We start from the raw sequence: 55757 nt of genomic DNA on the forward strand, positions 1-55757 counted from the left end.
ACCGGCTCGATCGCGTTGAATACGTCGTCCTGCGTGACGAAGCTCATCTCGAAGTCGAGCTGATAGAACTCGCCCGGCGAGCGGTCGGCACGGCTGGCTTCGTCGCGGAAGCAGGGCGCGATCTGAAAGTACTTGTCGAAGCCGGCCACCATCAGCAGCTGCTTGAACATCTGCGGGGCCTGCGGCAGGGCGTAGAACTTGCCCGGATGCAGGCGGCTCGGCACCAGATAGTCGCGCGCACCCTCGGGGCTGGACGCGGTCAGGATCGGGGTCTGGTGCTCACGGAAGCCCTGCTCGACCATCCGCTGGCGCAGCGAGAAGATCACGTCCGAGCGCAGTTGAAGGTTGGCGTGCATGCGCTCGCGCCGCAGATCGAGGTAGCGGTGGCGCAGGCGCACCTCCTCGCCCGCGTCCTCGTCGCTGTTGACCTGCAGGGGCACCTGGTTGGCGGCGGAGAGCACGTCGAACTGCTCGACCCGAACCTCGATCTCGCCGGTCGGCAGCTTCTTGTTCACCGTCTCCGGATCGCGGCGCACGCATTGACCGGTGACGCAGACCACGCTTTCCACGCGGATCCGCTCGACCTCACTGAAGATCGGGCTGGAAACGTCGATCACCGCCTGCGTCAGGCCTTCGTCGTCGCGCAGGTCCAGGAACAACAGCTGTCCATGGTCGCGCTTGCGATGGACCCAGCCGGACAAACGGACCTGCTCGCCGACGTGATCGGCGCGCAACGCGCCGCAGGTGTGCGTGCGGTAGGGATGCATGACGGTCGCTCTATCTTCGGATGATTGGGGTTTCACGCGCGTCTGCCGCGCGCAAAGCGCGGGCAAAAGACCGTGCACCCGTCCTCCTGTCAAGAGACCCGGGCCAGCCATCGCGAAACATCTGCGATCGGCGGTTTCCCAGCGCCGCGCCAGCGCGTATATACGAGAGCAATGAGCCTGATCACCGACAGCCAAACCCTCGCCGACTTCTGCGCACGCCTGCACAGCGCCCCCTACATCACGGTCGACACCGAGTTCCTGCGCGACACCACCTACTGGCCCAAGCTGTGCCTAGTTCAGCTTGGCGGGCCGGTGGACCCGGACGCGGCAGCGGATCCGGTGGCCGCGATCGACGCGCTGGCAGACGGGCTGAATCTGCAGCCGCTGTTCGACCTGCTGCGCGACCGCAATGTCCTGAAGGTGTTCCACTCCGGACGGCAGGACATGGAAATCTTCTACAATCTGATGGACGGCGACCTGCCCCAGCCGATCTTCGACACCCAGGTCGCGGCGATGGTCTGCGGCTTCGGTGAGCAGGTCGGCTACGACACGCTGGCGAAGAAGCTGGTCGGGGCACACATCGACAAGTCCTCGCGCTTCGCCGACTGGTCGAAGCGGCCGCTGACCGACAAGCAGCTACACTATGCGCTCTCCGACGTCACCCATTTGCGCCAGATCTACGAGGCGCTGAAAGCGCAGCTGGAACGCACCGGCCGGGCCGGGTGGTTGGACGAAGAGATGGCGATTCTGACCGACCCCAACACCTACTGCACCGACCCCGAAACGGCCTGGCAAAGGCTCAAGACCCGCAGCAGCGATCGCAAGTACCTCGCCGTTCTGCGCGCGGTCGCCGCTTGGCGGGAGCGCGAGGCGCAGCGGCGCAACGTCCCACGTAACCGTGTGATCCGGGACGAGCAGATCCAGGACATTGCCGCCCACGCTCCCCGCGACCAAGCCAGCTTGGCCCGCACCCGCGGCCTTGGCGCCGATTTCGCGCGCGGGCGTTTGGGCGAAGGCATTCTGGGGGCGGTCGAGAGCGCGCTCGGCCAGCCCAAGGAAGCCTGGCCCAAGCCGCCCCAGAAACCCGAGATTCCACCTGGCCTAGGCCCGCTGATCGAACTGCTGAAGGTCCTGCTCAAGACCAAGTGCGAGCAACACGGAGTGGCCCAGAAGCTGGTCGCCACCTCCCAGGACCTCGAACAGATCGCTGCCGACGATGCGGCGGACGTCACGGCGCTACGCGGCTGGCGCCGGGAGGTTTTCGGCGAAGACGCCCTGCGGCTGAAACATGGCCGACTCGCGCTCGCGGCTAAGGGCCGCGGGGTCATGTTGATCGAGATTTAGATGCTCGCAACGCACGAGCACACGCTGAGGGCGTATTTGAAATACTCACACCAACCGTGGCTGCAACCGCAAGCGGACCTCACGGGCTGATTCCGAACTCGTTCCAGTCGGATTTGCTAAATAAACACCTGTTTGACTGATCGCTTCCGTTAAGCGACTCCTAAGACTTGAATGCAATTGTCGCGGCCATGGCCCCGACTCCGCCTCGCCGCGGCACCCCACCTGCCTCGACTTCCCGCTCGATCCTTCTGGCATCGAGCGTGATCGCCTGCGCGCTCATCGCAGCGACGGCTTGGATCGGCTGGCGGGACTACACCAACTTGCGCGCGCAGGCCGGTACCGGGCTTGTCCAGCATACGCGCATGCTGGTCTCCCACACCGAGCGCGCCCTAGACGCCACGGACCTCACACTCAAAACCCTGATCAACCGGTTCAAAACCGTGCCGTGGGACGAGGTGGTCAACACCACCGCGACCCACCAAGCCCTGAGCCAGGCAGAGGCGCGCCTGCCGCATGTTGGCGCGGTCTGGCTGGTCGACCAGAACGGCTATCTGCGCGGCCTAGATGCAAGCCGGGTCACACCGGACCTGGACCTATTCGACCGGCAGTACTGGCGCGCCCACGCGATCGACCGTCATGACGGTCCCTACTTCAGCGAGCCGCTGCGCGACCGGCTTGGCCAGCGCTCGATGAGCGTGATGAGTCTGCCCATCTACGTCCGGCAACATAGCTTCCGAGGGGTCATCGCCGCCTCGTTGACGCCGACCTACTACCTGCCCGTGCTTTCCTCGAACCACGGATGCCAGGGCTGCGAGAATGCCCTGGTGCGCGCAGATGGGCGCCCGATCGTGGCCACTCAAAAGAGAACCGAAACGCTGGCACAGCTGCGCGAGGCGATACGTCAGGAAATCTCCGACGGAACTGGGGATCGCGAACTCTTCGAGTTCACCACAGAAACGGGCACAACCCTTGTCACCATCCAGCCTTCCCAGCGTTTTTCCATCGCCGTCGTCGGGATGCTGCGCGAGCAGTCGATCCTGCAGCAATGGTTTCATCGGGAGACGCCGATCTTCGGATTGGCCGGCGCAGCGTTGCTGCTGCTTACGTTTGGGGCGTGGAAACTCTCGCGAAGCGCCGCCACCCAAGAACAGCACGCGCGTGAGCTAGGTCGCACCGCCCGCGAACTGGCGGGCGCAAAGGCAGAAGCCGAACGCCAGCAGGAGGCCGAAAGCCACGCACGGCAGGAAGCAGCCGAAGCAAACCGGGCAAAATCCGATTTTCTCGCGGTGATGAGCCACGAGCTGCGCACCCCGCTCAACGCGATCCTTGGCTTTTCTGAAATCATCGCGGACCGCTCGTTCGGCCCGCACGCGACCGATCGCTACAGCGCCTACGCCAAGGATATACAGATCAGTGGTCAACACCTCCTATCGTTGATCAACGACATTCTGGATCTGTCGAAAATCGAAGCCGGACGCTACCAGATCACTCCTGAAGCAGTCGCCCTCGATAAATCGGTCGCGGACTGCCTCAAACTGGTCCAACAACGGCACACCGGCAACGATGTTCATTTCGATATCGAGGTCGGCAACATCGAAATCTGGGCCGATCCTCGCGCACTCAAGCAAATACTGTTGAACCTGATCGGCAACGCGGCAAAGTTCACGCAACAGGGCCAGATCGTCGTCAGAGCCTGGGATTTGGGAGATTCCGTGCAAATCCACGTGGCCGACACGGGCCCTGGGATGACGGCAGAGCAAATCACACTGGCCCTGCAACCTTTCAGACAAGTGGATCGATCGTTAGCGCGCCGGCACGACGGAACCGGGCTTGGCCTGACCATCGTGGACCGTCTTGTACGCTTGCATGGCGGATCAATAGAGATCGACAGCGCACCGCAGCAGGGAACGCGCATTACGCTTTCGTTCCCCCGGAGACCCCCATCACCACAGACGACTCGGGAGCATCAAACAGCCCAAACGACACATGTAGAACCTGCCCTGGAAAGCTAAGCCTATGGGCCAAAAAGATGCAGCCCGAGTTCGCCAGCTTGTCCAGCATCGCCGACGTGGCGGCTGTCCTTGAACATCTCGGCTCTGAAGCGACAGGCTCGACGCAGATAGTTTCGCGTTGCAATAATAGAACAGCCCAGCCTTGGCGAACATAGCCGTGGGGGGACGATCACCTCATCGCGCCGCTCGCCCGGTCAAAGCGCCGCCAATACATCCCTCCCAAAAATGCCTAGCGGATCGCCGGCTCCAGTTCGCCATGTTGTTCCCATCCCTCCCAGACCTATGTGATTGGCGCATCCGTTTCAGCCGCAGGCTGGCGGGCCCGATCAATGGCTCGGACCCGGACGCGATCAGCACGGAGCGCATGCGTGCCTGCAACCAGCAGGCCGGGGTGCGTATCTTGTTCCTGCTCTTGGTCTGCACGCTTGTCGGCTACCTGACCGAACGCACGGCGTACGACCATTCGCAACAGACGCTGCGGGAAGCGACACAGGATGCCGTCACCGAACTGCGCGTGGAGATTGAGCGCACCCTGAGCAACCAGAGCGGCCGCCTGCGTGCCCTCGCAGCCTATGTCCGAAGCAAACCCGACGTTAATCAAACCGAGTTCGCTGAGTTCGCCGCCGATCTCGCCACCGAAAGCCAGACCTTCACCCGCAACATCGCCTTGGCCAAGGGTCTGGTCGTGACACACGTCTACCCGATCGAACCGAACAAACGGGCGATTGGATTGGACCTGCGTCAGCACGCCCAACAGTGGCCGGGGGTGGCGCAGACAGTGCAGACGAACAAAGTCACGCTGGCAGGACCGCTGGATCTGGTCCAAGGCGGTCAGGGCATTATCGCGCGGATACCGATCCGGCTGCCGGATAGCCCATTCCAGGAAAATCGCCTTTGGGGACTCGCCTCGATCGTACTCGATGTCGAGGCGTTCCTGGCACACCTCGATCTCGCGAAATATCAGGACCAGTTGGCGCTAACCCTCAGCACCGCTGGATCCTCGGACCAAGGCCGCACGACGTTTTTCCGCACCGGCCCCGTGGTCGACGAGCCCGCCGTGGTGACCACCGCGCAACTGGCCAATGCCACCTGGATTCTGCGGGCCGCCCCACGGTCAGGCTGGCCGACCCTGTCCAAGTATTTCGCCGAAATCGTGATCGCGACGGCCTTGTTCTTCTTGGTGGGGCTGGCGTTGATCTGCGCCACGTTGAGATACGAGGTGGCGCTCATCCGCCTCGCCCGGGAAAACGAACAGGCACGCCAGGCCGCCGAGACGGCGAGTCAGTCGAAAAGCGTTTTCCTGGCCAACATGAGCCATGAGCTGCGCACACCGCTCAATGCCGTGCTCGGCTACACCGAGATCATGCAGAAAAACATGTTCGGCCCGTTGGGAGACGAACGCTACACACGCTACGTCGATGATATCCACAGGAGCGGGCTCTATCTGCTCGATCTCCTGACCGACGTCCTCGACCTCTCGCGGATCGAAGCGGGTGGCCGCCCCTTGGAAACCGCCTGCGTGCCGCTGTCCCAGGTGCTGGAGGATGTCCTGACCATCTCCAGACATGCGCATTCGGCGATCACCTTCGACCCTGCGGACGATCTCTTCGTGGCTGCCGATGTCCGCGCGCTGAAGCAGGTTCTGATCAACGTCACCGGGAACGCCATCAAACACGGCAACGGCGCCGCGATCCGCATCACGGCCACCCACATCGACACGCATAAAGCAGCGATTCGGGTTGAGGACGATGGCCCCGGCATCCCGGCCGAGGCCCTGCCCCACGTGATGGAACCTTTCTTCACAGGGGCTGAAAATCAATGGACAGCCAAGAACCGGCGCCACGGAACCGGCATCGGCCTGGCGCTGTCTCAGCGCCTGGTAGCTGCGATGGAAGGTCGACTCTCGATCACCAGCCAGCAAGGCAAGGGGACCACCGTCACGATCGAACTGCCGACCTGCGACGGTCCGGATTGCACCAATACCGAGGTTGATCCTTGGCCATCGAACAATGCGGCCGTTGCGATCTAGGACGCCTGCAGGCGCCGCACGTCCTCAAACCTTATGCTGCCAGGCGCGGGTCTTCACCGTTCTTCTGATGGACCTGCGCTGCGAATTTGTTGTGCAGCATCCGCAAGGCACTCGCGAGGGACGTGAACTCCCGGCCATCTGCCGATACCGCGATCGCGCTCGTTGCGATAAAATAAGCTGACTCCGCATCCGCGACGACGACCCCCAGAATATGGCCGGACACCTCCACAACGCACCGGTCTAGACCTGCTTGAACATACATCGCTGGACCTCCCTTGGATCGCTGCGGAGGACCGTAACGACGCGGTATGACGTTCAGGTGTCGACGCCACGACAGAACGTTTGCAACCGAAGAGCCAGCCACCCTCGCCTGGGGACGATCAAGCTGCACAAGGCGGACGAACGTCTTGAGAGGCACATATATCAGCGCCTCCCCAAAAGGCACATTTGTCCTCTAGAAAACGTCCCCGCGCTTCGCCCCGACCGCTTTCACGAGCGCTTTCAGGCGTTTCTCCACCACCTCGCCTGGCGCCGCACTCGTGTCGTCGGGCAGCCGGACGTTCAGGGTCTCGCCATGCCATTCCAGGCGGGCATTGGCGAGCAGGCCGCGGGTGCCGGCCGAGACGGTGATGCCCAGACGCAGGGCGTTGCCGACGATCTCCGCGCGTTCGATCTGGCGCGCATCCATCAGTTGGCGCGGCGTCTGGGCGGCGTTCTCGTGCGGCTTGCCGCCATAGCGGATGAAGGCGGTGTAGGCGAGAAACGCCCGCTCGGCGTGGTTCAGGGCAAGCAGCGGCAGACGCAGGATGCGATAGAGTGCCTGCACCGCACGGTAATCCGGGTGCTCCCGCCAGGCGATGTCGGCCAGATGCCCCGCCGCCCGGCGCAGTCGGCGCTCGTCGTCCGTCTCGTCCGTGAACAGTGGCTCCGTCCAGGCGAACATCTCGGCGCCCAGATCGCCGAAGCGCCCCTCCGCCTGTGCCAGATCGCTCGCCGCCGCGATCAGCGGGTCGCGCGTCTGCTGCTCGGCCTCCAGTAGATCGAATAGATGCCCCTCCCGCAGCCCGAAGGCGGAAAAGGTTACCCCCTCCGGACGCAAGCGGCGCAGTACCCGGCCCATCAGCAACGCGGCGTACGGCAAGGTCTCCAGCCGGCGCTTCGACACCCCGCGGATGCGCGAGAGCGAGCGCGGCCCCAGACGCGAGACGACGCGTGCCATGTCCTGGGCGGTTCGCCGCTGCAGGGTATAGCCATGGATCACGTGCAGCGGATACTGCGTCTGCTCCATATGGATGCGCGCGAGCGCGCGCCACGCCCCGCCGACCGGGAAGAAATCGGCGCCGCCCGCTTCGCTGAGCCAGGACACGTTGTCCAACTGACGGTCGATCTCCGCCACAGCGGCCTCGCGTGAGCCGCCGGAAACCTCTGCCAGGCGCAACGGCCCCAACGGCAGGCTCACCGCATCGCCCAGTTGCCCCCGGTCAAGGCGCACCAACTCCAGGCTGCCACCGCCCAGGTCACCCATCAGGCCGGTGGCCTCTGGCATCGAGGAGACGACGCCAAGCGCCGCCAACCGCGCTTCCGACAGCCCCGACAGCACGGTCACCTTGCAGCCCGTGCGCCGTTCGACATCGGCGACGAACTGCGGGCCGTTATCCGCATCACGCGTCGCGGCGGTCGCGATCAGATCCAGTCGAACGACCTCCATTGCCCGGGCGATTCGGGCAAAGCGGTCCAGGTTGGTCAGCGCAAGCTTGACGCCTTCGTCATTCAGCCGCCCGGTCTGATCCATGCCGCGGCCCAGCCCACACAACACCCGCTCGTTGAATACCGGGGTGGGCGCACGGTCCAGTTTGTCGAAGACGACCAGACGGATCGAGTTGGAGCCGACGTCGACGACTCCCACACGCCCATCGCCAAGCGCGTCCTGGGGTGTGGGCGACGCGGGCTGGGACGGGCTGGTGGCCGATGGCATCGAGGGGCAAGCCGCCTGTGAACGATCCCGCGGGGTCCGGGCCTAAGCCTAAGCGCGGCCCAGATGAAGGCGCGGCGCCTTCTTGGCCTTGCGCAGGGCGCTGCCGCGGCCGGACAGGCTGGGATTGGTCATGAAGTAGGTGTGCGCGCTGAACGCGTCCTCATCGGTGGTGACCCGTGTCCAACTGCCGTCCGGGTCCATCTCCCAGGACTGCGCGGCGTCCTTCAGATTGGCAATCATGATCTGATCGAGCACCTGCTGATGCACGGTTGCGTTTTCGATCGGTACCAGCGTTTCCACCCGGCGGTCCAGGTTGCGTGGCATCCAGTCGGCGGAGGAAATATACACCTTCGCCTCCGAGGAGGGCAGCCCCGCACCGTTACCGAAGCAGGCGATCCGGCTGTGCTCCAGGAACCGGCCGACGATCGACTTGACCTCGATGTTCTCGCTCATACCCGGCACGCCGGGGCGCAGGCAACAGATACCACGCACCACCAGCTCGATCTCCACGCCCGCCTGACTGGCTTCATACAGCTTGTCGATGATTCCGGTGTCGACCAGGGAATTCATCTTGGCCCAGATCTGCCCTGGCCGACCGGCCTGCACATGGGCGATCTCGTTGTCGATCTCCTTGACCATCTTTTCCCGCAGATCGAGCGGGGCAACCGCGATCTTTTCCATCGGCGTCGGCTTGGCATAGCCGGTCATGTAGTTGAACAGCCGCGCGGCATCGAGGCAAAGCGCCGGATCGGTCGTGAAGAACGACAGGTCGGTATAGATCTTCGCCGTAATCGGGTGATAGTTGCCGGTGCCATAGTGGCAGTAGGAGCGCAGGCCGCGCCCCTCGCGCCGCACAACCAGCGACACCTTGGCGTGGGTCTTCAGGGTGATGAAACCGTAGACCACCTGAACGCCCGCGCGCTCCAGATTGCGCGCCCAGCGGATGTTGCGCTCCTCGTCGAAACGGGCCTTCAGCTCCACCAGCGCCGTGACCGACTTGCCGTTCTCCGCCGCCTCAATCAGGGCGGCGATGATCGGACTGTCCTCGCTGGTGCGGTAGAGCGTCTGCTTGATCGCGACCACCGCCGGATCGTTGGCGGCCTGGTGCAGGAACTGCACCACGACATCGAACGATTCGTAGGGGTGGTGGACGACGATGTCCTTCTGCCGGATCGCCGCAAAGCAGTCGCCGCCGTAATCGCGGATACGTTCGGGAAAGCGTGGATTGAACGGCTTGAACACCAGATCGCGGCGGTCCCCGACGATCAGCTGCTTGACGTCGGACAGACCGATCAGGCCGTCCAGCTCGAACACGTCCTCCTGCAGTACGTTCAACTCGCGCACGATGAAGGTGCGCAGATCCTCCGGCATCTCGGAGTTGATCGACAGCCGAATCGCAGAGCCGCGCCGCCGACGCTTGAGCGCGCTCTCGAACACGCGCACCAAGTCCTCGGCTTCTTCCTCGATCTCGATATCGCTGTCGCGGAGCACCCGGAAGTAGCCCATCGAGATCACTTCCAGACCCGGGAACAGCTCGTCGAGATACAGCTCGATCGCCTGCTCGATCCGCAGGAAGCGAATCTCACTGCTCCCCTCCTCTACGGGCACGCGAATGAAGCGCTCCAGCTGCGGGGGCATCATCATCAACGCATCGATGTTTTCGTCGTCCTCCTTTCGGCGCAACTGGAGGACCATGGCGAAGCCCGCATTGGGGACGAACGGGAAGGGGTGTGCCGGATCGACCGCGATCGGCGTCAACACCGGGAAGATCTGCTCCTTGAAGTAGCGTTCGATCCAGACGCTCTCATCCGCCGTCAGCTCGCTGGAATCGACCACGCTGACGTTCGCCTCGCGGAGCAGGCGGCGCAACTCGACCCAACTGGCCTGCTGCCGGCGCACCAGATCGCCCGCACGCTTGTTGATCGCCTGCAACTGCTGGGCCGGGGTCAAGCCATCGGGACTGGGGGTCGTGATCCCCGCGCGCACCTGCCCCTTCAGGCCAGCCACGCGGACCATGTAGAATTCGTCCAAGTTGGACGCGGAGATCGACAGGAAACGCAGCCGCTCGAGCAACGGATGGTTCTGGTTGAACGCCTCCTCCAGGACGCGCTCGTTGAAGTCCAGCCAGGAGAGCTCGCGGTTGATGTAGCGGCCCTCGGCATCCGCCTCGCTGGCCGCCATATCGGCACGCCCATCGGCCGCGCCTTCCAGATCCAGGCGTTCCTCGTCGTCGAGCTTCGGGGCCGCAGGGTGCTGGCTTTCGGTCAAAGTCGCCTCGTGGTTCTTCGCGATTCCAGGGAGTCAAACTACGGCATTCACCTACCAAAGCAAAATGAACCGCCGATGACAGCGCATCTATGTCCCCTTGTGTGTCGGCGCGTACCCACGCAGGCCATGTGGGGGGCAAAACCGGTTGCTTCGACCCTCGTACCCGCCGTCACACCACCGAACCGGAGGCCCCACTTACCGCTATGAAAACGCTCTATCTGCTGCGCCATGCCAAATCCAGCTGGGACGATCCCAGCCTTGCCGACCACGACCGTCCGCTCGCCCCGCGCGGGCGCAAGGCGGCCCCGCGTATGGCCGTCTGGCTACGCACCCAGGCCATCCGGCCCGACCTTGTGATCTGTTCCAGCGCCGCGCGGGCGCGGGAAACCTGGGAGCTGGTCGCCGACGAACTACAGCCGGCCCCGGAAGTCGACGTCCGCCGGGCGGTCTATGACGCCGGACCGGAACAACTGATCGCCGTCGTCCGCGGCGCGCCGGCACAGATCGATACCTTGATGCTGGTCGGCCACAATCCCGCGATGGAAGAGGCTGCGGCTCTGCTGGCCGGCGACGGCGACCTGCAGGCGCTGGCGACGCTGCAGAGCAAATACCCGACCGCCGCGATCGCCGAGCTGACCTTCAATGTCGACACCTGGGACAAGGTCGGCCGCGACACGGGCTATCTCAGTCGCTTCGTCCGACCGAAGGATTTGGCGGGTTAATCTCCGCTTCAGGCCCCGGCCGTGCGGCAGCTGCAGCTTACCCCTTCTTCCAGAACGCCTTCTGCGCGGCGAACTGGTCCCAAGTCGCGTGGAAGGCCTGCAACTCACGGTCCATCAAGGCGGCCTGCCAGCCCAGCACGATGCCGGTTGCGTTGGCGGCCAGCGCCTCGCCGCCCTGCCCATGCGTCTGGGTATGATCGCTCAACCGGCGGTCCAAATCGTCCAACAAGCGCTGCCCGGTTGCCGCGTCGTTGACCGCGCCCAGGCGATCCTGGATTGCTTCCAGCCCCTTCAAGTAGCGCTTGGTCGGCTTTTTCGGGAACAGTCCGGCGAAGAACTCCGCAGCGTAGCGCAGCTTCTTGCACTGGATGCGCAAGCGGTGCAGCTCGCCCTCGCTCAACGTGTCGTGACGCCTGCCCAGCTTGGTCACCTTCTTGGCGCGCTTGGCGAGCGTGGCACGGGCGAACGGCTCGACGGGCGAGTCCCCTTGGTCGCTTTGCCCCGGCACGGCAGATGCCCGCCAGCCCCCCTCCGCCAGCCACAGCTCCAAGCGCAGCAGCAACTCTGCGGTACGGGGGTCGATTACGGCCGTGCGCGCCTGCTCATACGCGGTGCGCTGCAGGGAGTGAACTTCCCGCTGCAAAATCTCCAAACTGTCTTCGGAGGGAAGCCGGTTGCGCAGCGGTGCCAGCGTCTCCTTCAAAAACACGTCCCACTCGCGCGCCGGCCCCAACTGCTGCTGTAGCCAGCGCAGTTCGGTGCGCAGGAACGTATACGGCTCCTCCGCGAACACACTCTTGTAAACCGTCACCAGCGCGCGCAGCCGACGCAGGCCGACGCGCATCTGATGGACGCCCTCGGGATCGCTGCCGTCCAGCACGGCCGCCTCGTTGGCCCGCACCTGATCGATGCAGCTGCGCGCCTGCTGAGTGAACGCTTCGGCGACCGTCATCCCGGGGGCAAGCAGCGGCTTGCCGGCCTTGTAGGGCTTGGGCGGCTCGGCAGCGTAGAGTTGATAGCCGCGCGCGGCCTTGCTGCGGTTCTCCAGGCGAAAGCTGACGTCGCGGGACAGCATCAGCGCCAGTTCGTACAAGCGCGACGGCCGACCGGCCTGCAGTTCCAGCTCCGCTTCGCAGATTTCCTCGCGATCGTCAGCGACGCTGATGTCCCCTTGATCGAGAGCGAGCTCAACCGTGCTGTCCGCCATTTCCAGCGGCACCGTCCGGCGGTCGAAGGTGGTGGTGAACACCGGCTCCAACTCATCGACCAGCGCCTCTTCGCGGAACAGCTCCTGCAGCTCGCCATCGTCGATCAGCGTCAGGTCGGGCTGGTCGCTGCCCAACTCCGCCTCGAACTCGCGCAGGTGCTGCAGCCCGTTGCCGTTGACCTGGGAAGGCGATGGGCCGGTGGAACCAGCGGTCGCGAACGTCAGCGGCGCCTTCAATGTCTGGGTCAGGCGATTGCCATCCCGGCGCACGCGCAACGCAATGCCGTGGCGCCGCAGCGTGAGCGACGGGGTATCGTAATAGGTCGCACTCAGCCGCTTGGTCGTACCCGGCCCGGTCGCAAGGGCGCGCACCATCGCACTTGCGGGCAAGCGGGACAGATCGTGCGGGGCAAGGGCGAGCTTCAGCTCGACTTCCTCGGCCATGGACAGAGGGCGCCTTCGACCGTTGCAAAACAGTTACATGGAAATAAGATGTTCGGCGCCAGATATCCTGTCAATCGCGCGAAACTGCGGTGTTCCGCAGGAAACGTTCGCCATCCGCGTGCACCGCGCCGGGCTACAGCGTGCCCGGATAGGCCCCGCCGTCGAGCAACACGTTCTGGCCGGTCATGAAGCCGTTCGTCGCCGCGCACAGGAACGCGCAGGCGTCGCCGAACTCCTTCGGATCGCCGAACCGGCCCGCTGGATTGCCCGATTCGCGCTCTTGGCGAACCTCCGCGACCGACTTGCCCTGCTTGTCCGCCGCGGCTTTCAGCGTGCCTTCCAGACGCGCGGTCTCGAACGGGCCCGGCAGCAGGTTGTTGATGGTCACGTTGTGCTTGACCGTCTCGCGGCTCAGCCCGGCGATGAAGCCGGTCAGACCGGCGCGCGCACCGTTCGACAAGCCCAGGATCGGGATCGGCGCCTTCACCGCTCCGCTGGTGATGTTCACGATCCGCCCGAAACCACGGCCGATCATGCCGTCCACGGTGGCTTTGATCAGTTCGATCGGCGCCAGCATGTTGGCGTCCAGCGCGGCGATCCAGTCGTCGCGGTGCCAGTCGCGGAAGTCGCCCGGCGGCGGCCCGCCGGCGTTGTTGACCAGGATGTCCGGCTCGGGGCAGGCTGCCAGCGCGGCCGCACGCCCGTCCGGTGTGGTGATGTCGGCGGCGACCGGGGTCACGGTGCTGCCGGTCGCCTGAGCGATCTCCTGCGCCGCCTGCTCGATGTCCGCCTGCGTACGCGCCACGATCGTCACCGACACGCCTTCGCGCGCCAGCGCGTGCGCACAGGCATAGCCCAGCCCCCGACTGGCCGCGCAGACCAGCGCTGTCTTACCCGCGATCCCCAGATCCATCGTCGCTCTCCCCTGCGCCATTGTCGTTTTCGTCCGCGAACCTGCCACCGATGTCGGCGTTCAGCACCTGGCGGGCCAACGGCACCGTAATCTCCTTGCGTTCAGCCAGCGAGGCGGCGTCGAGCGCATCCACGATCCGCTCAGCCTCCGCGAACGACCGTTCCATGCGCAGCAGCAGGAAACGCACCACTTCCGGGGCGACGCGCAGCTGACGATCGGCGAACAGTTTAATCAGGACCGCCTGGATCAGCTGATCGTCAGGCGCCCCAAGCTCCGCACAGGTTGCCGCTTGCAGACGCGAGCGCAGATCGGGCAGCGCCAATTCCCAGCGCGCCGGGGCGCTGCGCGCGGTCAGCAGCAAATGGCCGCCGCGCTCGCGCACGACATTGTAGAGGTGCAGCAGCCGGCGCTCCACGACGGCCCGATCACGCGCCTCCGCGATCACGCGGTCGGCGTCGTCCAGCAGCAACTCGGTGCCATCGCCCAGAAGATCCGGCGGATCGGCCGCCAGCAGGCGCGTGGCATCCGCCTCGGCGGCGGCACTGGTATGACGCCAGACCTGAGCCAGGTGGGTCTTGCCGCTGCCCGCGGGTCCGTGCAGCACCAACGCGGGCTGCGGCCAACTGGGCCACAGGTCGATCCAGGCCACGGCGGTCTGGTTCGCCTCCGCGACCAGGAAATCCTCGCGCCCCAGGGCCGGGCGGTGCGGCAGGTCGAGCGGCAGTTGGGCCGGCATGCTCACGTGGTCTCCTTCCCGGCGACTGTCGCGCGCAGGCGGGCTGCGGTCGCGGGATCCCCCGGATCGTCGCCGACGCCCAGGACCGTCGCCCGGTAGCGATTGACGAAGAAGCGTACGGCGACCCCGATCACCGCCGCTGCCGGCACCGCCAACAGCACGCCGACGAAACCGAGCAGCGTGCCGCCGGCCAGCAGGGCGAAAATGATCCAAACGGGGTGCAGGTTGACCCGATCGCCGACCAGAATCGGCTGCAGGAAATTGCCCTCGACAAACTGTCCGATGAAGAAGATCGCCGCCACCACGAACACCATGATGTAGCCGTCAAACTGCAACAGCGCCATGCCGACGCTGGCGATGAAGCCAAGCGTGGCGCCGACGAACGGCACGAACGACACCAACCCGGCCAACAACCCGATCACCAGGCCGAAGTCCAGACCCGCGATCGTCAGCGCCGTGGCGTAAAACGCGCCCAGCGTCAGGCAGACCGTTCCAACCCCGCGGACGAAGCCGGACAGCGTTTCGTCAACCTTCTGCACCTGCAAGCGGATCACGTCGGCGTACGCGGGCGGCAGCATCCGATCAGCCGCTGACACCAGCGCATCCCAGTCGCGCAACAGATAGAACGCAACGATCGGCGTAATCAGCAACAGCGACAGCACGTTAAACAAAGCCACGCCGCCCGAGAGCACGTTACGGAGCAGCCCGGCGGCCCAACTGGAGAGCTGGCCTTGCAGCCCTTCAACGTAGCTGCGCACCCGTTCCAGAATCGCGGGGTCAACCTCGGTGCGCAGCATATCCGACAGCTCGACCAAGCGCGTCCGCAGCAGGTCGATCCAGCCCGGCACCTGCTTGCCCAGGGAAGCCAGTTCCCCGACGATCATCGGCACCAGCAGCGCCAGCACGAGCGCGACTGCGATCACGAAAAACGCAGTCACAAGCGAGGTCGCCAGCGTGCGCGACAGCCCGAGCCGCTCCAGCCTGTCGCATAGCGGATCCAGGAAATAGGCGACCGCCATGCCGATCAGGAAAGGCGCCAGGACATTACTCAGCAGCCAGAAGGCGAACAGGATCGCGCCGAGGCCGGCGAGCCAGTAGATCAGTTGCCGCTGCGGCGTCATCCGTCCACGGCCCCTCGACCGTCACGCACGCGGGCTGTGGCGCGGACGCACGGGGTCATTGCACCGCCGGCTGCTCCGCCGGTGCGTCGGTCGCCTGGCCGGTACGACCGTTGGCGGACGGCGCACGGGCGTCCGGCTGGCGTGCATTCGGCGCACGGGTGGCCGGTTTCTGGCCAGTCCGGTCGGCGGCGGCTGTCCGCATTTCTGCTGCGCGCAGCACCCAATCGTTCGGGTCCTGCGCCTGCCCCATCCGATCGGGACCAAGACTGCCGTCGCTGGTCAGAGTGCCGGTGCCTTCGGCGCGCGCCCCTTGCTCGGCGTTTTGCCCAGCATTTTGGGTGTCGACCTCGGTCGTGCTGCCATCGGCGTTGGCACGCGACAGCACCAGATCGTTCTGCTTGAGCGCGAGGGCGAGCTGCGCGCGTTCGCCATAATAGGTCATCTTGAGCCGTGCGGCCGTGCGGGTCAGCGCGGTCACCGCATACCCCTCGACCCGCGCCACGGCATCCAGGCGCGCACGCACGCTGACCCAGCGGTCGAGACCATCCAACGGCACCTCGACCTGCAATTGATTGCGCTGGTCGAAGTCCAGCAGGTTGGCGCGCTTCCAGGTTTCCTCCACATCGCGGGCGACACGATTGGCCGCGCGCGACAGCATCGCCGCCAGCGGCTCGTCGCGCTGCTGCTGGATGTTGTCGACCAGGGTGCGCTCCATCTCCGAGGTGCCGATGCGCGCGGTAATGATCTGCATACTGCCAGTGAACGCGTCCGGATCGCCGGCAAGACGCGCCTGAGTCACCAGCACATCCTCGGCGCCATAGCGCTCGGCGATCTGGTCAAGCGCCTCGCGGTCCTTGTCGAGCGCGTCCCCGGCACTGACCGTGCGGATGTCGCCCAGATCGCCCAGCGGAACGGTCAGCGGCACCAGACCAACCTGTTCCGCCCGGTTGGCCCAGGCTTCCCGCCAGGGATTGTCCCACAGGACCGCATCCTGCCCCTCGCCCCAGACCGGCAAGACCACCACCGGCTTGCTGCGGGTCTCGGCGAAGGGAATGTCGTTGGTCTTCAGGAACTGCCGGATGCTCTGCGGATGGAAGCGGAAGGTGACCTCCGCAAGATAACGCACATCGGACGTGCGCTCGTTGAACACCTCGAAGTCACGCAGGTAGTTGGCGATTCGATCGGCGCTAAGATCAGGCACCCGCTTCAGTTCGGACCGCAGCACGAGGCGCTCGATCATGCGGTCGAACGCTTTCACGTGCGCCCGATCCAGCCCTTGGGCCCGTGCGACCGTGGCGCTTTGAGCGGTCGCATCCACGTCGACGTTCTTGACCGTGTAGAGAGGTTCCTGCGCGGCCAACGTGCCTGGCAGCACGACCAGCGCGGCCATCAGCGGCAACAGGCGTTTCAAGGCTCCAACCAGCGGCATTGCAAAGCGTCCTGGAACAAGTATGGTCGCGCCGGAATCGCCCCGGACCCTTGAGGTCCGGGGCGCCAGCGCCCGGGTGGTTCGCCACCCGACGGCATGGCGACAGCGTTACCGCTTTCGCGGCCGCACTCAAGTCCGGCACACACATACGACACGACCGGGGGGCAACGCCATAACCGGGTCCCAAGACGATACGTCCGCCAAGGCGCGCACCTACAAGGACGCCGGCGTCGACATCGACGCCGGCAACACGCTGGTCGAGCGGATCAAACCGCTCGCCAAGGCGACGGCGCGCGCCGGCGCCGCCGGCGGTCTGGGCGGCTTCGGCGCCCTGTTCGACCTCAAGGAAGCCGGCTTCACCGATCCGATCCTGGTTGCCGCGACCGACGGCGTGGGCACCAAGCTGAAGCTTGCGATCGACAGCGGCCGGCACGACACGGTCGGCATCGACCTGGTGGCGATGTGCGCCAACGACCTGGTGGTCCAGGGCGCGGAACCGCTTCTGTTCCTGGATTACTACGCCACCGGCAAGCTGGAGGTCGACGGCGCGCGCGACGTCGTCGCCGGCATCGCGGAAGGCTGCCGTCAGGCCGGCTGCGCGCTGGTCGGCGGCGAGACGGCGGAGATGCCGGGCCTGTACCGGACCGGCGACTACGATCTCGCCGGCTTCTGCGTGGGCGCGGCCGAACGCGGGCAGATGATCGACGGGTCGACAGTGGAAGCGGGAGACGCGGTGATCGGCCTGCCGTCGAGTGGCCTGCATTCCAACGGCTACTCGCTGGTTCGCCAAGTGGTCGCCGACCTCGGCCTCAGCCTGGACGGCACGAGCCCGTTCGACGACAGCAGCACTCTGGCCGACGCGCTGCTTACCCCGACCCGGATTTACGTCCCCGCATGCCTGTCGGCCGTGCGCGCAGGTCTGGTTCGTGCCCTGGCGCACATCACCGGCGGCGGTTTGCCGGAGAACCTGCCGCGGGTGCTGCCCGACGGGCTGGGCGCGCGCCTCGACGCCAACGCCTGGGAACTGCCCGGCGTGTTCCGGTGGCTGACTCAAGCGGGCGGGGTCGCGCCGGAAGAGCTGGCGCGTACCTTTAACTGCGGCATCGGCATGGTCGTGGTGGTTCCGCAAGATCAGGCCGACCTCGCCCTGGCGCACCTGCGTGAACAGGGTGAGCAAGCGGTTCAGATCGGCGAGATCGTGACCCAACAGCCCAGCAGCCCCCGGATCGAGATCGCGAATCGGGAGACCGCATGGCAGGCGTAAGCGACCAGACCGGCGCGCCGGGCCGGCGTATGCGGATCGGCGTCCTGATCTCCGGGCGCGGCAGCAACCTGCAGGCACTGATCGAAGCCGCGGCGAAACCGGATTATCCGGCGGAGATCGCGCTTGTGATCGCCAACCAGCCCGAAGCCGCCGGACTTCAGCGCGCGGAAGCGATCGGCATTCCCACCCAGGTGATCGACCACCGCCTGTTCCCCAGCCGCGTCGGCTTCGAGGCGGCAGTGACCGATGCGCTCTGCACCGCCGGCTGCGAACTGGTCTGCCTAGCCGGTTTCATGCGCGTGCTGACGGGCGATTTCGTCGCGCGCTGGACGGACCGCCTGATCAACATCCATCCGTCCCTGCTGCCCGCCTTCCCCGGCCTGCACACGCACGCGGAGGCGCTCGCCACCGGCGTGCGGATCACCGGCGCCACCGTCCATTTCGTGCGCGAGCAGGTCGATCAGGGCCCGATCATCGGCCAGGCCGCGGTCCCGGTGCACGATGACGACACCGCCGACACCCTGGCCGCGCGCGTGCTCGAAGCGGAGCACGCGCTCTACCCGCACTGCGTGCGCCTGGTCGCGGACGGTCGGGCGACGGTCAGCGGCCATCGGGTGCGGATCGCGGAAGCCGACACCCGACAGAGCGCGCTGCTCAATCCCCCGCTCGCAGACGGAAGATCATGACGCGGATGCTTGCAGCCGGCCCGTCAGGCGGGTAAGACAGGTCCCGAGCCAAGCGGCACTTTTCAGACGAAGGACGGCGACGGCATGGTCATGGCCGGTAACAACGACGACAACTTCGACCTGGAATCGCACAAGAAGGCCTTTCAGGGGTTCACCAAACTGCTGACCTACGCAAGCGCCGCGGTTGCGGTCGTGTTGGCCCTGATGGCGCTATTCCTGCTGTAAGCGGATCCCCGGCTGGGGTTTAGGCGCTGAAAGCACCCACAAAAAACGGGCGCGGGGATCGGCTCCCCGCGCCCGTTTTCGTATCCAGGCGTGAAGAACGCCGGCGTTAGCCGACGACCTCGATATCCGAGAAGAAGAACTTGATCTCGCCCGCGGCCGTCTCCGGGCTGTCGGAGCCGTGCACGCTGTTCGCTTCGATGTCGCGGGCGAAGTCGGCGCGGATCGTGCCCGGCGCGGCCTCTTCGGGGTTGGTCGCGCCCATCACCTCACGGTTCTTGGCGATCGCGTTGTCGCCCTCCAGGACCTGCACGACGACCGGGCCGCTGGTCATGAAGTTGACCAGGTCCTGGTAGAACTTGCGATCCTTATGGACGATGTAGAACGCCTTCGCCTGCTCCTCCGTGAGCTTCAGGCGCTTCTGCGCGACGATGCGCAGGCCGGCATCTTCCAAACGCTGGTTGACCTTGCCGGTGATGTTACGCTCGGTGGCGTCCGGCTTGATGATCGACAGGGTCCGTTCCACGGCCATGGCGGTCTCTCGCTCCCTCGGTGATGACTGCTATATGGGTATCGCTTGGTCCCCGCGCACGGGCGATCGGCCGCGCGGGACGTGCAATTCGGGCGGCCTTATAGACTCGCCACCGCTGCTCGGCAACCGGCGAACCCGAGTGCCCGGTTTCGTGCCTCCTGTCACCTTCCGGTGCCGGCCCCGGGCGTGCTAGAACCCGCCGCGCCATGCTCAGTGTCCGTGACCTCTCCTACCGCATCGAAGGCCGCCCTCTATTCGAGGGCGCCAACGTCACCGTCAACGGCGGCGAAAACGTCGGCCTGGTCGGCCGCAACGGCAGCGGCAAGTCCACGCTGCTCAAGCTGATCGCCGGCGAACTGCAGCCGGACGGCGGCACCATCCAGGTGCCGACCAACAGCCAGGTCGGCTACATCCGCCAGGAAGCCCCGGCCGGCGATAAAACGCTGCTGGAAACCGTGCTGGCCGCGGACACCGAGCGCGCGCAGCTGCTGACCGAGGCGGAGACGGCCGAGGATCCCGAGCGGATCGCCGAGATCCATATGCGCCTGTCCGATATCGACGCCCACTCCGCTGAAGCGCGCGCGGCGCGCATCCTCTCCGGGCTGGGCTTTTCCGACGCCGCGCAGCAGCGTGCCTGCAAGGAGTTTTCCGGCGGCTGGCGGATGCGCGTGGCATTGGCCGCGCTCCTGTTCTCCGAGCCCGACGTCCTGCTGCTGGACGAGCCGACCAACCACCTCGATCTCGAAGCCACGATGTGGCTGGAAGGCTATCTGCGCGACTGGTCGGGTACGATGCTGCTGGTCAGTCACGACCGTCGGATCCTCAACAAGTGCGTCGACAAGATCGCGCATCTGCAGGGCGGTACGGTGACGACCTACCAGGGCGGCTACGACCGCTTCGAGGAAACCCGCCGCGAGCAGCTCCGCCGCCAGCAGCACATGCACGAGGAGCGCGAGAAGGAGCGTGCGCGCATCCAGCGCTTCGTCGACCGGTTCCGCGCCAAGGCCGGGCGCGCCAGCCAGGCGCAGTCGCGCGTCAAGATGCTGGAACGCATGCAGCCGATCGGCGAGGTGCAGGAGGACAAGGCCGTCCGCTTCGACTTCCCGCAGCCGGACGAACTGCCGCCACCCCTGATCGCGCTCGACCACGTCGACGTCGGCTACGATCCGGCCAACCCGATCCTGCGCGCGCTCAACCACCGGATCGACCAGGACGACCGGATCGCGCTGCTGGGCGCGAACGGCAACGGCAAGACCACCTTCGCCCGCCTGCTGGCCGGTCGGCTGCAGCCGCTCAAGGGCAAGCTGACCACGCCCGGCAAGCTGCGGATCGGCTATTTCTCCCAGGACCAGGCGGACGAGCTGGACCTGGCACAAACGCCGGTCGCGCACATGGCGGAGGTCATGCCGAACGCCAACAAGACCAATGTGCGCGCGCACCTGGGCCGGTTCGGCTTCACCCAGGAGAAGGCGGACGTCGCCGTCGGCAATCTCTCCGGCGGCGAGAAGGCGCGTCTCCTGTTCGCGCTGATGACCCGGCACGCCCCGCACCTCCTGATCCTGGACGAGCCGACCAACCACCTGGACATCGAGGCGCGCCAGGCGCTAATCGAAGCGCTCAACGAGTTCGCCGGCGCGGTCGTGCTGATCACCCACGACCCCCACCTGATCGAACTTGTGGTCGACCGGCTGTGGATCGTCGCCGACGGCGCGGCGAAGCAGTTCGACGGCGACCTGGAGGCTTACCGCCAGCAGTTGCTGGAGCAGCGCCGGGCCGAACGCGCGGCCGCCAAACGGCAGCAGGACCTCCAGAAGGAGAAGAGCGACCAGGCGAACGGCAAGCCGGCCAAGGACGACGGCCTGTCGAAAAAGGAACGCCGCAAGCAGGCCGCCGAGGCGCGCGAGCAAACCAAGCAGCTGCGCAACGAAGCCCGCAAGCTCGAGCGCGACATCGAGAAGCTGACCGAGAAACAGCAGGAGATCGAGGCGAAGCTGGCCGATCCGAAAATCTACAACGGCCCGACCGCCGACCTGCAGGACCTCCAGGTCGCCCACGGCAAGGTGAAGGACCAGATCGCCCAGGCCGAGGAGCGCTGGCTGGAACTGCAGGAGCAGCTAGAAGAGGCCGGCTAGACGTCTGGATCAGTCGAGGCGCTCGGGCTTCGCCACGGTCCGGTCGCTGGTCACATTGCCGGTGTTCACCGTGCTGCCGGGTTCCAGCAACAGAACCTCGCAGATCCCGTCCGGTGCCTCCGGCAGATGCTCCACACCGTGCGGGACAACGATGAAGTCGCCAGGGTGCAGTTCCACCGTCCGGTCGCGGTAGTGCATCAGCAAGCGCCCCGACCACACCAGGAAAAGCTCATCCTCCCGGTCGTGGTGATGCCACTCGAACGCGCCTTCCAGCTTGGCCAGCTTGACCTGGAACTCGTTGATATCGCCGGCGACCTTCGGGCTCCAGGTATCGGAGAAACCGGCAAACGCTTGTCCGAGGCTGATCTTATCCATGGCTCTGCCCTCTGACGGTTCCTGTTCGGGGCGTGCATGCTAGATCACCTGCGTGTGCCGCCGGAAGGCCGGAAACGGCGATTTCCAGCCGGTTGTGGATCGGCGAAGAGCCTGGCGGCCCCGGAACCGCGCGGACGCCAAAACATGACCACGTTCCCAAGCAGCGTCAGGCCGACCCCGACCAGCCCCAGCGACGTCCAGCTATATCCTTCGACCACAGTCGAAATCGTCAACGCGACCACGGGAAAGATCACGGTCGCATAGCCGGCGCGCGCCGACCCGATCCGCGCGACCAGCATCAGGTAGGTCGTAAAGCCGATCACCGACCCGATGAGCGCGAGATACGCCAGCGCCCCCCAGTAGACCGGGTCCGACGTCATCCCCACGGGCTGGCCGCTCGCAACGAACATCCCTGCCAACGCGAGGGCCCCGATGCACATACCCCAGCTGTTAGCCGTGACCGGCGTGATCCCCAGTTCGCCGTTGCGCCGAGAGGCCATGTTGCCGAAGGAGAACAGCAACGTGCCGAGCGCCGCCCAGCCGATGCCTTGGACGGTCGCGGCATCGAAGCCGGCAAACAGATCCTGCCAGAAGATCAATACCAGCCCCGTCGCGCCGAGGACCCCGGCCAGGATCGTCCGCGCCGTGATCCGGTCCCCGAAAAAGATTCGCGCATTGATCGCGTTGAAGATGGAGGCTAGCGAGAAGACCACCGCGACCAGTCCCGAAGCCATCAGGCCGGAGGCTGTGTAGAAACCGACAAAATTAAAGCAGAACAGGCATAGGGCCTGGACAACGACGAACCGCCAGACGGGGGGCCGGCGAACCCGCCCCAAAACCGACAGCCCCGCCAGCATCACCACGCCCGCCAACGCGAAGCGCAGGCAGATCGAGAGCAGAATCGGCACCTCGCCCACCTGCGCCGCGATGGCGATCCACGTCGTGCCCCAGATGAGGACGGTGATTGTAAAAAGCAGAATATTGGCCATAAGCACCCTCCGATCGGGGGCTTACCGTCTTTACCCGGTCCGGTTTTGCAGGTTCTTGCGGTAAAAGCCTCCGCCCTCGTTCCAGCCGGGAGTGTGGTTTTGGTAGAAAGGGGATCGGGCTTTCCTGGAGGCACGCATGCAGCAAACCGTCGAAGACGTCCTCGGCCGATCAAACGCCGCCAGCATGGCCGGCAAGATCAGCCTCGGCACCGGCTGCGGCGTCGTTATCTGGGAAAACCAAAACGATTGGGTGCATTATGAACGGCCGGACCACCACACCTTCAGCCTCTACCTGAAGGACGGCACGGGCACCCGGCGGCTCGATGCCGGCGGCATTGCCGGCTGGCCCGGCGCCGTCTGCATCCTGCCCGCAGGACACCGGTCGGACTGGGAGATCACCAGCGCGTCCCAGTTCGTGCATCTCTACCTGTCGGACGAGGCGCTGCGCAGCGCCTTCTCCCGGATTCACGCGTGCGACGCCCGCCGGCTCGACCTTGCGGAGGAGAATTTCGTCGACAAGCCGGAAGTTTCCGTACCGCTTGCGGAACTTGCCCGCGCCGCCGTATCGAACGACCCACTCCGGGCCGACACCGCGCTGGCGGAGTTCGTCGCACGGCTTCCGGGCCGCACCGCCCGCGTGTCGGGCGGGTTACCTCCCTACGTGATCCGCCGGGTGGAGGAGTACGTCGTTGCGAACCTCTCCGGCACGATCCGCTTGGACGATCTTGCAGAGCTGGCCGGAATGTCCGGGTTTCACTTCCACCGGATGTTCCGACTGGCGCGCGGCTGCCCGCCGCATGTCTGGATCACCCAGCACCGCGTGCACCGCGCCAAGGTGCTTCTCCGCACCCCGGTGTCGATCGCGGAAGTGGCCGTGGCATGCGGCTTTTCCAGCCAGAGCCATCTGACCCGCGTGTTCCGCGAGCAGACCGGCCGCACACCGGGGCAGTTCCGCAGGGCCTGGCAGGCGCGATGACCTGCACGGGCACAGCCTGCCCGGCGCGTGGCCGTTTCACCCCTTCATTCAGCCAGACTAGCTCGCCGGCACGGCCATGGAGGTTGTGACAAGGAGCATCCGCAAGGGGATCCTCCTACATGCCTCATTCGGCGCCGGTCGGCTCGTCCAAACGTGCCCGATACTCCCGCGCCGACAGCGCCTCGTCGTTGCGGATGTACAGGTTGGCCGCGTCGTAGGAGGGCGCATAGTCCCACGGCGCCGGCTTGCCGCGACTGAGCGCGTCGAACACGAAGCGCCGGCGCTTCTGGCTTTCCACGACCCGCTTGCGCAAGTTGTCCAGATCCCAGGTCCGGGCCACGAGATCGCCCAACTCGGCCTCGATCGTGGCGTAGTCCGACCGGCCCGCACGGTCGTCCAACTCCTGGGGATCGTCCGTCAGGTCGAACAGCTGTGGCGGATCGCCGGCACTATCGGGCTCGCCCGCACTGTAGACGTACTTGTGCCGGCCCTTGCGCACCATCAGGCAAGGGCCTGCGGCGCCCTCGCCCAGGTATTCGCTGTACGCCGTATCCGGCCAACCGGCGGCATCGCCCTGCAGCAGTGGTGCGACGCTGCGGCCCTTCAGGTGCGGCGCGCACTCCGGGTCCGGCGTGCCGCCGCCGGCTAGGTCGACCAGGGTCGGGAACAGGTCGATCAGCGAGGTCGTCTGCGGCACCCGCTTGCCGCCGGCGACATCCGGATGGCGGACGACAAACGGAACCGAGGCGGACCATTCGTAGAACGACATCTTGTACCACATGCCCCGCTCGCCCAGCATGTCACCGTGGTCGGCGGAGAAGATGACGATCGTGTTGTCCGCCATGCCGGTGCGCTCGAGCGTGTCCATCAGCTGGCCCAGCTTGTCGTCGACGTAAGAGGTCATGCCGTAATAGGCGTGCCGCGCCTTGCGGATGTCCGCGTCGGTGATCTCCTGTTCGTGCATGCCGTAGTGATAGAACAGGCGCGCGCTGTGCGGATCGCGCTGCTCCGGTGGGATGTGCGGCACGCTCGGCAGGTCGATCTCACTATCGTCGTAGCGGTCCCAGTATTCCCGCGTGGTCGCATAGGGGTCGTGCGGGTGGGTCAGCGAGACGGTCATGAAGAACGGCCGCGTATCGGCCTGATCGCGGGCGTAGTCGTACAGCCGGCGCTGTGCCTGGTAGGTCGTCTCGTCGTCGTAGTCGATCGGCATGGAGCGCGCACAGATGCCGGCCTTGGTGACGCTGTCCATGTTGTGGAAGAAGGACAGCTTCTCCCACTGCTTCTCCCAGTTCGGCGTCCAGCCGAAGTCGACCGGATAGAAGTCGGTGGTCAGGCGCTCCTCGTAGCCGTGGAGCTGGTCGGGACCGACCAGGTGCATCTTGCCGCTCAGGCACGTGCGGTAGCCGAGCGCGCGCAGGTAGTGCGCGAAGGTCGGCACCGCGGCCGGGAACTCGGAAGCGTTGTCGTAGGCATCCAGTTCCGAGGGCAACCGCCCCGACAGCATGGACACGCGCGAAGTCGAGCACAGCGGCGAATTGCAGTAAGCATTCTCGAACACCGTGCCGCCGGCGGCAAGCCGTTCAATATTCGGCGCCTTGACGACTTTATGTCCGTAAATTGGCAGCGCAGACGCCCCCAATTGGTCCGCCATGACGAACAGAATGTTCGGCGTACTCGACGACATGAAACCCCCTTCACCTGGAGTTTTCTAAGAGTTCTTCCAGTTTCAGGGAATACTGTCGGCGCGATCCACGCAAACAAGTAAAATAACCGCGCACCCTTAGCTCAGCTTATACCCCTATTATGACCACGGACCACTCAACCGGTCGCTTCTTATCCGGCGCTACACAGGCTACGCGCGCGTCGCGGCGGTGGCTTCGCCGCGACGCGCTTACAGGTTACCCAGCCGCGGTCTGTTGCTGGAACGCCTGGAACAACGGCTTCAGGTGGGAAAGGTCAAAGCCCTGAGCGTGGGCTTCCTGCAGCACCGTATCGATATCCCGCCCCTGATGGCAGACCTGGGCGAGCCCCCAGAGCACGAGCGAGCGTGGCCCCGACTTGCAGTGGGCGAGCACGGGGCCTTGGCTTTCGCTCAGTGCCTGCTGGAAGCTCGAAACCAGTTCCGGACTCAACTGGTCCGGGGTCATCGGCAGATAGTGATAGCTCAAACCAGCGGCTTCGGCCGCTTGGGCGCAGTCCTGGGCAGTCGGCTGCTCGGGACCGCCTTCGTGGTCCGGACGGTTGTTGATGACCGTCGTATAGCCGGCATCTGCGGCCGCCTGCATATCCTCCGGTCGGAGCTGGCCGGCGACGGCGAAGCTCTCGGTGATCTGGCGCGCATCCATCGGCGCTCTCCCCTGCCCTTGGTCTGCTAATCGGTTATCGGCGCAGATGATCCGGCGCGGCGCCGACGGCAAGTACCGGTCATGCGCCCTTCTTCCACCGCCCGCGTTCGTCTTGCTGCCAATAGGTCAGCTCGTGCCCGGCCTGGCGGTAGGCTTTCCAGCGCTGCCGGGCACCCTGCACCGCCTCGGGATCGTTGCCGTCGAACATCTCGGCGATCACCCCGAAGGCTTCCGGCTGCGCGGTCGTGGCCCCATCCACGAGGAAGGCGACGTGCGCACCGTTCGGGTTCTCGTCCCCGGTCGTGAGCCAGACCGGCTGCAACTCGGCGTACCCGTCCTTGGATGAGCCGTGCGGCAGAAAGCCACGTTCCTGATAGGTCCAGAGGTGCTGGTTCAACTGCTCGACCCGCGCCTCGGAACCGGCCATCACGACCGCCTTCCATTCGCGCTGCAGCGCCCGCTCCAGCAACTGGGGCAGGGCCTGTTCAAGGCTCGTCCGGGTCAGGTGGTAGAAGCGCACCTCGGTCATGGCGCGCAAGCTAGGGCAAACCGCAGCCCGGTGTCACCCGCCGGCCGACAGCTGTTGCTGCTCCTGGTCCTCGTTTTTGGTCTGCAGCGTCCGCTCGGCCGGTAAAACCGCGCATGCCGTGGTCCCCTGCTTCGGGGCACTCTCCAGGAAGAGATGCCCCCCATGCAGCTCGACCAGGACACGCGTTAGCGCCAGGCCGATCCCGCTCCCCTCGATCTGACGTGCCATTGCCTCTCGCCCACGCCCAAAGGGCGTCATGACGGTTTCCAACTCCTCCGACGGGATTCCCACACCAGTATCGCGTACCCACAACAGCATGCCGCCATCATCCTGCAGCTCAGCCCCCATCGTGACCGAACCGCCGCTTGGCGTGAATTTCACCGCATTGGTCGCCAGATTCATCAGGATCTGCAGCAGCTTCCGCTCATCGGCAGTTACCCAGGCGTCCGTGGCGATCTCGGTTGCGAACACGATGTCCGCCCCTAGGACGCGCGGGGCCAGCATGCGTTGCACCTCCTCGATCAGACAGGTCGGATCGACCCGGGTCTCGACCAGATCCAGACGCCCGGATTCCGCGCGCGACAGGTCGAGCAAATCGTTGATCAGATCAAGCAGCCGCTGTCCGCTGCTCTGGATATCCCGCAAATACTCCGCCTGACGGTCACTCACCGGTCCAGCCGTACCGGTCGCCAGCAGATCGGCGAACCCAAGCACGGCGTTCAGAGGAGTGCGCAATTCGTGGCTCATGTTCGCCAAAAACGTGCTCTTGGCCTGGTTGGCGTGTTCCGCGACGGTGCGGGCCACCTCCAGTTCGGCAATCTGCGTGCGCGCGTTTTGGACCGAGCTGTTCAGCAGGGCCAAGACCGTGCCAATGCCGAGATAGCGGCCGTCCTCGACGACGATGAAACCATCGTCCACCGCATCCGGATGGTCGTTGGCAATCCGCTCAGAAACCCGGTCGATGGTGTCCTCTGCCTCGATCACCAACGGGTCGCGGTTCATCAACAGACGCACGGGCCGATTTTCGTAAAGGGCATAGGTCACCGGATGCGCGAGCGCCTGCAGCAAGGCGTGGCGAGCGATCAGCCCCACCGGCCAATCGGCCGAGTCCAACACCGCGAACGCCGGGCCGGATTCGTATTGCCGCATCAACTCGAACACCGCCCCGCAGCGCATCTCGGCGGTCACGGTCGGTAGATCGCGAATGATCGTCGATTTGGCGCTCACGGGCAGCCTCGGCAGGGCGACATGAGGCGGGGAGGCACTGAGGCCTTCGCAGCTGCACAAGTGCGCGCGCGGATTTAAGAAGTCGTAAACCTTCGCCCGAGAGGCCGATGACCGTTTCTTGAAGTTTTCATGACAGCCGGAACGTCTTCGACCGGCGTCGGTATCGCGCCTACCGCTCGAAGCGGTCAGCCACGAAGCAGTCCAGCAACCGCACCCCGAAACCGGTACCGCCCTTGGGCACGATCGGTGCGTCCTTGGTCGACCAGGTCACACCGGCAATATCCAGGTGGGCCCACTTGGTGCCCTTTTGAATAAACCGACGCAGAAACTGGGCGGCAGCCGTCGAGCTGGCGTTGCGGCCATCGCCAACGTTCTTCATGTCGGCGATGTCGGAGTTGACGTCCTTGTCGTACTCGTCGTCCATCGGCAGGCGCCACAGCTTCTCGCCGACCGACTCCCCGGCTTGCGTCAGTTGCTGAGCCAACGTGTCGTCGTTGGCGAACAGACCGGCGCGGCGGTTGCCGAGCGCGACCAGGACGGCCCCGGTCAGGGTCGCCAAGTTAACCATCGTTTCCGGCTCGTACGTTTGCTGCGCGTACCAGAGCGCGTCGGCCAGCACCAGGCGCCCTTCCGCGTCGGTGTTCTGCACCTCGACCGTCTGCCCGGACATGGTGGTCAGCACGTCGCCCGGCCTGTACGCCGCGCCGCCCGGCATATTCTCGACCAAACCGACCACCCCGACGGCGTTCAGCTTTGCCTTGCGCCCGGCCAGCGCCTTCATCAGCCCGACCGTGACGCCGGCGCCGCCCATGTCCCACTTCATGTCGCCCATCCCCTGCGCGGGCTTGAGCGAGATGCCGCCGGAATCGAAGCACACGCCCTTACCGACCACGGCGAGCGGGGTCTTCTTGCCGGACCCGCCCTGCCAGCGCATGGTCACCAGCTTCGGCTCCTTGTCCGAGCCCTGCGCGACCGCCAGCAGCGCACCCATGCCCAGCTTGCGCATCGCCTTGGCGTCCAGCACCTCGACCTCGACGCCCAGTTCCTCCAGCTTGCGGCACTCCGCCGCCAGAGCCTCGGGCGTGAGGACGTTGGCGGGCTCGCTGACCAAGTCGCGGGTCGTCTCCACACCGCTCGCGAGCTTCTCCAACGGCCGATAGGCGTTGTCCGCGTCTTTCTTGTGCGACAACGCAACCGTGAACTGAGTCAGGGACGGCTTGTCCTCCGCCTTCTCCTGGGTGCGGTACTTGTCGAAGCGATAGCTACGCAGCCGCGCGCCCAGGGCCAGCCGTGCCGCAGCCTGCGGCGCGGTGACCGGCGCGCCCGCAAGCGCGTCGAGTACAAAAGTCGCCTGGCTCTCACCGACCGCATTCAGCTTGGCGACCAGTTCGCCGCCGATCGCTTCCAGATCGCCAACGTCGAGCGCGTCCGGCTTGCCCAGCCCGACCAGCAGCACACGGCTGTTTTCCACACCGGCAGGCGTCAGCACCTCCAGCAATTGCTGTTTGTCGCCGGTAAATCTGGCGGACGCCTTGAGCGCGCGGGAGAGCGCGCCGTCGGTCGCCTGATCAAGCTTCTGGGCGCTGGCGGTCAGCGTGCGGTCCGCGGTGACACCGACGCACACGGCATCGCTGGTGGGCAGGCTGTGGCTGGTGAAGGCGACCTTCATGGGGCGCAAGGCCTCTCGCTCGGGGTGATACGGCAACAGCCCGGACGCGCGATCCGAGCTCCCTCCTGAGTTGCGATAGACGGCGCCGTGCGCACCTGTCAATCCGGCGACACGTCGCGCCTGCTCTGCGCAATGCACCGATACCGCGGCGATGGAGCGTTGTGAGCGCGCGCCGCCATCCCTATAGTCCGCGCGCACGTATCCGCTGTTATCAAAGGCTTCTCGATGAGTCGTCTCCTCCCTCGCCTGAGCGGCCTTCTGGTCGTTGCCGCCCTCGCGCTCGGTGCCCTGCAGCCGGCTGCCGGTCAGCAAACGCTGCGCGCCACGGCGGTGGTCAACGATCAAGTGATCTCCGGTCTGGACGTTGAGATGCGCATGCGCCTGGTCATGCTGTCCGCCGGCATCTCGCAAGAACAGGCCAACCGCGCCCGCCTGCGCGACCAAGTGCTGCGCAACCTGATCAACGAACAACTGCAGCTCCAAGCGGCGGAGCGGTACGGCTATTCGGTCAGCGAAGAGGAGATCGACCAAGCCGTCAGCCAGGTGGCGCAGAACAACAACATGTCGGCTGACCAGTTCCTGGCGATCCTGCGCCAGAACAACGTGCCCGTGGCGACTTTCCGGGAACAGATGCGGGCGAACCTCGCCTGGCAGAAGGTGATCCGGAATCGTCTGACACGTCAGGTCTCGATCTCCGACGAAGACGTCGACGATGCGATGGAACGCTATCGCTCCCGTCAGGGCGAGCGGCAGTACCGAGTGCGGGAAATCTTCCTCGCCGTCGATGACGAGAACGAACTGCCGCGGGTCCGCCAGACCGCCCAGCGACTAATGCAACAGCTCCGCCAGGGCGCGGAGTTCGGCGCGCTCGCCCGGCAGTTCTCGCAATCGCCGACCGCCGCGGACAACGGCGAGATCGGTTGGGTGACCCCGGAGAACCTGCCGGAAGCCGTCGCCGACGCGGTCACGGAGATGCAGCCGGGCCAGCTGGTCGGCCCGGTGCGCGGCTACAGCGGGTTACACCTCGTCAACCTGCTGGACACGCGGGTCCTTTCGCCCAGCAACGAAACAGTCGACCTGCGCCAGCTGTTCACACCGGTGCCCGACAACGCCGACGCGGAGGCGGTGCAGGCGGCGAAGGACCGGCTGAACCGCCTGGCCGAGCCCGCGGATGGCTGCAGTACCTTCAGCACGCTGGCGGACGACAGCGAGCAGGCGCGTACCAGCGACATCGACGACGTCAAGATGAGCGCTCTGCCCGACGAAATCCGGCCGAAGATCGCCGATCTGCCGCTGGAAACCCCGTCCGAGCCGGTCGAGGTCGCAGGCGGCTACGCCGTGCTGATGGTCTGCGCGCGCAGCGGCGGCATCGACCGGGAGGAGATCCGCCGGAACCTGCAGCGGGAGCGGCTCAACATGCTCGCCCAGCGCTACATGCGCGATCTGCGCCGGCAGGCCAACATCGAGTTCCAAACCGATAGCGGGCGGCGCAACGCGCAGGAAGCGGGGTAACAGCCCGCGATGAGCAAACCGCGCGTCCACGATAGACCAACTCCAGAGGTCCCCCTCGCGCTCACGATGGGCGAGCCGGCCGGCATCGGCGGCGAAATCGCGCTTGCGGCCTGGCTTCAGCGCGCGTCGGCAGGGCTCACGCCGTTCGTGCTGCTCGACGATCCCGCGCGGCTGCGGGCGCTTGCCGACCACCTCGGCTGGTCGGTACCGGTCGTGGAGGTCGCACGCGCCGGGGAAGCCACGGACGCGTTCGCCGAGGGTTTGCCTGTGCTGCCGCACCTCCTGCCGGTTCACCCGGCGCCGGGTAACCCGACCGGGGAGACCGCAGAGGCGGTGCTCGCCAGCATTCGGGAGGCCGTGCGCCTGACCCGCGCGGGCGAAACGGCGGCGGTTGTGACCAACCCGATCGCCAAGCACGTCCTGACAGCCACCGGCTTCGACCATCCAGGCCATACCGAATACCTCGCCTGGCTCGCCGCGGACGGCGGCCCGGTGCCAGAACCGGTGATGCTGCTCACCTGCCCGGAGCTGAGCGTCGTGCCGGTGACGATCCACATCCCGCTTGCCGAGGTGGCGCGGCGCCTGAGCCAATCGGCGATCGAACACGCCGGCCGCGTGACCGCCCAGGCGATGGCCCGCGACTTCGGCATCGCGCATCCGCGCCTGGCGGTCGCGGGCGTGAACCCACACGCCAGCGAAAACGGCACGATCGGCCGCGAGGACATCGAGATCGTAGCCCCCGCCTGCCAGACGCTGCGCGCGGAGGGCATCGAGGTCGCCGGGCCGCTCAGCGCCGACACGCTGTTCCACCCACGTGCCCGCCAGGGCTACGACGCAGTTCTGTGCATGTATCACGACCAGGCGCTGATTCCGATCAAGACGATCGACTTCGCGCGCGGGGTCAACGCCACCTTGGGTCTGCCGTTCGTGCGCACCTCGCCCGATCACGGCACGGCCTTTGGCATCGCCGGTACCGGTCAGGCGGACCCGGCCAGCCTGATCGAGGCGCTGACCACCGCCCGCCGAATGGCCCGCGGCCGCGCACGTTCCACCACAACCGCCTGAACACGATGGCGGACACCCCGGCCCCGCTGCCGCCCCTGCGCGAAACGATCCGCCGCCACGGTCTGGACGCGCGCAAGAGCCTGGGCCAGCACTTCCTGCTCGACCTGAACCTGACGGGCAAGATCGCGCGCACCGCCGGCGATCTGTCCCGCGGCACGACGATCGAGATTGGCCCCGGTCCGGGCGGCCTGACGCGCGCGCTGCTGGCCGAAGGTGCCGGTCACGTGATCGCGGTGGAGCGCGACGACCGCTGCCTGGCCGCGTTGGCCGAATTGGCCGATGCCTATCCGGGCCGCCTGGAAACCAGGGCCGGCGACGCATTGGAGACGCCGCTATCGCATCTTGGGCCCCCGCCGCGCCGCGTGGTCGCCAACCTGCCCTACAACGTCTCGACCGCACTATTGACCAACTGGCTGAGCGAGATCGCCCGCGACCCGACAGTCGCTGAAACGCTTGTGCTGATGTTCCAAAAGGAGGTCGCGGACCGGTTGGTCGCACGGCCCGGGACAAAGGATTACGGGCGTCTCAGCGTGCTGACGCAGTGGCTCACGGACGCCCGCATCGCGTTCAACGTGCCCAAGGAGGCGTTCACGCCGCCGCCCAAGATCGTCTCCAGCGTGGTCAAACTGGACCCACGCCCGCAGCCGCGCGCGCCCGCCGACCCGACCGTATTGCAACGCGTCACGGCCGCTGCTTTCAACCAACGCCGCAAAATGCTGCGTGGGTCCCTGAAGCCGGTAAGCCGCGATCCGCAGGCCTTGTGCTCGGCCGCCGGGATCGACCCCACCGCCCGGGCGGAGGCGCTCAGCGTGGAAGAGTTCTGCGCCCTCGCCCGGACGCTGCAATAGCGCAGGGCGTTGTCCGCTTGCCCAAGCGCGGCGCGCGTGCAAAACGATCTAACATGAACGATCAATCCGATCCGACCGTGATGCGTCACCGCCATCTCGAGCAAATCGCGATGGCGGCGCTGGAAAGCGGTCGGTTGCTTATGGAAACGGGCGCCAAGTCCACCGTGGTCGCGACCGGCATGCGCAAGGCCGCCCTCGGGCTGGGCGCGGAGCAGGTGCATACCCGGATCGGCTACGCCTCGCTCTCGCTGACGGTGACCCACGGGCACAACACGATCTCCCGCATGATCGGTGTCGGCCACCACCGGGTCGACATGCGCCTCAACCATGCCGTCCGCAGCCTGTGCACCCGGGTCGAGCAAGGCGGCCTAACACCTCAGGACGTCTCCCAGGAGATCCGGTCGCTCACCGGCCAGATCCCCCACCATAAGCGGATCGTGGCGACGCTGGCCGCTGGTCTCGCCTGTGCCGCTTTCGGACGACTGCTGGGAACCGACTGGATCTCGTTTGTCCCGATCCTCGCGGCGAGCGCGGTCGCGCAAGGCGTGCGGATGGCGCTGGCGGCCCGTGGCACCAACACCTTCGTCCTGATCGCGGTGGTGGCGCTGGTCGCGTCAGGACTCGCGGGGTTGGGCGCGATGTGGGTGGACAGCGGCACGATCGGCATCGCGATGACCGCGGCCGTGTTGCTACTGGTTCCCGGCGTGCCGTCGATGAACGCCCAGACCGACATCATGGAGGGCTACCCAACGATGGGCAGCGCCCGGTTCGTGACGGTCGCGATGATCCTGATCTTCATCACCGTCGGCATGGGTGCCGCGCGAATGATCGTCGGACCGGGGCTGGACAGCGGCCTGGTTCCACCCGGCTGGCTCGTGCACCAGGCGGCCTTCGGCGCGCTCGCGGCGGCGTGCTTCGGCGTACTGTTCAATTTCGGCGCCCGGACGCTTGTCTGGGCGGCCGCTGCTGGGGGACTCGCGCTGGCCGCGCGCACGCTCGCCCTCGAAAGCGGACTGCCGCTGGAGGCCGCCTCTTTCCTGGCCGCCGTCGCGGTCGCGGTCTGGGTCGAGTTGCTGGGCGTAGCGCCGCTTCGCATCCGGCACGCCGGCCAGACACTGGCCGTGGCCGGCTGCATTCCAATGGTCCCCGGCGGCGCCGCCGCGCAGTGCATTATCGGGCTGCTGCAGCTAAGCTCCCAACCCCCGGCCGAAGCCCAGGCGGCCCTGGTCGCCTCGACCACCGCCGGCCTGCAGGTCGTCTTCACGCTAGGCGCGATCGGCGCCGGCCTGACCATGGTCCGCTCGGTCGTGCCGCACCGGGACTTCCCGTAAAGCCCTCTATCCGTTCAGCCGCGGTTTCAGCCGGCGCCGCGCTCTTGATCAGTGGACCTGTCCGTCGGGCATGCCAGGTTTGGCGCGGCCCGACGGACAGGTCCGTTTCCCCAATCGTGCGTTTTCAGAACCTAAACTTACAGTGTGGGCAGGTCCGGCAGCTTCTGGCCCAGCCATTTACGCGACAGGTCATCCAGCTCGCCACCGAGCTTCTTGTGCAGGATGAAGACGTTCACCCAACGCAGGAGATCGAGGTCGCCCTTCTTGACGCCTATGAAGGCGGGCGATTCCTGGATGATGAACTTGGTCTCCAGGTCAATGTCATCGTTGCCGGACGCCAGGTTCGCGGCGACCGTGTTGCCGGTCACCAACACGTCAACCTGCCCCGACTTGTAGGCTTCGAGCGTCGCCGCGTTATCGCCGAACCGAACGATCTGGGCCCCGTCCGGCACCATGTCGGTCAACTCGATGTCTTCGATCGTGCCACCGGTGACGCCCGCTTTCAGGCCCCCCAGATCTGCCGGCGAGGTCACATCCAGATCGGGCGCGGCGAACGCACCCGAGAAGAACGGGGCATAGGCGTTGGAGAACCAGATCGACTTGGCCCGGGTCGGGTTGGCGCCCATCGAGGAGATCACGAGATCGACGCGGTCGGTCTCCAGGTAGGGAATCCGCTGCTTGGAGGTGACCGGCACGAGTTCGAGATCGACGCCAAGGTCTTTGGCGATCAGCTTGGCGACATCGACGTCGTAGCCGACATGTTCGCCCTCCACACCGAGCGAACCGAAAGGCGGAAAGTTCTCCGGAACCGCGATCTCAATCGTGCCGTCGTTCAGAACGTCGTCGAGATCGGCGGCGGCGGGCGTCGCAACCGCGACCGAAAGAAGAGCGGTCAGGACCGCCAGGGTCCTTGGCAGACGTGTCATTGTGCGATGAGCTCCCTGTTCTCGATTGTGCCGCGTTATTTTAGGCGGCTGCGGTCGGCTGCGGCTCCTCGGCACGGGGCCGAGCCGGTGCTCCAGGCGCTTGGACAAACGCGTCAACGGAAAGCACAAACAGAAATAGATCAGGCCCATAATCGGATAGACGACGAACGGTTCCGTCCCGTCGACCGACGCGTTCGCCCACCGTTTGCCGATGCTCATGAGGTCCTGAAAACCGATGATGTAGGCGAGCGACGTGCCCTTGATGATCTGCACCATGAAACCAACGGTCGGCGCCACGGCATAGCGCACGGCCTGCGGCAGGACGATCAACCGAAGCACGAGCCCGAGATGGAGTCCTTGGGCCCGACCAGCTTCCCATTGCCCAGCCGGGACGGCCTGCACCGCCCCGCGCCAGACTTCCGCCATGTAGGCGCTGGCATAGAGCGTCAGCGAGACCGTCGCCGCCGTCCACGGATTGACGTTGGTATCCAGAAGCTGGGGAACGCCCAGGCCGGTCAGAAACAGCAGCATCAAGAGCGGTGTCGACTGAAAGAACCAGATGTAGCTGATCGACGCGCGCCGCGCGCCACGGGCCGGAAGCACCCAGAGAAGCGTAATGACGAGTCCCACCAAACCGCCGCCGATAAAGGCAATCAGCGACAGATAGATCGTGAACTGCGTCGCTTCGATCAGTTGCGCGACAACAATACCTTCTGGCTTTCCAAGAAGGTCGACCAGAATTTCCCTCATTTACAGTCCTTCCAGGCGAAGGCCCGTGCCTCGACCAGACGGAGGATCGCTTTGAAAGCCAGAGCGATCAGGATGTACAGCGCCGTCAGGGTCAGGAAGACCTCGAACGAGCGGAAGGTGCGGCTATCGATGTAAAGACCTGCGTGGGTCAGATCTTCGATGCCGATTTCCGAGATGATTCCCGTCGTGAGAAAGAGAAAAATGAACTGACTGTTCAGGGACGGATACATGCGCGCGACGGCCTGCGGGAAGGTGATCTTCCGGAACACCAACCGCCGCGGCAGGCCAAGCGCACGCGCCGCCTCGCGCTGTTCCTTCGGCACGGCTTCGAAACCGGCCCTCAGGATTTCCGCGAAGTAGCCTGAGAAATTGATGGTCAAAGCCAACAGGGCGTGGCCCCAGAAGGGCCACTGGTAGTTCAGCAACTGGGGCAGACCGAAGGCGATGAAGAACAGTTGAACGATCAACGGCGTGTTACGGACCACCTCGACATAGACCGCCGCCGGATAGGATAGGAAAGGCTGCTGGCGTGTCCGCGCCAAGGCAAGAGCAACCGCCACCGTGAAACCGAGCAGCCCGCCCAACGTCGTCAACGCGACGCTCGTGCCGGCGCCTTCCGCCAAGATCCACAGATACTCTGAGCTTCGATAAATCTCGAAGAAACGGAGTTCCATATAGGGGCTTTATGTCTGTTGAAATGCACAGCCCGTGATTGGGCCGGCGGGTAGCCAAGCCTAGTCACCGATTTGGAACCGGAAGGTCCGGCCTTCGGACTGCGCAAGCCCCGTGCCAAAGCACAAGGATTGGCGCGCACCTGCGCCAATCCCGAGAAACAAGCACCTCCCCGAGGGGGCCAACAGGACCAGGATTGCTCAAATACCAGGCAGACCCGGCCTATCAACGCGGCAGGTCGCCTAAACGATAGCTAGCGGCTTACTCGCGCGCCCGGATCGGCCAGACCGTCTTCGCCAAAACAGCGCAAGCGAACTCACGTACGCTCAGCCCAATCGGGCGCAGTTTCAGGCCTGCGCTGTATCCTCGACCAATTGGTTCACGAAAGCGTGCAGGCCGGTCTGGCGGGAGCGGCGGAGGCGTTCGGCCTGCAGGATCGAGGTGACGCGGCTGACCGACTTCTCCACCTGCTCGTTGACGACGATGTAGTCGTACTCGGTGTAGTGGCTCATCTCGTCGGACGCCTTGGCCATGCGCTGACGCACGACGTCCTCCGGGTCCTGCGCGCGGGTGCGCAGGCGATACTCCAGGGCATCCTTGGTGGGCGGCAGGATGAACACCGAGACGAGATCGTCGCCGGCGCGTTCCTTGACCTGCTGGGTCCCCTGCCAGTCGATGTCGAACAGCACGTCCTCGCCGCGGGCGAGCGCCGCCTCAACCGGCTGGCGCGGGGTGCCGTAGTAGTTCCCGAACACCTTGGCGTACTCCAGGAACGCGCCGTCCTCGATCATCCGCTGGAAGGTTGCTTCGTCGACGAAGTGGTAGTCGATCCCCTCCTCCTCGCTCGGGCGCTGTTGGCGCGTCGTGCAGGAGATCGACAGCTTCAGGTTATCCTGATCCGCGAGCAGCCGCCGGGAGATCGTGGTCTTGCCCGCTCCCGAAGGCGAGGAGAGCACCAGCATCAGACCGCGGCGTTGGATCAATCCGTCCTGGACCATATCTTCCTACTCGATGTTCTGAACCTGCTCGCGCAGCTGCTCGACCGTGTTCTTGAGCGACAGGCCGATCCGGGTCAACGCCACATCGCTCGCCTTGGAACACAGTGTGTTGGCCTCTCGGTTGAACTCCTGACACAGGAAGTCAAGCCGCCGACCGATCGCCCCGCCGCCGTCCAACAGCTCGCGCGCGGCCGTGACGTGCGCATCCAGCCGGTCCAGTTCCTCGCGAATGTCGGCCTTGCTGGCGAGCAAGGCCGCCTCCTGCGCAAGGCGCTCCTCCGACAGGCCAGTCCGGGTCTCGATCAGCTCGGCCACCTGCTTACGCAGGCGTTCGCGCAACGCCTCCGGCTGGCTGGCCGCGCATTGCCGCGCCTCCTCGGTCAGGCGCGCGATCTCCGCCAGGTGGCGTTCCGCCATCTCGTGCAGCGCCTGGCCCTCCCGAACGCGGGCCTCGACAAGCTCGTCCAGCAAGCCTTGCAAGTCCGCCACCATCGCCTGCTCGCGGGCCTGCTGCGCCGCGTCGTCCTCCGGCTCCTCGACCGTCTCCAGAACCCCGCGTACCGCCAGCAAGCCGTCCAGGCGCGGCGGGTCGGCATCGACCTCGTCGCGCAGCTCACGGGTCAGGCGGACCAGCTGGTCCAGCATCTCCCGGTTGACCTGCAGTTGCATGCGCCGCTCGGTACGTTCGACCGATAGGGAGACGCTGATGTTGCCTCGGGTGCAGACCTTGGGCGCGCGGCTGCGCACCTCATGCTCCAAACGGTCCATCCCGCTTGGCACCCGCACGCGGACATCCAGCCCCTTGCCGTTCACGCTCTTGGCTTCCCAGACCCAGGTCTGCTGCGCGTCGCCCCCCTCGCGGCGGGCGAATCCGGTCATGCTGGCGACGGTCACGTTTCTCAGCCTTTTTGCGGTTGGCGGCGCCTCGGATGCGCGGGGCGCGAATGGCGGCGCACTATATTCATGGCCGCTTGCGGGTCACAAGGCTGCCCGCGCGCTATTGGGAAGACGATGCGGTCTGTAGGCTGACCCTCGTCGTCCGTGTGCCGCCTGAAATGGAGATCAGCACCTCATGAGCCGACAACGTCGCCGCCGCCCCCAGCCGCCTTCTCCGCCGCGCTCCCTGCTGATCACCGGTGCGTCCAGCGGCCTGGGCGCTGCGCTGGCCCGCCTCTATGCCGGACCCGGGGTGACGCTGACCTTGGGCGGGCGCGACATCGCCCGGCTGGAAGCCATCGCAACCGACTGCCGAGCCCGCGGCGCCACGGTGACGACGCGGCATCTGGACGTGCTGCACCGCATGGGCATGGCCGACTGGATCGCCGAGGCGGACGCGCAGGCGCCGCTCGACCTCGTGATCGCGAACGCCGGCCTGGGCGGCGGTACCGGCGGCGGCGGGGAAAGCGCAGCGCAGACGCATCAGATCATGAGCGTCAACGTCACCGGGGTCGTGAACACCGTCCTCCCGGCGGCCGACGCGATGCGCCGGCGCGGCCACGGACAGATCGCGATCGTCTCCTCGCTGGCCGGCTTCCGGGGCTTTCCGGGCGCGCCGACCTATTGCGCCAGAAAAGCGGCGGTGCGGGTCTGGGGCGAATCGCTGCGCGGACATCTGGGTCGTGCGGGGATTTGCGTCTCGGTGATCTGTCCGGGCTACGTGAAGACCCGGATGACGGCCAACAACGACTTCCCGATGCCGCTGTTGATGGACGCCGACCGGGCGGCCCGGCGAGTTCGGCGCGGGCTCAAACGCAACCAGGGCCGTATCGCCTTCCCCCGTCGGCTCTATGCCATCATCTGGCTGCTTAGCCTGCTGCCACCCGCCTGGACCGACGGCCTGCTCGCCCGCTTGCCCGAAAAGGCAGCACACGGGTGAGCGCCGCAACCTAGAAGGCCGTAGTCTCGCAGAAAGAACCACGCAGACGTGTGCGCTTTACTTGTTCTGGTCGCGTACCTTGCGCCATTCGGCGACGTTGCGGTTGTGCTCGCGCAGGGTCTTGGCGAAGGCATGGCCGCCGTTACCATCGGCAACGAAGTAAAGGTAGTCGGTCTCCGCCGGGTTCAGCGCCGCCTTCAGGGCGGCAGGACCGGGGTTGGCGATCGGCCCGGGCGGGAGGCCCGCGTTCTGATAGGTATTGTACGGATTGTCGACGTCCCAGTCGGCCCGGGTCAGCGGGCGGCCCAGCTCAGCCTCCCCCTCGGTCAAAGCAAAGCGTACCGTGGGATCGGACTGCAGGCGCATGCCGCGTTCCAGCCGATTGACGAATACGCCGGCAACCAGCGCGCGCTCGGCCGGCACCGCCGTTTCCTTTTCCACGATCGAGGCCAGCGTGATGGCCGCCCGCTTGCTGTCGAACGGCAGGTTCTTGGCGCGCTTCGGCCACAGCCTGTCCAGCGTACGCGTCATCCCGGCCCGCATGCGCTGCAGCAGGTCGGCGCGGCGGTCGCCGCGCTGATAGTGATAGGTCTCCGGCAGCAGTTCGCCCTCGTCCGGCACCTGGGATATCTCGCCGGTCAGCGCCGGGGCTGCGCGAATCCGTGCGACCACTTCGTGGCTGGTCAGGCCTTCGGGGATCGTGAGGGTCCGCGCCACCGTCTTGCCGGAGACGACGATCTGGAGCGCTTGCTTCGGGCTGACTTGGGCCGGAAAGGCGTATTCCCCGGCCTTCAGCTGCGTCGCCTGCCCGGTCACGCGCGCGCCCAGGCGGAAGATCAGGGGCGAACGGATCACACCTTCGTTGGCGAGCTGCTGGGCGATCGCATTCAGCCCGGACCCGCGCGCGATCAGCACGACCTTACGCGCGTCCAGCGGCCCCGGCCCGGTAAAGCGCTGCTGGCCCCAGGAATACAGGAAGCCAGCGCCCACGGCACCGATGGTGATCAGGAAGGTAACGGCGATCAGAAGCCGCTTCACGACGGCCTCCGCTTAATGATCGAAGGTCAGCTGTACGCCGACAGAACCAGGCTGGCGTTGGTGCCGCCAAACCCGAAGGAATTCGACAACGCGTAACGTACCTTACGCTCCTGCGCCTGCTTGGGCACCAGGTTCATGTCCCGACAGCTGTCGCTGGGGTCTTCCAGGTTGAGCGTCGGTGGCACTACCCCGTCGGCGATCGCCTTGATGCAGAAGATCGCCTCGACCGCACCGGCAGCCCCCAGCAGGTGGCCGATCGCGGACTTGGTCGACGACATGCAGGTGTCCCGATAAGCGTCGCCCAGCAGCCGTTGCACGGAGCCGAGTTCGATCTCGTCGCCCTTGGGCGTCGAAGTTCCGTGGGCGTTGACGTAGTCGATCTGCCCCGGCTCGATACCAGCGGACCGCAGGGCCGCCTGCATCGCCCGGTAGCCACCGGAGCCGTCATCCGCCGGGGCGGTAATGTGATAGGCATCGCCCGACAGACCGTACCCGACGACCTCGCCATAGATATGGGCGCCGCGGGCCTTGGCGTGCTCGAGTTCCTCCAGCACGACCACACCGGCCCCCTCGCCCATGACGAAGCCATCGCGCCCCTTGTCCCAGGGCCGCGACGCCTCGCTCGGACGATCGTTGTAGCCGGTCGACAGCGCCTTCGCTGCCGAGAAGCCGGCGATACCGATCCGGCAGATCGCCGCCTCCGCGCCGCCGGCGACCATGACGTCAGCATCGCCGAGTCCGATCAGGCGGCTGGCGTCGCCGATCGCGTGGGCGCCGGTGGAACAGGCGGTAACGGCCGAATGGTTCGGCCCCCGGAAGCCATAGCGAATCGACACCTGGCCTGAGACCAGATTGATCAGCGCTGCCGGGATGAAGAAGGGGGAAAGACGGCGCGGCCCCCGCTCATGCAGCGTGATCGCGCCGTCGTTGATCGTCTGCAGCCCGCCGATACCAGACCCGATCATCACGCCGGTGCGATCCTGGGATTCCAGGTCTTCCGGCATCCAACCAGCATCCGTAACGGCTTGGTGAGCCGCCGCCATGCCGTAGACGATGAACTGATCGACCTTCCGCTGGTCTTTTTTCGCCACATAGTCGTCGGCGTTGAACAGACCGTCCGCCGTATCGCCACGCGGGACCAGACCCGCGATCTGCGAATTCAGGTCGCTGGTGTCGAACGATTCGATCCGTTTAACGCCGGACTGGCCTTCGAGCAGCCGGTGCCAGACCGGCTCGACACCGCTACCTAGCGGCGTCACAAGCCCCATCCCTGTGACGACGACGCGTCTCATGAACTCACTGACGGCTGTTGTCGAAGACTGCGAAAGGTGCGGACAAACGCCGCGGGGAACACCCGCAGGTTAGCCGGCATGCTCCTGAATGAAGTTCACCGCATCCTTGACGGTGACGATCTTCTCGGCGGCATCGTCCGGGATCTCGCAGCCGAATTCTTCCTCAAACGCCATGACAAGCTCGACCGTGTCGAGGCTGTCGGCGCCCAGATCGTCGATGAAACTGGCCTCGTCGGTGACCTTGGCGTCGTCCACGCCCAGGTGCTCAACTACGATCTTCTTTACGCGCTGGCCGATGTCGTTGTCGCTCATTGCCCTTAGAACCCTCAGGTAGACCGGAAGCGCCGGGGACGCTTTCCCCGGCCTCGATTTGCAAAATTATTGCCCGCAGATGACACGGGCTGCGCCTCTTATCACAGTGTTTCAGCGGTGACCAGCGTTGGCGCGCACGCGAGAATCGCCCGCCGTAACCCGGCCTACACCATGGCCATTCCGCCGTTGGCGTGCAAGGTGTGTCCGGTCACGTAGCCCGCTTCTTCGCTGGCCAGGAAGGCGACGCAAGCGGCGACCTCCCCCGGCGTGCCCAGCCGTTCGGCCGGCACCCGTGCCAGCGTCGCTTCGCGCTGCTTCTCGTTCAGGGCATCCGTCATCGCCGTTTCGATGAAGCCAGGCGCCACGCAATTCACGGTGATGTTGCGCGAGGCGACCTCGGTCGCAAGCCCCTTCGCCATGCCGACCAGGCCGGCCTTGGAGGAGATGTAGTTCGCCTGCCCGGCGTTGCCGGTCTGCGCCACCACTGAGGAGATGTTGATGATGCGCCCCCATTTGCGCTTCATCATCCCCTTGATCGCCGCGCGCGACAGCCGGAAGGCGGCGGTCAAGTTGACTTCCAGCACCTGCTCCCAGTCCGCGTCCTTCATCCGCATCGCCAACGTGTCGCGGGTCAGTCCGGCGTTGTTGACCAGGATGTCGAGCCCGCCCATCGCCTTCTCGGCATCGCCGACCAGCTGGTTGACCTCATCCGGGTCCGACAGGTTGCACGGCAGCACGTGCACGCGCTCCCCCAGTTCGGCGGCCAGTTCATCCAGCTTTTCCTTACGCGTGCCGCTGATCGCCACCGTCGCCCCCTGCTGGTGCAGGGCGCGCGCGATCTCGCCACCGATGCCACCGGTAGCGCCGGTAACCAGCGCCAATTTGCCGCTCAGATCGAACATGTCCTGCGTCCGCTCCCGGAATCGTGTGCTTTGCTTGCTCGTTATGGCGCGTCGTATCGGCGCACTCAGGCGTCTTCAAGCTCGTTGAGGAAGGCCTGAACGCCGCCGGGCGCCCCCACCGGCATCGCCGTGATCTTCCGATCGATCCGCTTGGCCAGGCCGCTCAGCACCTTGCCGTGCCCAATCTCGTAAAGCCGGTCGACGCCCTTGTCGCGCATGTACGCCACGCTTTCGCGCCAGCGCACCGGCTGGACGATCTGCTCGCACAGACGGTTGCGGATTTCATCCGGACTTTCCAGCGCATAGGCGGTGACGTTGGACACCACCGGCAGGTTGGGCGCGTGGATCTCCACTTCCGCGAGGGCCCGCTCCATCTCTTCGGCCGCCGGCTGCATCAGCGCGCAGTGGAAGGGAGCAGAGACGTTCAGCATCACGGCGCGCTTCGCGCCCTTCTGCTTGGCGATCTCAATCGCCCGCTCGACCGCCTCTGCGTGGCCGGAAATGACGACCTGCCCCGGCGCATTGTCGTTGGCGATGCTGCAGACACCCCCGCGCGACGCTTCGTCCGCAACCGCCTGAACGGTTTCCAGATCGAGTCCGAGGATGGCGGACATCGCGCCCTGGCCTACCGGCACCGCGCGCTGCATCGCCTGGCCGCGCAGGCGCAGCAGCTTGGCCGCGTCGCCGGCGCTGAGCGCGTCCATCGCGGCGAGCGCGGAATACTCGCCCAAGGAATGGCCTGCGACGAAAGCGCCCTGGCTGGACAGCGCGAAGCCGCCCTGTTCCTCGACCGCGCGGACGGTCGCCAGACTGACCGCCATCAGCGCCGGCTGCGCGTTCTCGGTCAGGACCAGCTCGTCCTCGGGGCCTTCGAACATCAGCCGGGACAGGTCCTGGCCCAGTGCGTCGTCGACCTCCTGGAAGATATAGCGCGCCGCCGGGAAGGATTCGGCGAGTTCCCGGCCCATGCCGACTTCTTGGGAGCCCTGGCCGGGGAATACGAAAGCGCGCGCCATGGCAACTGCCTCGCGATCTTGGGCGTGGGAAAAGCGGGGGCAGTGATAGCGGCTGACCTTGTGCTGTCAAGCGCTCACGCCGGGATGCTTCGGCACAGTCCACGCGGCACCGCGACACACCCATCACCGAACCGGCCGAAAAGCGCGGAAAACCCAGCGTTCACCCTTGATCGCAAGGCCGTCATCTGTATAGTCGCGCAACCTCGCAAGAGACCTCCTCGCCGATCCCGATGCGAGCCTGCTCGTGCGATGCCGTCTCGACGGTGCCGCACGGACGGGAATGTATGGGGTCGGCTAGGGCCGCCCGGCTACCCGGTCAAACCCCGCGGAGCTACGGCCCAGTCAACAGCCATGGGGAGACAACATGGAAGAGTCGCGCTACTACGAGAGCGTGTTTATCGCACGCCAGGACATTTCGTCCTCCAACGTCGAGGAACTGGCCAACCAGTTCCAACAGGTCCTCGAAGGCCAAGGCGGTCAGATCCACAAGACCGAGCACTGGGGCCTCAAGAACCTCGCCTACCGGGTGAACAAGAACCGGAAGGGCCACTACGTCCTGTTCAACATCGAAGCGCCGTCCGCCGCGATCGACGAGTACGAGCGGACGATGCGCTACAACGAAGATGTGCTGCGCTACCTGACCCTGCGCGTCGACGAGCTCGACCCGAACCCGTCGGTGCAGATGGAGCGCAAGGACAAGAAGGACGGCGACCGGCGCGGCGAGCGCGGTGGCCGTGGCGAGCGTGGCGGCCGGGGCGAGCGCGGCGGCCGGGGCGGTCGCGGCCGCGAGTAAGGCTGCGGTCGCAATCGCCGATTGCGCCCTCTTTTTCCGGATTCCACGACGAGACCTGACCGGCCGGATCAAATACCCGGCCGCGACCACGGAGGAGACAGACGATGACCGTTCGTGTCGTCAGCCGCGGCGCCGCCCAGCGCCGCCCGTTCTTCCGGCGCCGCAAGAGCTGCCCCTTCTCGGGCCCGAACGCGCCGAAGATCGATTATAAAGACGTCAAGCTCTTGACCCGCTTCACCAGTGAGCGCGGCAAGATCGTGCCGAGCCGGATCACCGCGGTGTCGGCGAAGAAGCAGCGCGAGCTCGCCCGGGCGATCAAGCGGGCGCGCTATCTCGCCCTGATGCCGTACGTCATCAAGTAACGGCATCCGCCCGGAGCATTAAGGAGACGATCATGCAGGTAATCCTGTTGGAGCGGGTCGAAAACCTGGGCTTCATGGGCGACGAGGTCGCCGTGAAGCCGGGCTATGCCCGCAACTTCCTGCTGCCGCAGAAGAAGGCCTTGCGCGCCACGGACTCCAACCGCGCCTATTTCCAGTCCAAGCGCGCGGAACTTGAAGCCCGCAACGCCGAGCGCCGCAAGGACGCCGAAACGGCCGCCAAGCGGATCGACGACATGGTGGTGAGCATGATCCGCCAGGCTGGCGAGACCGGTCAGCTGTACGGCTCGGTCACCGCCCGCGACATCGCCGATGCCCTGGCCGACCAGGGTGCGCGCATCGAGCGTGGGCAGATCCAGTTGGGCCGGCAGATCAAGACGATTGGTCTGCACCCGGTGGACGTGCGCTTGCACCCCGAGGTGAGCGTCGAGATCACGGTCAACATCGCCCGCTCCAAGGGTGAGGCGGATACGCAGCTCGAGCAGGGCCGCACCGTCTCGGTCGAGGAGCAGCAGGAGATCGCCGACCGTGCCGTCGAGGATGTCATCTCCGAGGTCGAGGAGATGGAGACGGACGAAACCGACGAGACGGACGAGGAAACCGAACGGGCGTAACGCGCGAAAGCCCGTCCGCTTCGGCGTACCGTCGAGATCGCGGCCCCTTCCCGACCCTCGGGAAGGGGCCGTTTTCGTAAGCGATACAGGGGCGTGTTAGATCACCGTCAGCATCGAGGCGACCAGCGGGTGCCGGACGATGTCGGCGTCCTCCAGTTCGACCACGCCGATATCCTCCAGCGCGGCGAGCCGGTGGGCGATCTCGCCCAATCCGGAAACGCCTGGCAGCAGATCGCTTTGATCCGGGTCGCCGGTCAGCACCATGGTCGACGACCAGCCGAGGCGCGTGATGAGCATCTTGATCTGGCCGTAGGTGCAGTTCTGTGCTTCGTCGATCACGACGAACGCGTTGTTCAGCGTGCGCCCGCGCATGAAGCCAACCGGCGCGATCTCGATCAGCCCCTCGCCCAGGGCCATCTTGACCCGCTTGTTGCCCAGCCGGTCGGTCAGGGCGTCATACAGCGGACGCAGGTAGGGCTGCAGCTTGCTTTCCACGCCGCCTGGCAGAAAACCCAGGTTCTCGCCGGCTTCCACGGCCGGTCGGGTGAGCACGATCCGTTCCACCTCGCGGGCTTCCAGCGCTTCCACCGCCTTGGCAATGGCCAGATAGGTCTTGCCCGTGCCCGCGGGCCCGAGCGCGAGCACCAGGTTCTTCGTATCGATCGCCTGCAGCAGAGCCTCCTGCCCTGCGCTCATCGGCTTGACCTTGCGGCGGTACGCCTGATCCCGGTTATCCCCGCCATGCGCATTCAGCGGATGCCACTCACCCTCGCGGGGATAGAGCGCACGGACCTTGGCCTCTTGATTGCTGGCGGCGCGACGCGCGGAACGCTTGCCCATCTTGGACTCCTCGGCTGTTGGGACGGCAGGGGCCGGCACAGATGCGCCGGACGGGCGGCACGCTGACGCGGATTCCACCCCTGGACGGCGTGAATCGGCGTCAAACGGCATTTCGGCGAGAACGGATACAGGGCAGGCAGCACCTGCGTTGGCCACCACAGGGTCCGGCGGCGGCGCGACCTCTGCCTCGGACGCCGGCGACGGCAACGCCACGGGCCGGACCAGAAAGGCCGGAAGATCATGGCGGTCGCGGTCGGACGGTCGCGTCAGGGCGCTGCTCCCGTGCGTGGCATGAGCCGGTGGCTCATCAACCCAACTGCCGATCAGTCTACCCAGGGTTGCCAGTCCTGTCGCGCGATTCGTAGGGGTGAAAGAGAAACTTCACACAACATGTGGTTTCAACGCGCCCGCCATACGGCTCTCGGCAACCTTCGAGCACGCCCACAGACCGCGCGCGGAAGACAGGACGACGGCACCGACGCATGATCCTGTGTTTGGAATGCGTTAACCTTCTTTTCCACAAAAAACCTACGTGCTGCAGCGCAAAAGGCTTGCCAAAACCCGACGGCACCGGAATCCTGCGCGCGACTTCGGCCAGCCTTTCGATGCCGTTCGAAAGTAGGGGTAGATCATGTTGCCGAATGAACGCGACCTACGGGCCTATGCGGTCGGTTTTGCGCGCCGCTACCGCGATTACGCCGCTCCGTACGCCCGCGAATATGCTGAAAAACTGCGGTCTTGTGGCGATCATGAGGGATGCGCGGTGTGGCACCGCGTCGCCGACCTGATCGCTGAGGACGCGTTGGACACGGCACCTGCGGACACACGCATCGCCGCGTAAGTCCACGCACAGCGCGCACCTCGGGGTCTCACGAGCGGCCCAGCGGATTTCCGGCCGGGGCGCTCGTTTTGGTGGGATGAGGCAACGCCCTGCGGGCGTGTTGCCCTCGCCCTGTCACGCTGGCACCACCTGTATTTGCACCACGTGGGAACGCGTTAGCCTTGCGGCGCAAGGCTAAATCTGCGACCTCCCGCGCGTTATGAGCAGCAAGCCCCCACACAGCAAGGACCGCGCCCGCCCGGGCCCCGGCAAAGACCCGAAGCGCAAGCCGAACAGCCGCAAGGCCGCCGCCAAGAAGGCCGCGCGCAGCGGCGCCTCGGCGGATGCAAAGGTCCGCACGCCGGCCGCGTCTAAACCGGCGCGTGCAGTGCAACCGGCAGGCTGGGTATTACGCAGCGCACCGGGCCTGGGGCGTACCCTGCTGGCCGAACTGCGCCACGACCGGCTGCTTGGCGCCGACGAGCGCGCCGATCTGCTGTGGCAGCGCAATCACGATCTGCTGTTCGCCCCACGCCTCACCCGCGTCCCGGTCGCCCATGAGCTGCGGATCGCCGAGGACGTGCTCCGCTGCCTCGCCTACGGCCGCTACAAGCTCTCCGACAGCCAGTTGGACCGCCTCGCCCAACTGCTGCAGGGCCAGCGGCGCAGGCTGGTGGTCACGGCGGACGGCAAGCATTTCAACCGTCATGATCTGTTCCGCTTCCTGAACCGGGAACTGAGCCGTCGCGGCGTCAAGCTGGACGATAGCGCCAAGGCGCCGCTGCTGGTCTTCTGCATCGAGCAGGCCTATTACGCCTGCATTCCGGTCCGGGAGGCCGACGAGACCACCGGCCGCGACCGCCGGCAGGTCGAGCGCGAAGGCAGCCTGCCGCCGCCGATCGCCGCGGCGATGGCATTCATGACCCGTCCAGCGGACGACGACACCGTCCTGGACCCAGTGTGCGGCTCCGGAACCCTGCTGGCCGAGGCCGGCGGCTACGCACCGGGCGCACGGCTGATCGGCACCGATCAGGACCTGCAGGCGGTCAAGACCGCCCGACGCAATCTGAAGACCTTCGAGACGGCCGAGATCGACCACGGCGATGCCTGCGCGCTCGATCTGCCAACGGAAAGCGTCCATCTCGTCCTGGCGAATCTGCCATTCGGCAAGCAGTACGGCGACGTTGGCGAGAACCGCACGCTCTATAGCGAGATCCTGCAGGAAATCCGCCGCGTGGCCGCCCCCAAGGATTTCCGGGCGGCCCTGCTGGTGAGCGACCGCCACCTGCTGCGCGAGGCCGCCAAGACCGCCGGTCTCAAGATCGTGCACGAAACGGCGATCCGCGTGCGCGGCGAAGACGCCGTGATCGCCCTCCTGCACCTGCCGCCCACGCGCTAGCCGACTCCGGTGACGGCGGTCGCATCCCTGGGAAACGGCAAAAATGATCGAATCGCGGCCATCGGGACTTGCAAAACGGGGGCCGAAGCTCCTAGAACATGCGCGCCCTGAAGCGGACGGCTCCCTGCCGTCGCGACCGCGACTCAGGGCGGCGATCCCGTCTTTGTCGTTTCCGGCTGCTGCCGGATCTCATGCAAAGACCCGGCCCGGCCAACGGTCAGGCGGCGGATCGTGGGCATGTGGGGGAGTTACCCAAGCGGTCAACGGGAGCGGACTGTAAATCCGCCGGCTCAGCCTTCGGAGGTTCGAATCCTCCCTCCCCCACCATCTCTCTTGATTTTCTAATAGAGACATCGTCGCCGACAGCCTGGGCTGCGGGTTCACTTGCGAACCGCGCTGTGAAAAGCCTGCCAAGGACGATCGTGCGACATCGCTGTTACGCGGTTCGGCCATTGCTGCCACAAAGCGGTCGCTTGTCGTTGGCGGGGGAGTTAACTACCTCTCAATTGTGCCCGGAACAAAAAGGGCGCAGCCGGTCGCGGGAGAGCGACCTGACTTCTGGCGTGTATCGAGAAAATGGTCTACAACTAGGACCACTCAGAACCACAAGAACATCGCCGTCCGACCCGCGCACCTGACATCGAATGCGCGGCGGCTGCGGCGGGAGGGAAACGCTGTGACGGCTGCATGGACGTCCGCAGGCCCAGAACCCAAACTGGAGGAAATCCTCTGCGACCCGATGGTCGAACTGCTGATGCGCCGGGATCGCATCAGCCGGCAGGATATCCTCCGGGCCGTCCAACGCGCCCGCCAGCGCCTCCAGATCACTCAAGCGCAGCCGCAGGCCCTGGCGAGCTAGCAAACGGCGGGGTGTGTCCACGACCAACCGATGCGGCCACAGGACGGGGCGGCCCCAGCCAATAGTCGCTAATACTCGCCGCGCATCCGGTCGACCACGGGGCGCAGGGCGTTGAGGCAGGAGCGGCCGAGCATCCGGCTGCGCGCGGGCGACCAGCCCTCGCTCGGGTGCGGACTGTCGGCGGAATCCTTGAACGGCATCTCCAACGTCATCGCGACCGCACCAAAGGTCTCCGCCATGAACGGTGTGGCGACGCCGAGGTTGGCTTGGCCGGGCTTGGCCGGTGGGTAGCCCTGGCTGGTCTGGAAGTCCGGATTGAGCTCGCGCAGGCGCTGCTTGAACAGCTCCACCATCTGCAGCTGCTCGGCCCGCAAGTTGGGGATGCCCTCGAAGCCGGCAATGAAATTGTGCGCCAGGGCCTCCTCGCCATGCACGTCAAGCAGAACGCCACAACTGCTTTGATGCATCCGCCGACGGACGTGGTAGACCTCCGGGCTGGTCTCGGGATCCGGGTTCTGCCAGACGCGATTCAGGTTCACTCCGGCGGCGTTGGTGCGTAGATGCCCGCGCCGCGTGCCATCGGGGTTCATGTTGGGCACGACATAGAAGACGCACCGATCCAGCAGATAGGCGGGCGCCGGGTCGTCGGTGTCCAGCAGGCGCTCCAGGAAGCCTTCCATCCACCATTCGGCCATCGACTCGCCCGGATGCTGCCGGCCGATCACCCAGATCGGCAGCTTCTCCGCATGCCAGGTGCCGACCTGCAGCATCTCCATCGGCTGGCCGTCGATCGTCTCGCCCAGCACCTCGTAATCAACCCGGCCCGTGGTGGTGCATCGCGCGATCAGCTCCCGGTGGCGAGCCATCGGATAAGGCGCGAAATAGGCGTAGGTGACGAGCGGCGCGTCGGGCGTATGGGTGATCGTGAGCGTCGTCCCGTCGAACGCGGTCGGCACCCGGAACCAGTTTTGCAGGTCATAGGAGGCAACCGCCTGATAGCCGTCCCATCCCTTCGGGAAGGAAGACTCGTGTGCGTTGGTGATGCGCAGCGTGCGTGCATGGCCGGGTTGGCCAGCGCAGCTGAAGTGGAACCACTGGAAGAACGTGTCGCCAGCGTCCGCACGGATGCGCAAGTCCGCGGTATCGCCCTCGATCCGGTCGACCAGGATGTTGCCGCTATCGAACGCGCTGGTGATCCACATAACTAACAACTTTCTCCGTTGTGCTCGCGCTCAAGCGCGTACCTCGTGAATAGTGCCCTACTGGCCGCTTGCCAACCGGACAAGCGTCCCCGCCATGCTACGCCAGACCATCGGTGTAGGACGTCAATCCGGGATGCAGATATTTACACGCAAGGCGAAGGGCATATATTTCGTTCGACGATTTTGAACAGGGAATTCTAGACTGTTCGGCGGCGCTGGTGGATTTTGGGTTTGATCCGCCGTCTCGCGAACTGGGCCCGATGACGCTTGGCGTAACAGGAAGAAGGCCCGCTGCACGGTGGGAAACGACGCAATGGAAGTATCGGAAAAGGATCTGGACAGCCTGGAGCGCAGCGCGGATGCGGCCGCGCGCTTGCTGAAAGCCCTGTCCAACAAGGATCGCCTGATGATCCTGTGCTATCTGGCCGAGGGAGAGCGCAAGGTGGGCGACCTGGAAGCGCTGCTCGACCTGCGCCAGCCAACCCTGTCGCAGCAGCTTGCGCGTCTGCGCAACGAAGGATTGGTGGCCACCCGTCGATCCGGCAAGTCGATCTACTACTCGCTCGCCAGCGTCGAGGTGCAAGCCGTGATCGAGACGCTGTATCGTCTGTACTGTGCGCCCGAGCAGGCTGGTAAGACGGCCGGTGCCGCCAGCACGCCCGAAACCGCGCCGGTGGCACAGGAGCGCTGACCCGGCAACACAAGGTTTTAACAGGGGTGAATTTTCGCGCCAAACGGGTGCCTACGATCGGATAGCGCGCGGAAAACGGTCGCAGCCACAACGCAATCTGGAACAGGACTCGCGCAGGAGATGTCGAGCCCTTGCGTTTTGACGGCGTGACCGGCAAAACTAAAATACCGCTTGGGTCCATCCCATAGCCGGGTCCATCTGTTGCCAGCCGGCGGCACCCGGCGGGTCCATCCCGCGCGCCGTCATCGCCCCGTCCGTCGTGCCCGATCCGCGGCGCGCGCCTGTCCTCCGCGAACTGTGCCCCCATGAACCTCCAAGAATTGAAGGCCAAATCCCCGGCCGACCTGCTCGCCTACGCCGAGGAGCTGGACGTCGAAAACGCGTCCTCGCTACGCAAGCAGGAGATGATGTTCGCCATCCTGGAGCGCCTGGCGCAGCAGGATGTCTCGATCTATGGCTCGGGCGTCCTGGAGATCATGCAGGATGGCTTCGGCTTCCTGCGGTCGCCGGAATCCAACTACCTGCCGGGCCCGGACGACATCTACGTCAGTCCCTCGCAGATCCGCCGTTTCGCGCTGCGCACCGGCGACACGGTCGACGGCGAGATTCGCTCGCCGAACAAGGGCGAGCGCTACTTCGCGCTGTTGAAAGTCAACACGGTCAATTTCGACGTCCCGGATGCGCTCAAGCACCGGATCAACTTCGACAACCTGACCCCCCTCTACCCGGACGAAAAGCTGGACCTGCAGACGGACGCGCAGAAGGACATCACCAACCGGGTGATCGACCTGGTCGCGCCGCTCGGCAAGGGCCAGCGCGCGCTGATCGTCTCGCCGCCGCGCGCCGGCAAGACGATGATCCTGCAGAACCTCGCCCGCGCAATCGAGACCAACCACCCCGAGTGCTATCTGATCGTGCTGTTGATCGACGAGCGCCCGGAAGAGGTCACCGACATGGCGCGCACGGTGCAGGGCGAGGTCGTCTCCTCAACCTTCGACGAACCAGCACAGCGCCACGTCCAGGTGACCGAGATGGTGCTGCAGAAGGCGCGCCGGCTGGTCGAGGCGAAGAAAGACGTGGTCATCCTGCTGGACTCGATCACCCGCCTGGGCCGCGCCTACAACACCACCGTGCCGTCCAGCGGCAAGGTGCTGACCGGCGGCGTCGACGCCAACGCCCTGCAGCGGCCCAAGCGCTTCTTCGGCGCCGCCCGCAACATCGAGGAGGGTGGGTCGCTTACCATCATCGGCACCGCCCTGGTCGATACCGGCAGCCGGATGGACGAGGTGATCTTCGAGGAGTTCAAGGGGACCGGCAACTCGGAAATCGTGCTCGACCGCAAGCTGGCGGATAAGCGGATCTTCCCGGCGATCAACGTCGGCCCCTCGGGCACCCGGCGCGAGGAACTGCTGGTCGACGAGAACCGCCTGAACAAGATGATCGTGCTGCGGCGCATCCTGCAGCCGATGGGCTCCATGGACGCGATGGAGTTCCTCTCCGACAAGCTGCGGCGGACGAAGAACAACACCGAGTTCTTCGACATGATGAGCCAGTAGCCGCGCCCCGAAATCCACACGCCCACCCTTTAGCGCGTTCACGCGGTCGCCTAACCGTCGCCTGCCACCTCGGCGCGCGCGACATCGTCGCGCGGCTCAGATCGCCAGGTACTCGTGGCGCAGGTCCTCGTCGTCCAAGACCTCCTGGGCGGTGCCCTCGTAAACCACCTCGCCCTGATCCAGGATAATCGACATATCCGCCAGCTTGAGCGCGGCCACGGCGTTCTGTTCGACGATCACGGTGGTGATGCCGAGCTTGCGCACGTCGGACAGGATCCGTTCGATCTCCTGCACAATCACCGGCGCCAGCCCCTCATAGGGCTCGTCCAGCAACAGCAGTTTGACGTCGCGGGCCAGCGCGCGGGCAATCGCGAGCATCTGCTGCTCGCCGCCGGAAAGCGTGCTGGCGTCCTGCGTGCGGCGTTCCTTCAGACGCGGGAACGCCTGGTAAATCCGCTCGAACTCCCAACCCTTCGGCTCGGCGATCTGCGCCAGTTGCAGGTTCTCCTCCACCGTCAGACCGCCGATGATCCGGCGGTCCTCCGGAACCAGCTGGATACCCTGCTGGGCGGCTTCGAAATCCTTCAGGGTATGGATCGGCGTGCCCTGCAGCCAGACCTCCCCCTGGCGCAGATCGGGCGAGCCGGCGCGGGCGATGGTACGCAGGGTCGACGTCTTGCCCGCGCCGTTGCGGCCCAGCAGGGCTAGGATCTTGCCTTCGGGGACTTCGAAGCCGACGCCCTGGACGATGTAGCTTTCACCGTAATAGGCGTGCAGGTTCCGACAGGCGAAGTAGCTATCGGGCGCCCCGGTTCCGACCTGCGCCTTCAGCTTCTCGGTGTGCTCGCGCGCCTTCTCGTACGCCTGCTTGGCGCTGGCGCTGAAGCTTTCGGTTTCACTCATGGATGCGGTTCTTCCGGTTGGCTGGCATCGAAGCGCGGCGGTGGGATGAGCGCCATGATGGCTAGGCGGTGCCGCCGAGGTAGGCTTCCTGGACCTTCGGGTTGCCCTTGATCTCCTCGGGCGTCCCTTCGGCGATGATCGCGCCCTGGGCCAGCACGCTGATCCAGTCGGCGAGCGAGAACACGACGTGCATGTCGTGCTCGATGATCACCTTGGTCATGCCCTGTTCCTTGATCCGCTTGAGCAGATCGATGGTCCGGTTGGTGTCGTGCCGGGCCATCCCCGCCGTCGGCTCGTCGAGCAGCAGCAGACGCGGGTGCTGGATCAGGCACATGGCGATCTCCAGCCGGCGCTTGTCGCCACGCGACAGGTTGCCGGTCATCTGATCGCGCAGATGGTGAAGCCCCATATCCTGCAGCATCTGCGCGGCTTCTTCGCGGATCGCCGTTTCCGAGACCATCGCCCGGAAAGGCTTGAAGCTGAACGCCCCGTCCCGCTTGGCAAGCGCGGCGATCTCGACGTTTTGCAGCAGCGTCAGATCCAGGAAGATTTCCGGCGTCTGGAACACCCGGGCCACGCCCATCTGGTTGATCTGGTGGGGCGACTTGCCGGTCAGCGTCACCCCATCGAACAACACCGAGCCGGTATCCGGCACCAACCGGCCGATCACGGTGTTCAGCAGCGTGGACTTCCCGGCCCCGTTGGGACCGATAACCGCGTGGGTCTTCCCCTCCTCGACCTGCAGGTTGATGTTGGTCAGGGCCTGCAGGCCGCCGAAGTTCTTGTTCACGTCGGAGACGTTGAGGACGAAATTCTGTGCCATGGTTGTGCTTGCGGCCCCTCTACTCCGACGGCTGGGTGATGGCTGACCTGTCCGAGGCGGCCCCGCCCGTCCGGCGGCGCTTGATCGCATGCCCGATCCGATACAGGCCTTCCATCAGGCCGCCCGGCAAGAAAATGACGATCGCCATGAACAGCAGGCCAAGCGTGAGGTGCCATCCCTCCCCGACGAACAGGCCGGCCACGCCGACCAGCAGGTCGGTCACCGGCTCCGGCAGGAAGTCGAACACTTCGGTCAGTTGAGCAGAGTGGATCGCCGAGAAGATATTCTCGGCATACTTGATGATCGCGGCGCCCAGCAGCGGACCGATCAACGTGCCGGCCCCGCCCAGGATGGTCATCAGCACAACCTCGCCCGAAGCGGTCCATTGCATCCGCTCCGCGCCGGCCAAGGGATCGGTGATCG

At 65.7% G+C, this 55757-nt stretch carries 52 protein-coding genes and 1 tRNA gene (2 of these 53 only partly in view); 22 read left to right on the forward strand and 31 right to left on the reverse strand.

What is annotated here, in order from left to right; translation table 11 throughout:
• Positions 1-767, reverse strand: the beginning of a protein-coding gene (gene aspS, locus RHOSA_RS22685; RefSeq protein WP_051432166.1) for an aspartate--tRNA ligase. It extends 1099 nt beyond the left edge of the window; the window shows 767 of its 1866 coding nt (coding positions 1-767); its start codon is at positions 765-767; the stop codon falls past the left edge of the window.
• 171 nt (positions 768-938) lie between these two features.
• On the opposite strand from aspS, the gene rnd reads away from it, so the two are divergent.
• The 3 genes from rnd to RHOSA_RS0114350 all read left to right on the forward strand — a co-directional run bounded on the left by rnd (position 939) and on the right by RHOSA_RS0114350 (position 6152).
• Positions 939-2111 carry a ribonuclease D gene (gene rnd / locus RHOSA_RS0114340; RefSeq protein WP_027289215.1) on the forward strand — a complete coding sequence of 391 codons (1173 nt, stop codon included), beginning with the start codon at positions 939-941 and terminating at the stop codon, positions 2109-2111.
• 188 nt (positions 2112-2299) lie between these two features.
• Positions 2300-4123 carry a sensor histidine kinase gene (locus tag RHOSA_RS24375; RefSeq protein WP_081728738.1) on the forward strand — a complete coding sequence of 608 codons (1824 nt, stop codon included), beginning with the start codon at positions 2300-2302 and terminating at the stop codon, positions 4121-4123.
• A 364-nt stretch (positions 4124-4487) separates the two neighbouring features.
• Complete coding sequence (locus tag RHOSA_RS0114350) at positions 4488-6152, forward strand: sensor histidine kinase (protein WP_037256407.1); 1665 nt, start codon at positions 4488-4490, stop codon at positions 6150-6152.
• A 31-nt stretch (positions 6153-6183) separates the two neighbouring features.
• Here RHOSA_RS0114350 and RHOSA_RS0114355 read toward each other — a convergent pair whose 3' ends face one another.
• The 3 genes from RHOSA_RS0114355 to RHOSA_RS22700 all read right to left on the reverse strand — a co-directional run bounded on the left by RHOSA_RS0114355 (position 6184) and on the right by RHOSA_RS22700 (position 10308).
• A complete protein-coding gene (locus RHOSA_RS0114355; protein ID WP_027289217.1) occupies positions 6184-6414 on the reverse strand; it encodes a hypothetical protein in 231 nt (76 codons plus the stop codon).
• Between the two features lie 192 nt (positions 6415-6606).
• Complete coding sequence (locus RHOSA_RS22695) at positions 6607-8127, reverse strand: Ppx/GppA family phosphatase (protein ID WP_051432168.1); 1521 nt, start codon at positions 8125-8127, stop codon at positions 6607-6609.
• Positions 8128-8175: 48 nt separating this feature from the next.
• The gene (locus RHOSA_RS22700; protein ID WP_037258553.1) at positions 8176-10308 is read right to left on the reverse strand and encodes an RNA degradosome polyphosphate kinase; all 2133 of its coding nucleotides are present in this window, start codon (positions 10306-10308) and stop codon (positions 8176-8178) included.
• 290 nt (positions 10309-10598) lie between these two features.
• Here RHOSA_RS22700 and RHOSA_RS0114370 point away from each other — a divergent pair, with 290 nt between their 5' ends.
• Positions 10599-11117 (forward strand): SixA phosphatase family protein, encoded by a 519-nt coding sequence (locus RHOSA_RS0114370; protein ID WP_027289218.1) that lies wholly within the window; start codon positions 10599-10601, stop codon positions 11115-11117.
• A gap of 37 nt (positions 11118-11154) precedes the next feature.
• Here the strand turns inward: RHOSA_RS0114370 and RHOSA_RS22705 are convergent, their stop codons facing one another.
• The 5 genes from RHOSA_RS22705 to RHOSA_RS0114395 all read right to left on the reverse strand — a co-directional run bounded on the left by RHOSA_RS22705 (position 11155) and on the right by RHOSA_RS0114395 (position 16967).
• Entirely contained in the window at positions 11155-12768 is a 1614-nt protein-coding gene (locus RHOSA_RS22705; protein ID WP_051432169.1) for a CYTH and CHAD domain-containing protein, read from the reverse strand.
• A gap of 133 nt (positions 12769-12901) precedes the next feature.
• Positions 12902-13681, reverse strand: a complete 780-nt coding sequence (locus RHOSA_RS0114380; protein ID WP_027289219.1) for an SDR family oxidoreductase — start codon at positions 13679-13681, stop codon at positions 12902-12904.
• A complete protein-coding gene (locus RHOSA_RS0114385) occupies positions 13659-14417 on the reverse strand; it encodes an HdaA/DnaA family protein (protein WP_037256413.1) in 759 nt (252 codons plus the stop codon). The genes RHOSA_RS0114380 and RHOSA_RS0114385 overlap by 23 nt, the downstream gene beginning before the upstream one ends.
• A gap of 2 nt (positions 14418-14419) precedes the next feature.
• Positions 14420-15538 carry an AI-2E family transporter gene (locus tag RHOSA_RS0114390; RefSeq protein ID WP_027289221.1) on the reverse strand — a complete coding sequence of 373 codons (1119 nt, stop codon included), beginning with the start codon at positions 15536-15538 and terminating at the stop codon, positions 14420-14422.
• A 55-nt stretch (positions 15539-15593) separates the two neighbouring features.
• Complete coding sequence (locus RHOSA_RS0114395; RefSeq protein WP_027289222.1) at positions 15594-16967, reverse strand: DUF2066 domain-containing protein; 1374 nt, start codon at positions 16965-16967, stop codon at positions 15594-15596.
• Positions 16968-16989: 22 nt separating this feature from the next.
• Here RHOSA_RS0114395 and purM point away from each other — a divergent pair, with 22 nt between their 5' ends.
• The 3 genes from purM to RHOSA_RS24815 all read left to right on the forward strand — a co-directional run bounded on the left by purM (position 16990) and on the right by RHOSA_RS24815 (position 19142).
• Complete coding sequence (gene purM, locus RHOSA_RS22710) at positions 16990-18231, forward strand: phosphoribosylformylglycinamidine cyclo-ligase (RefSeq protein ID WP_081728739.1); 1242 nt, start codon at positions 16990-16992, stop codon at positions 18229-18231.
• Complete coding sequence (gene purN, locus RHOSA_RS0114405) at positions 18219-18917, forward strand: phosphoribosylglycinamide formyltransferase (protein WP_051432170.1); 699 nt, start codon at positions 18219-18221, stop codon at positions 18915-18917. Before purM ends, purN begins: the two co-directional genes overlap by 13 nt.
• Positions 18918-19007: 90 nt before the next feature.
• Complete coding sequence (locus RHOSA_RS24815; protein WP_200372014.1) at positions 19008-19142, forward strand: aa3-type cytochrome c oxidase subunit IV; 135 nt, start codon at positions 19008-19010, stop codon at positions 19140-19142.
• A 106-nt stretch (positions 19143-19248) separates the two neighbouring features.
• Here RHOSA_RS24815 and ndk read toward each other — a convergent pair whose 3' ends face one another.
• The gene (ndk, locus tag RHOSA_RS0114415) at positions 19249-19671 is read right to left on the reverse strand and encodes a nucleoside-diphosphate kinase (RefSeq protein ID WP_027289224.1); all 423 of its coding nucleotides are present in this window, start codon (positions 19669-19671) and stop codon (positions 19249-19251) included.
• A 206-nt stretch (positions 19672-19877) separates the two neighbouring features.
• On the opposite strand from ndk, the gene RHOSA_RS0114420 reads away from it, so the two are divergent.
• Entirely contained in the window at positions 19878-21803 is a 1926-nt protein-coding gene (locus RHOSA_RS0114420) for an ABC-F family ATP-binding cassette domain-containing protein (RefSeq protein ID WP_027289225.1), read from the forward strand.
• A gap of 9 nt (positions 21804-21812) precedes the next feature.
• On the opposite strand, the gene RHOSA_RS0114425 is transcribed toward RHOSA_RS0114420, so the two are convergent.
• Together RHOSA_RS0114425 and RHOSA_RS22715 are read right to left on the reverse strand one after the other, a co-directional pair.
• On the reverse strand, positions 21813-22178 hold the full coding sequence (locus tag RHOSA_RS0114425) for a cupin domain-containing protein (protein ID WP_027289226.1): 366 nt from the start codon (positions 22176-22178) through the stop codon (positions 21813-21815).
• Between the two features lie 44 nt (positions 22179-22222).
• Positions 22223-23167, reverse strand: a complete 945-nt coding sequence (locus tag RHOSA_RS22715) for a DMT family transporter (RefSeq protein WP_051432171.1) — start codon at positions 23165-23167, stop codon at positions 22223-22225.
• A gap of 184 nt (positions 23168-23351) precedes the next feature.
• On the opposite strand from RHOSA_RS22715, the gene RHOSA_RS0114435 reads away from it, so the two are divergent.
• Positions 23352-24143, forward strand: coding sequence for a helix-turn-helix transcriptional regulator (locus RHOSA_RS0114435; protein WP_242468781.1), 792 nt, complete (start codon positions 23352-23354; stop codon positions 24141-24143).
• Positions 24144-24267: 124 nt separating this feature from the next.
• On the opposite strand, the gene betC is transcribed toward RHOSA_RS0114435, so the two are convergent.
• The 5 genes from betC to RHOSA_RS0114460 form a co-directional block, all read right to left on the reverse strand.
• The gene (gene betC / locus RHOSA_RS0114440) at positions 24268-25830 is read right to left on the reverse strand and encodes a choline-sulfatase (RefSeq protein WP_027289228.1); all 1563 of its coding nucleotides are present in this window, start codon (positions 25828-25830) and stop codon (positions 24268-24270) included.
• A 214-nt stretch (positions 25831-26044) separates the two neighbouring features.
• Entirely contained in the window at positions 26045-26491 is a 447-nt protein-coding gene (locus RHOSA_RS0114445; protein ID WP_027289229.1) for a protein tyrosine phosphatase family protein, read from the reverse strand.
• A gap of 79 nt (positions 26492-26570) precedes the next feature.
• The gene (locus RHOSA_RS0114450; protein WP_027289230.1) at positions 26571-27020 is read right to left on the reverse strand and encodes a DNA polymerase III subunit chi; all 450 of its coding nucleotides are present in this window, start codon (positions 27018-27020) and stop codon (positions 26571-26573) included.
• A 33-nt stretch (positions 27021-27053) separates the two neighbouring features.
• A complete protein-coding gene (locus RHOSA_RS24380; protein WP_051432172.1) occupies positions 27054-28247 on the reverse strand; it encodes an ATP-binding protein in 1194 nt (397 codons plus the stop codon).
• Positions 28248-28416: 169 nt separating this feature from the next.
• Complete coding sequence (locus RHOSA_RS0114460) at positions 28417-29916, reverse strand: leucyl aminopeptidase (RefSeq protein WP_027289231.1); 1500 nt, start codon at positions 29914-29916, stop codon at positions 28417-28419.
• A gap of 225 nt (positions 29917-30141) precedes the next feature.
• Here RHOSA_RS0114460 and RHOSA_RS0114465 point away from each other — a divergent pair, with 225 nt between their 5' ends.
• Genes RHOSA_RS0114465 through RHOSA_RS25785 form a run of 4 tightly spaced genes read left to right on the forward strand, consistent with a single transcriptional unit; the run spans position 30142 to position 34672 of the window.
• Positions 30142-31428 carry a peptidylprolyl isomerase gene (locus RHOSA_RS0114465; RefSeq protein ID WP_027289232.1) on the forward strand — a complete coding sequence of 429 codons (1287 nt, stop codon included), beginning with the start codon at positions 30142-30144 and terminating at the stop codon, positions 31426-31428.
• Positions 31429-31437: 9 nt separating this feature from the next.
• Positions 31438-32493: a 4-hydroxythreonine-4-phosphate dehydrogenase PdxA gene (pdxA, locus tag RHOSA_RS0114470; RefSeq protein ID WP_027289233.1), complete on the forward strand. Its 1056-nt coding sequence runs from the start codon at positions 31438-31440 to the stop codon at positions 32491-32493.
• Positions 32494-32498: 5 nt separating this feature from the next.
• The gene (rsmA, locus tag RHOSA_RS0114475) at positions 32499-33341 is read left to right on the forward strand and encodes a 16S rRNA (adenine(1518)-N(6)/adenine(1519)-N(6))-dimethyltransferase RsmA (RefSeq protein ID WP_027289234.1); all 843 of its coding nucleotides are present in this window, start codon (positions 32499-32501) and stop codon (positions 33339-33341) included.
• A 53-nt stretch (positions 33342-33394) separates the two neighbouring features.
• On the forward strand, positions 33395-34672 hold the full coding sequence (locus tag RHOSA_RS25785; protein ID WP_242468780.1) for a threonine/serine exporter family protein: 1278 nt from the start codon (positions 33395-33397) through the stop codon (positions 34670-34672).
• A gap of 137 nt (positions 34673-34809) precedes the next feature.
• Here the strand turns inward: RHOSA_RS25785 and RHOSA_RS25960 are convergent, their stop codons facing one another.
• The 4 genes from RHOSA_RS25960 to RHOSA_RS0114505 form a co-directional block, all read right to left on the reverse strand.
• Complete coding sequence (locus RHOSA_RS25960) at positions 34810-36348, reverse strand: ABC transporter permease subunit (protein ID WP_200372013.1); 1539 nt, start codon at positions 36346-36348, stop codon at positions 34810-34812.
• Positions 36345-37022: an amino acid ABC transporter permease gene (locus tag RHOSA_RS0114495; protein WP_051432173.1), complete on the reverse strand. Its 678-nt coding sequence runs from the start codon at positions 37020-37022 to the stop codon at positions 36345-36347. The genes RHOSA_RS25960 and RHOSA_RS0114495 overlap by 4 nt, the downstream gene beginning before the upstream one ends.
• A 345-nt stretch (positions 37023-37367) precedes the next feature.
• Positions 37368-38018 carry a guanylate kinase gene (gene gmk / locus RHOSA_RS0114500; protein ID WP_027289236.1) on the reverse strand — a complete coding sequence of 217 codons (651 nt, stop codon included), beginning with the start codon at positions 38016-38018 and terminating at the stop codon, positions 37368-37370.
• Between the two features lie 6 nt (positions 38019-38024).
• Entirely contained in the window at positions 38025-38897 is an 873-nt protein-coding gene (locus RHOSA_RS0114505) for a YicC/YloC family endoribonuclease (protein WP_200372048.1), read from the reverse strand.
• Positions 38898-39090: 193 nt separating this feature from the next.
• On the opposite strand from RHOSA_RS0114505, the gene RHOSA_RS0114510 reads away from it, so the two are divergent.
• Positions 39091-39894, forward strand: coding sequence for an SDR family NAD(P)-dependent oxidoreductase (locus RHOSA_RS0114510; RefSeq protein WP_051432174.1), 804 nt, complete (start codon positions 39091-39093; stop codon positions 39892-39894).
• 57 nt (positions 39895-39951) lie between these two features.
• Here RHOSA_RS0114510 and mltG read toward each other — a convergent pair whose 3' ends face one another.
• The 5 genes from mltG to fabD all read right to left on the reverse strand — a co-directional run bounded on the left by mltG (position 39952) and on the right by fabD (position 44454).
• Complete coding sequence (gene mltG / locus RHOSA_RS0114515; protein WP_027289239.1) at positions 39952-40932, reverse strand: endolytic transglycosylase MltG; 981 nt, start codon at positions 40930-40932, stop codon at positions 39952-39954.
• Positions 40933-40958: 26 nt separating this feature from the next.
• On the reverse strand, positions 40959-42224 hold the full coding sequence (gene fabF / locus RHOSA_RS0114520; RefSeq protein ID WP_027289240.1) for a beta-ketoacyl-ACP synthase II: 1266 nt from the start codon (positions 42222-42224) through the stop codon (positions 40959-40961).
• Positions 42225-42293: 69 nt separating this feature from the next.
• Complete coding sequence (locus tag RHOSA_RS0114525; RefSeq protein ID WP_037256420.1) at positions 42294-42536, reverse strand: acyl carrier protein; 243 nt, start codon at positions 42534-42536, stop codon at positions 42294-42296.
• 164 nt (positions 42537-42700) lie between these two features.
• Complete coding sequence (fabG, locus tag RHOSA_RS0114530) at positions 42701-43438, reverse strand: 3-oxoacyl-[acyl-carrier-protein] reductase (protein ID WP_027289242.1); 738 nt, start codon at positions 43436-43438, stop codon at positions 42701-42703.
• 65 nt (positions 43439-43503) lie between these two features.
• On the reverse strand, positions 43504-44454 hold the full coding sequence (gene fabD / locus RHOSA_RS0114535) for an ACP S-malonyltransferase (protein WP_027289243.1): 951 nt from the start codon (positions 44452-44454) through the stop codon (positions 43504-43506).
• Between the two features lie 364 nt (positions 44455-44818).
• On the opposite strand from fabD, the gene rpsF reads away from it, so the two are divergent.
• The 3 genes from rpsF (at position 44819) to rplI (ending at position 46241) form a co-directional block, all read left to right on the forward strand.
• Positions 44819-45247, forward strand: coding sequence for a 30S ribosomal protein S6 (gene rpsF, locus RHOSA_RS0114540; RefSeq protein WP_027289244.1), 429 nt, complete (start codon positions 44819-44821; stop codon positions 45245-45247).
• A gap of 104 nt (positions 45248-45351) precedes the next feature.
• The gene (gene rpsR, locus RHOSA_RS0114545; protein ID WP_027289245.1) at positions 45352-45609 is read left to right on the forward strand and encodes a 30S ribosomal protein S18; all 258 of its coding nucleotides are present in this window, start codon (positions 45352-45354) and stop codon (positions 45607-45609) included.
• 32 nt (positions 45610-45641) lie between these two features.
• Positions 45642-46241 (forward strand): 50S ribosomal protein L9, encoded by a 600-nt coding sequence (rplI, locus tag RHOSA_RS0114550; RefSeq protein WP_027289246.1) that lies wholly within the window; start codon positions 45642-45644, stop codon positions 46239-46241.
• Positions 46242-46337: 96 nt separating this feature from the next.
• Here rplI and RHOSA_RS0114555 read toward each other — a convergent pair whose 3' ends face one another.
• The gene (locus RHOSA_RS0114555; RefSeq protein WP_027289247.1) at positions 46338-47081 is read right to left on the reverse strand and encodes a PhoH family protein; all 744 of its coding nucleotides are present in this window, start codon (positions 47079-47081) and stop codon (positions 46338-46340) included.
• A 631-nt stretch (positions 47082-47712) separates the two neighbouring features.
• Between RHOSA_RS0114555 and RHOSA_RS0114560 the strand changes: the two genes are divergently transcribed.
• The 3 genes from RHOSA_RS0114560 (at position 47713) to RHOSA_RS0114570 (ending at position 49627) form a co-directional block, all read left to right on the forward strand.
• A complete protein-coding gene (locus RHOSA_RS0114560) occupies positions 47713-47922 on the forward strand; it encodes a hypothetical protein (protein ID WP_027289248.1) in 210 nt (69 codons plus the stop codon).
• Positions 47923-48121: 199 nt separating this feature from the next.
• Positions 48122-49300 (forward strand): TRM11 family SAM-dependent methyltransferase, encoded by a 1179-nt coding sequence (locus RHOSA_RS24385; protein WP_027289249.1) that lies wholly within the window; start codon positions 48122-48124, stop codon positions 49298-49300.
• Between the two features lie 241 nt (positions 49301-49541).
• Positions 49542-49627, forward strand: a tRNA-Tyr gene (locus RHOSA_RS0114570).
• 600 nt (positions 49628-50227) lie between these two features.
• Here the strand turns inward: RHOSA_RS0114570 and RHOSA_RS0114580 are convergent.
• Positions 50228-51361, reverse strand: a complete 1134-nt coding sequence (locus RHOSA_RS0114580; protein ID WP_027289250.1) for a M14 family metallopeptidase — start codon at positions 51359-51361, stop codon at positions 50228-50230.
• Between the two features lie 313 nt (positions 51362-51674).
• Between RHOSA_RS0114580 and RHOSA_RS22740 the strand changes: the two genes are divergently transcribed.
• Positions 51675-52052, forward strand: a complete 378-nt coding sequence (locus RHOSA_RS22740) for an ArsR/SmtB family transcription factor (RefSeq protein ID WP_051432175.1) — start codon at positions 51675-51677, stop codon at positions 52050-52052.
• A gap of 305 nt (positions 52053-52357) precedes the next feature.
• A complete protein-coding gene (gene rho, locus RHOSA_RS0114590) occupies positions 52358-53608 on the forward strand; it encodes a transcription termination factor Rho (protein ID WP_027289251.1) in 1251 nt (416 codons plus the stop codon).
• Positions 53609-53704: 96 nt separating this feature from the next.
• Here the strand turns inward: rho and RHOSA_RS0114595 are convergent, their stop codons facing one another.
• The 3 genes from RHOSA_RS0114595 to RHOSA_RS22745 all read right to left on the reverse strand — a co-directional run.
• On the reverse strand, positions 53705-54511 hold the full coding sequence (locus tag RHOSA_RS0114595; protein ID WP_081728741.1) for an ABC transporter ATP-binding protein: 807 nt from the start codon (positions 54509-54511) through the stop codon (positions 53705-53707).
• A 61-nt stretch (positions 54512-54572) separates the two neighbouring features.
• The gene (locus RHOSA_RS0114600; protein ID WP_027289253.1) at positions 54573-55334 is read right to left on the reverse strand and encodes an ABC transporter ATP-binding protein; all 762 of its coding nucleotides are present in this window, start codon (positions 55332-55334) and stop codon (positions 54573-54575) included.
• Positions 55335-55353: 19 nt separating this feature from the next.
• On the reverse strand, positions 55354-55757 hold the final stretch of the coding sequence (locus tag RHOSA_RS22745; protein ID WP_051432176.1) for a branched-chain amino acid ABC transporter permease. It continues 763 nt past the right edge of the window; only the last 404 of its 1167 coding nucleotides appear in the window; its start codon lies beyond the right edge, outside the window; its stop codon occupies positions 55354-55356.

The organism is Rhodovibrio salinarum DSM 9154 (genome assembly GCF_000515255.1).
Classification (GTDB): domain Bacteria; phylum Pseudomonadota; class Alphaproteobacteria; order Kiloniellales; family Rhodovibrionaceae; genus Rhodovibrio; species Rhodovibrio salinarum.

Excerpts from the sequence above, each read along its gene's own strand:
- rnd (WP_027289215.1), top strand. The coding sequence starts at position 939 with ATGAGCCTGATCACCGACAGCCAAACCCTCGCCGACTTCTGCGCACGC.
- RHOSA_RS24375 (WP_081728738.1), top strand. The coding sequence starts at position 2,300 with ATGGCCCCGACTCCGCCTCGCCGCGGCACCCCACCTGCCTCGACTTCC.
- RHOSA_RS0114350 (WP_037256407.1), top strand. The coding sequence starts at position 4,488 with ATGCGTGCCTGCAACCAGCAGGCCGGGGTGCGTATCTTGTTCCTGCTC.
- RHOSA_RS0114355 (WP_027289217.1), bottom strand. The coding sequence starts at position 6,414 with ATGTATGTTCAAGCAGGTCTAGACCGGTGCGTTGTGGAGGTGTCCGGC.
- RHOSA_RS22695 (WP_051432168.1), bottom strand. The coding sequence starts at position 8,127 with ATGCCATCGGCCACCAGCCCGTCCCAGCCCGCGTCGCCCACACCCCAG.
- RHOSA_RS22700 (WP_037258553.1), bottom strand. The coding sequence starts at position 10,308 with ATGGCGGCCAGCGAGGCGGATGCCGAGGGCCGCTACATCAACCGCGAG.
- RHOSA_RS0114370 (WP_027289218.1), top strand. The coding sequence starts at position 10,599 with ATGAAAACGCTCTATCTGCTGCGCCATGCCAAATCCAGCTGGGACGAT.
- RHOSA_RS22705 (WP_051432169.1), bottom strand. The coding sequence starts at position 12,768 with ATGGCCGAGGAAGTCGAGCTGAAGCTCGCCCTTGCCCCGCACGATCTG.
- RHOSA_RS0114380 (WP_027289219.1), bottom strand. The coding sequence starts at position 13,681 with ATGGATCTGGGGATCGCGGGTAAGACAGCGCTGGTCTGCGCGGCCAGT.
- RHOSA_RS0114385 (WP_037256413.1), bottom strand. The coding sequence starts at position 14,417 with ATGCCGGCCCAACTGCCGCTCGACCTGCCGCACCGCCCGGCCCTGGGG.
- RHOSA_RS0114390 (WP_027289221.1), bottom strand. The coding sequence starts at position 15,538 with ATGACGCCGCAGCGGCAACTGATCTACTGGCTCGCCGGCCTCGGCGCG.
- RHOSA_RS0114395 (WP_027289222.1), bottom strand. The coding sequence starts at position 16,967 with ATGCCGCTGGTTGGAGCCTTGAAACGCCTGTTGCCGCTGATGGCCGCG.
- purM (WP_081728739.1), top strand. The coding sequence starts at position 16,990 with ATGGTCGCGCCGGAATCGCCCCGGACCCTTGAGGTCCGGGGCGCCAGC.
- purN (WP_051432170.1), top strand. The coding sequence starts at position 18,219 with ATGGCAGGCGTAAGCGACCAGACCGGCGCGCCGGGCCGGCGTATGCGG.
- RHOSA_RS24815 (WP_200372014.1), top strand. The coding sequence starts at position 19,008 with ATGGCCGGTAACAACGACGACAACTTCGACCTGGAATCGCACAAGAAG.
- ndk (WP_027289224.1), bottom strand. The coding sequence starts at position 19,671 with ATGGCCGTGGAACGGACCCTGTCGATCATCAAGCCGGACGCCACCGAG.
- RHOSA_RS0114420 (WP_027289225.1), top strand. The coding sequence starts at position 19,878 with ATGCTCAGTGTCCGTGACCTCTCCTACCGCATCGAAGGCCGCCCTCTA.
- RHOSA_RS0114425 (WP_027289226.1), bottom strand. The coding sequence starts at position 22,178 with ATGGATAAGATCAGCCTCGGACAAGCGTTTGCCGGTTTCTCCGATACC.
- RHOSA_RS22715 (WP_051432171.1), bottom strand. The coding sequence starts at position 23,167 with ATGGCCAATATTCTGCTTTTTACAATCACCGTCCTCATCTGGGGCACG.
- RHOSA_RS0114435 (WP_242468781.1), top strand. The coding sequence starts at position 23,352 with ATGGCCGGCAAGATCAGCCTCGGCACCGGCTGCGGCGTCGTTATCTGG.
- betC (WP_027289228.1), bottom strand. The coding sequence starts at position 25,830 with ATGTCGTCGAGTACGCCGAACATTCTGTTCGTCATGGCGGACCAATTG.
- RHOSA_RS0114445 (WP_027289229.1), bottom strand. The coding sequence starts at position 26,491 with ATGGATGCGCGCCAGATCACCGAGAGCTTCGCCGTCGCCGGCCAGCTC.
- RHOSA_RS0114450 (WP_027289230.1), bottom strand. The coding sequence starts at position 27,020 with ATGACCGAGGTGCGCTTCTACCACCTGACCCGGACGAGCCTTGAACAG.
- RHOSA_RS0114460 (WP_027289231.1), bottom strand. The coding sequence starts at position 29,916 with ATGAAGGTCGCCTTCACCAGCCACAGCCTGCCCACCAGCGATGCCGTG.
- RHOSA_RS0114465 (WP_027289232.1), top strand. The coding sequence starts at position 30,142 with ATGAGTCGTCTCCTCCCTCGCCTGAGCGGCCTTCTGGTCGTTGCCGCC.
- pdxA (WP_027289233.1), top strand. The coding sequence starts at position 31,438 with ATGAGCAAACCGCGCGTCCACGATAGACCAACTCCAGAGGTCCCCCTC.
- rsmA (WP_027289234.1), top strand. The coding sequence starts at position 32,499 with ATGGCGGACACCCCGGCCCCGCTGCCGCCCCTGCGCGAAACGATCCGC.
- RHOSA_RS25785 (WP_242468780.1), top strand. The coding sequence starts at position 33,395 with ATGAACGATCAATCCGATCCGACCGTGATGCGTCACCGCCATCTCGAG.
- RHOSA_RS25960 (WP_200372013.1), bottom strand. The coding sequence starts at position 36,348 with ATGAGGGAAATTCTGGTCGACCTTCTTGGAAAGCCAGAAGGTATTGTT.
- RHOSA_RS0114495 (WP_051432173.1), bottom strand. The coding sequence starts at position 37,022 with ATGGAACTCCGTTTCTTCGAGATTTATCGAAGCTCAGAGTATCTGTGG.
- gmk (WP_027289236.1), bottom strand. The coding sequence starts at position 38,018 with ATGGTCCAGGACGGATTGATCCAACGCCGCGGTCTGATGCTGGTGCTC.
- RHOSA_RS0114505 (WP_200372048.1), bottom strand. The coding sequence starts at position 38,897 with ATGACCGGATTCGCCCGCCGCGAGGGGGGCGACGCGCAGCAGACCTGG.
- RHOSA_RS0114510 (WP_051432174.1), top strand. The coding sequence starts at position 39,091 with ATGAGCCGACAACGTCGCCGCCGCCCCCAGCCGCCTTCTCCGCCGCGC.
- fabF (WP_027289240.1), bottom strand. The coding sequence starts at position 42,224 with ATGAGACGCGTCGTCGTCACAGGGATGGGGCTTGTGACGCCGCTAGGT.
- RHOSA_RS0114525 (WP_037256420.1), bottom strand. The coding sequence starts at position 42,536 with ATGAGCGACAACGACATCGGCCAGCGCGTAAAGAAGATCGTAGTTGAG.
- fabG (WP_027289242.1), bottom strand. The coding sequence starts at position 43,438 with ATGTTCGATCTGAGCGGCAAATTGGCGCTGGTTACCGGCGCTACCGGT.
- fabD (WP_027289243.1), bottom strand. The coding sequence starts at position 44,454 with ATGGCGCGCGCTTTCGTATTCCCCGGCCAGGGCTCCCAAGAAGTCGGC.
- rpsF (WP_027289244.1), top strand. The coding sequence starts at position 44,819 with ATGGAAGAGTCGCGCTACTACGAGAGCGTGTTTATCGCACGCCAGGAC.
- rpsR (WP_027289245.1), top strand. The coding sequence starts at position 45,352 with ATGACCGTTCGTGTCGTCAGCCGCGGCGCCGCCCAGCGCCGCCCGTTC.
- rplI (WP_027289246.1), top strand. The coding sequence starts at position 45,642 with ATGCAGGTAATCCTGTTGGAGCGGGTCGAAAACCTGGGCTTCATGGGC.
- RHOSA_RS0114555 (WP_027289247.1), bottom strand. The coding sequence starts at position 47,081 with ATGGGCAAGCGTTCCGCGCGTCGCGCCGCCAGCAATCAAGAGGCCAAG.
- RHOSA_RS0114560 (WP_027289248.1), top strand. The coding sequence starts at position 47,713 with ATGTTGCCGAATGAACGCGACCTACGGGCCTATGCGGTCGGTTTTGCG.
- RHOSA_RS24385 (WP_027289249.1), top strand. The coding sequence starts at position 48,122 with ATGAGCAGCAAGCCCCCACACAGCAAGGACCGCGCCCGCCCGGGCCCC.
- RHOSA_RS0114580 (WP_027289250.1), bottom strand. The coding sequence starts at position 51,361 with ATGTGGATCACCAGCGCGTTCGATAGCGGCAACATCCTGGTCGACCGG.
- RHOSA_RS22740 (WP_051432175.1), top strand. The coding sequence starts at position 51,675 with ATGGAAGTATCGGAAAAGGATCTGGACAGCCTGGAGCGCAGCGCGGAT.
- rho (WP_027289251.1), top strand. The coding sequence starts at position 52,358 with ATGAACCTCCAAGAATTGAAGGCCAAATCCCCGGCCGACCTGCTCGCC.
- RHOSA_RS0114595 (WP_081728741.1), bottom strand. The coding sequence starts at position 54,511 with ATGAGTGAAACCGAAAGCTTCAGCGCCAGCGCCAAGCAGGCGTACGAG.
- RHOSA_RS0114600 (WP_027289253.1), bottom strand. The coding sequence starts at position 55,334 with ATGGCACAGAATTTCGTCCTCAACGTCTCCGACGTGAACAAGAACTTC.